General features: G+C 34.9%; 40 protein-coding genes and 2 tRNA genes (1 of these 42 running past the window's edge). 19 read left to right on the plus strand and 23 right to left on the minus strand.

Annotation, left to right across the window (positions count from 1 at the left end; translation table 11 throughout):
- A partial coding sequence (locus P8H68_RS05835) for a hypothetical protein (RefSeq protein ID WP_300322443.1) occupies positions 1-825 on the minus strand: 825 nt, incomplete at its 3' end.
- Between the two features lie 225 nt (positions 826-1,050).
- A complete protein-coding gene (gene ahcY / locus P8H68_RS05840) occupies positions 1,051-2,367 on the minus strand; it encodes an adenosylhomocysteinase (protein WP_300322444.1) in 1,317 nt (438 codons plus the stop codon).
- Between the two features lie 56 nt (positions 2,368-2,423).
- Here ahcY and P8H68_RS05845 point away from each other — a divergent pair, with 56 nt between their 5' ends.
- From P8H68_RS05845 to arfB, 4 genes are read left to right on the plus strand one after another with little or no spacing between them, the layout of a single operon-like run.
- Positions 2,424-3,047 carry a 4'-phosphopantetheinyl transferase superfamily protein gene (locus P8H68_RS05845; protein ID WP_300322445.1) on the plus strand — a complete coding sequence of 208 codons (624 nt, stop codon included), beginning with the start codon at positions 2,424-2,426 and terminating at the stop codon, positions 3,045-3,047.
- Positions 3,048-3,051: 4 nt separating this feature from the next.
- The gene (locus P8H68_RS05850; RefSeq protein WP_300322446.1) at positions 3,052-3,774 is read left to right on the plus strand and encodes a geranylgeranylglyceryl/heptaprenylglyceryl phosphate synthase; all 723 of its coding nucleotides are present in this window, start codon (positions 3,052-3,054) and stop codon (positions 3,772-3,774) included.
- 7 nt (positions 3,775-3,781) lie between these two features.
- Positions 3,782-4,384, plus strand: coding sequence for a hypothetical protein (locus P8H68_RS05855; RefSeq protein WP_300322447.1), 603 nt, complete (start codon positions 3,782-3,784; stop codon positions 4,382-4,384).
- Positions 4,385-4,396: 12 nt separating this feature from the next.
- On the plus strand, positions 4,397-4,798 hold the full coding sequence (gene arfB, locus P8H68_RS05860) for an alternative ribosome rescue aminoacyl-tRNA hydrolase ArfB (RefSeq protein WP_300322448.1): 402 nt from the start codon (positions 4,397-4,399) through the stop codon (positions 4,796-4,798).
- Here arfB and P8H68_RS05865 read toward each other — a convergent pair.
- From P8H68_RS05865 to P8H68_RS05895, 7 genes are all read right to left on the minus strand, one after another.
- Positions 4,787-5,500: a DNA alkylation repair protein gene (locus P8H68_RS05865; RefSeq protein ID WP_300322449.1), complete on the minus strand. Its 714-nt coding sequence runs from the start codon at positions 5,498-5,500 to the stop codon at positions 4,787-4,789. The two genes, arfB and P8H68_RS05865, sit on opposite strands and share 12 nt — an antisense overlap.
- A 2-nt stretch (positions 5,501-5,502) precedes the next feature.
- Positions 5,503-6,579 (minus strand): cytochrome d ubiquinol oxidase subunit II, encoded by a 1,077-nt coding sequence (gene cydB, locus P8H68_RS05870; protein ID WP_300322450.1) that lies wholly within the window; start codon positions 6,577-6,579, stop codon positions 5,503-5,505.
- A gap of 3 nt (positions 6,580-6,582) precedes the next feature.
- Positions 6,583-7,914 (minus strand): cytochrome ubiquinol oxidase subunit I, encoded by a 1,332-nt coding sequence (locus P8H68_RS05875; RefSeq protein WP_300322451.1) that lies wholly within the window; start codon positions 7,912-7,914, stop codon positions 6,583-6,585.
- 150 nt (positions 7,915-8,064) lie between these two features.
- Positions 8,065-8,619 carry an HNH endonuclease gene (locus tag P8H68_RS05880; protein WP_300322452.1) on the minus strand — a complete coding sequence of 185 codons (555 nt, stop codon included), beginning with the start codon at positions 8,617-8,619 and terminating at the stop codon, positions 8,065-8,067.
- 239 nt (positions 8,620-8,858) lie between these two features.
- Entirely contained in the window at positions 8,859-10,961 is a 2,103-nt protein-coding gene (gene feoB, locus P8H68_RS05885) for a ferrous iron transport protein B (protein ID WP_300322453.1), read from the minus strand.
- On the minus strand, positions 10,951-11,193 hold the full coding sequence (locus P8H68_RS05890) for a FeoA family protein (protein ID WP_300322454.1): 243 nt from the start codon (positions 11,191-11,193) through the stop codon (positions 10,951-10,953). The genes feoB and P8H68_RS05890 overlap by 11 nt, the downstream gene beginning before the upstream one ends.
- Positions 11,194-11,304: 111 nt before the next feature.
- Positions 11,305-11,973, minus strand: a complete 669-nt coding sequence (locus P8H68_RS05895) for an SCO family protein (RefSeq protein WP_300322455.1) — start codon at positions 11,971-11,973, stop codon at positions 11,305-11,307.
- A gap of 169 nt (positions 11,974-12,142) precedes the next feature.
- Here P8H68_RS05895 and rseP point away from each other — a divergent pair, with 169 nt between their 5' ends.
- On the plus strand, positions 12,143-13,489 hold the full coding sequence (gene rseP, locus P8H68_RS05900; protein ID WP_300322456.1) for an RIP metalloprotease RseP: 1,347 nt from the start codon (positions 12,143-12,145) through the stop codon (positions 13,487-13,489).
- 204 nt (positions 13,490-13,693) lie between these two features.
- On the opposite strand, the gene bioB is transcribed toward rseP, so the two are convergent.
- The 6 genes from bioB to P8H68_RS05930 all read right to left on the minus strand — a co-directional run bounded on the left by bioB (position 13,694) and on the right by P8H68_RS05930 (position 19,206).
- Positions 13,694-14,806 carry a biotin synthase BioB gene (gene bioB, locus P8H68_RS05905; RefSeq protein WP_300322457.1) on the minus strand — a complete coding sequence of 371 codons (1,113 nt, stop codon included), beginning with the start codon at positions 14,804-14,806 and terminating at the stop codon, positions 13,694-13,696.
- A gap of 82 nt (positions 14,807-14,888) precedes the next feature.
- On the minus strand, positions 14,889-16,052 hold the full coding sequence (locus P8H68_RS05910) for a beta-ketoacyl synthase N-terminal-like domain-containing protein (protein WP_300322458.1): 1,164 nt from the start codon (positions 16,050-16,052) through the stop codon (positions 14,889-14,891).
- 34 nt (positions 16,053-16,086) lie between these two features.
- Positions 16,087-17,061 (minus strand): CorA family divalent cation transporter, encoded by a 975-nt coding sequence (locus P8H68_RS05915; protein WP_300322459.1) that lies wholly within the window; start codon positions 17,059-17,061, stop codon positions 16,087-16,089.
- A gap of 69 nt (positions 17,062-17,130) precedes the next feature.
- Entirely contained in the window at positions 17,131-18,192 is a 1,062-nt protein-coding gene (locus tag P8H68_RS05920) for a glycoside hydrolase family 88 protein (RefSeq protein WP_300322460.1), read from the minus strand.
- Positions 18,193-18,619: 427 nt separating this feature from the next.
- Positions 18,620-18,693: transfer RNA gene (locus tag P8H68_RS05925), tRNA-Asn, on the minus strand.
- A 439-nt stretch (positions 18,694-19,132) separates the two neighbouring features.
- Positions 19,133-19,206 (minus strand) — tRNA-Asn (locus P8H68_RS05930).
- Between the two features lie 255 nt (positions 19,207-19,461).
- Between P8H68_RS05930 and P8H68_RS05935 the strand changes: the two genes are divergently transcribed.
- The 6 genes from P8H68_RS05935 (at position 19,462) to P8H68_RS05960 (ending at position 31,047) form a co-directional block, all read left to right on the plus strand.
- Positions 19,462-21,714, plus strand: coding sequence for a c-type cytochrome (locus P8H68_RS05935; protein ID WP_300322461.1), 2,253 nt, complete (start codon positions 19,462-19,464; stop codon positions 21,712-21,714).
- Between the two features lie 224 nt (positions 21,715-21,938).
- Positions 21,939-24,677 (plus strand): 2-oxoglutarate dehydrogenase E1 component, encoded by a 2,739-nt coding sequence (locus P8H68_RS05940; RefSeq protein WP_300322462.1) that lies wholly within the window; start codon positions 21,939-21,941, stop codon positions 24,675-24,677.
- 213 nt (positions 24,678-24,890) lie between these two features.
- Positions 24,891-26,117: a 2-oxoglutarate dehydrogenase complex dihydrolipoyllysine-residue succinyltransferase gene (gene odhB / locus P8H68_RS05945; RefSeq protein ID WP_300322463.1), complete on the plus strand. Its 1,227-nt coding sequence runs from the start codon at positions 24,891-24,893 to the stop codon at positions 26,115-26,117.
- Between the two features lie 501 nt (positions 26,118-26,618).
- Complete coding sequence (locus tag P8H68_RS05950) at positions 26,619-28,706, plus strand: T9SS type A sorting domain-containing protein (RefSeq protein ID WP_300322464.1); 2,088 nt, start codon at positions 26,619-26,621, stop codon at positions 28,704-28,706.
- Between the two features lie 156 nt (positions 28,707-28,862).
- Positions 28,863-29,501 carry a peroxiredoxin gene (locus tag P8H68_RS05955; protein ID WP_300322465.1) on the plus strand — a complete coding sequence of 213 codons (639 nt, stop codon included), beginning with the start codon at positions 28,863-28,865 and terminating at the stop codon, positions 29,499-29,501.
- Positions 29,502-29,769: 268 nt separating this feature from the next.
- On the plus strand, positions 29,770-31,047 hold the full coding sequence (locus tag P8H68_RS05960; protein WP_300322466.1) for a voltage-gated chloride channel family protein: 1,278 nt from the start codon (positions 29,770-29,772) through the stop codon (positions 31,045-31,047).
- A 5-nt stretch (positions 31,048-31,052) separates the two neighbouring features.
- Here P8H68_RS05960 and P8H68_RS05965 read toward each other — a convergent pair whose 3' ends face one another.
- Positions 31,053-31,490 (minus strand): retropepsin-like aspartic protease, encoded by a 438-nt coding sequence (locus P8H68_RS05965; protein WP_300322467.1) that lies wholly within the window; start codon positions 31,488-31,490, stop codon positions 31,053-31,055.
- Positions 31,491-31,594: 104 nt separating this feature from the next.
- Between P8H68_RS05965 and P8H68_RS05970 the strand changes: the two genes are divergently transcribed.
- Positions 31,595-32,362, plus strand: a complete 768-nt coding sequence (locus P8H68_RS05970) for a TatD family hydrolase (protein ID WP_300322468.1) — start codon at positions 31,595-31,597, stop codon at positions 32,360-32,362.
- Positions 32,363-32,377: 15 nt separating this feature from the next.
- Positions 32,378-32,857: a methylated-DNA--[protein]-cysteine S-methyltransferase gene (locus tag P8H68_RS05975; protein ID WP_300322469.1), complete on the plus strand. Its 480-nt coding sequence runs from the start codon at positions 32,378-32,380 to the stop codon at positions 32,855-32,857.
- A gap of 60 nt (positions 32,858-32,917) precedes the next feature.
- On the opposite strand, the gene P8H68_RS05980 is transcribed toward P8H68_RS05975, so the two are convergent.
- Positions 32,918-35,770: a polysaccharide lyase family 7 protein gene (locus tag P8H68_RS05980; protein WP_300322470.1), complete on the minus strand. Its 2,853-nt coding sequence runs from the start codon at positions 35,768-35,770 to the stop codon at positions 32,918-32,920.
- Between the two features lie 363 nt (positions 35,771-36,133).
- Between P8H68_RS05980 and P8H68_RS05985 the strand changes: the two genes are divergently transcribed.
- Together P8H68_RS05985 and P8H68_RS05990 are read left to right on the plus strand one after the other, a co-directional pair.
- Entirely contained in the window at positions 36,134-39,418 is a 3,285-nt protein-coding gene (locus P8H68_RS05985; RefSeq protein ID WP_300322471.1) for a hypothetical protein, read from the plus strand.
- A gap of 101 nt (positions 39,419-39,519) precedes the next feature.
- Complete coding sequence (locus P8H68_RS05990) at positions 39,520-40,026, plus strand: DUF3575 domain-containing protein (RefSeq protein ID WP_300322472.1); 507 nt, start codon at positions 39,520-39,522, stop codon at positions 40,024-40,026.
- A gap of 64 nt (positions 40,027-40,090) precedes the next feature.
- On the opposite strand, the gene P8H68_RS05995 is transcribed toward P8H68_RS05990, so the two are convergent.
- Positions 40,091-40,504, minus strand: coding sequence for a BrxA/BrxB family bacilliredoxin (locus P8H68_RS05995; protein WP_300322473.1), 414 nt, complete (start codon positions 40,502-40,504; stop codon positions 40,091-40,093).
- 206 nt (positions 40,505-40,710) lie between these two features.
- Between P8H68_RS05995 and P8H68_RS06000 the strand changes: the two genes are divergently transcribed.
- The gene (locus tag P8H68_RS06000; protein ID WP_300322474.1) at positions 40,711-41,457 is read left to right on the plus strand and encodes a TerB family tellurite resistance protein; all 747 of its coding nucleotides are present in this window, start codon (positions 40,711-40,713) and stop codon (positions 41,455-41,457) included.
- A 406-nt stretch (positions 41,458-41,863) separates the two neighbouring features.
- Positions 41,864-44,476, plus strand: a complete 2,613-nt coding sequence (gene mutS / locus P8H68_RS06005; RefSeq protein WP_300322475.1) for a DNA mismatch repair protein MutS — start codon at positions 41,864-41,866, stop codon at positions 44,474-44,476.
- A 61-nt stretch (positions 44,477-44,537) separates the two neighbouring features.
- On the opposite strand, the gene P8H68_RS06010 is transcribed toward mutS, so the two are convergent.
- On the minus strand, positions 44,538-46,367 hold the full coding sequence (locus P8H68_RS06010; protein ID WP_300322476.1) for a hypothetical protein: 1,830 nt from the start codon (positions 46,365-46,367) through the stop codon (positions 44,538-44,540).
- Between the two features lie 184 nt (positions 46,368-46,551).
- Here P8H68_RS06010 and P8H68_RS06015 point away from each other — a divergent pair, with 184 nt between their 5' ends.
- Together P8H68_RS06015 and P8H68_RS06020 are read left to right on the plus strand one after the other, a co-directional pair.
- Positions 46,552-47,187 (plus strand): trimeric intracellular cation channel family protein, encoded by a 636-nt coding sequence (locus P8H68_RS06015; protein WP_300322477.1) that lies wholly within the window; start codon positions 46,552-46,554, stop codon positions 47,185-47,187.
- Positions 47,184-47,639, plus strand: a complete 456-nt coding sequence (locus P8H68_RS06020; protein WP_300322478.1) for an RNA methyltransferase — start codon at positions 47,184-47,186, stop codon at positions 47,637-47,639. The genes P8H68_RS06015 and P8H68_RS06020 overlap by 4 nt, the downstream gene beginning before the upstream one ends.
- 1 nt (position 47,640) lies before the next feature.
- Here the strand turns inward: P8H68_RS06020 and pbpC are convergent, their stop codons facing one another.
- The 4 genes from pbpC to P8H68_RS06040 form a co-directional block, all read right to left on the minus strand.
- Positions 47,641-49,926 (minus strand): penicillin-binding protein 1C, encoded by a 2,286-nt coding sequence (gene pbpC, locus P8H68_RS06025; RefSeq protein WP_300322479.1) that lies wholly within the window; start codon positions 49,924-49,926, stop codon positions 47,641-47,643.
- Between the two features lie 83 nt (positions 49,927-50,009).
- Positions 50,010-55,553 (minus strand): MG2 domain-containing protein, encoded by a 5,544-nt coding sequence (locus P8H68_RS06030; RefSeq protein WP_300322480.1) that lies wholly within the window; start codon positions 55,551-55,553, stop codon positions 50,010-50,012.
- A 97-nt stretch (positions 55,554-55,650) separates the two neighbouring features.
- Positions 55,651-56,916 carry a mechanosensitive ion channel domain-containing protein gene (locus P8H68_RS06035; RefSeq protein ID WP_300322481.1) on the minus strand — a complete coding sequence of 422 codons (1,266 nt, stop codon included), beginning with the start codon at positions 56,914-56,916 and terminating at the stop codon, positions 55,651-55,653.
- Between the two features lie 131 nt (positions 56,917-57,047).
- Positions 57,048-57,671: the 3' portion of a 3-ketoacyl-ACP reductase gene (locus tag P8H68_RS06040; protein WP_300322482.1), read on the minus strand. The gene runs 96 nt beyond the window's last position; 624 of the gene's 720 nt are visible here — the last part of the coding sequence; its start codon lies off the right edge, out of view; it ends in the stop codon at positions 57,048-57,050.

The following is a 57,671-nucleotide window of genomic DNA, read 5'->3' on the forward strand; positions in this document are numbered from 1 at the left end:
CGTTTTAGCATCATTTTCATCTGAAATATTAGGCACGTTTGGACCAGATACGAAGGACCACATTCCAATTTGAGAACCTGTACCATCACCTCCAATAGATCCATCTAAATTAGTACCTGTACTTGTGGTATAACACTGCGACAAGGTTTTATCATTCCCTGCAATAGCGATTGGTTCTCCACCAAAATTTGTTACTTGAATTTCATCATAGGTACTGCAAAGTGTAGTCGTATTTTCAACAGTCCAACGCAATGTTGTGGTACCAATTGAAGTATTTGATAAAGTTATCTGTGAGTTTGCTGAAGAAGGATCTGTTAATGTTATTCCAGCTCCATTACCTCCCTCGATGGACCAGCTACCGCTAACCTCTACTATATTTGGATCTGTTGGCGTCGCATTTAACAAATACACTCCTGGGCAGCCCTCAATATCTGAACCTGCAACTGCATCTTGAATTGCATTTACTGTAATTGTGACCGATTGTGGATTGGCATCTACGGTATCACCACAGACAGCCGTAAGCATAAAAGTATAGGTATTTCCTCCAATGGTACCGATTACATCCGTTACTTCACTTGTAGGACTTTCTATGATTACCGAAGGACCTCCAGTTTGCACCCATAAAGAGGAATCAATCGCTCCTCCTAAAACACCTTGTAAAGTAAGTGTCTCTGTTTCACAGATTGTATTATCAATCCCTGCATTTACGGTACAGTTTTGCCCATAAATTTTTGAAGAAAAACTCGTTATTGTAATAAACACGAAGAAAACCAAAAACATCAGTCCCTTGACGTTTTTGAAATGGTGTTCGGAAACTCCTACCATACAGCCCTTTTAATTGATCAATTTTAAAACGAATATAGGAGTTTCATCAAAAATCAACAAGTTATTAACAATTTAACTATACAATTTCTAGCATTTATCATATTTCCCTAACATTTGTTAAAAAAATATCCAAAACATCACAATAAACAAAAAAACGCCTTGAGAAACTCAAGGCGTTTTTTTAATAAAATTCAGCACACTTCGGCAAGCTCAGTGCACAATATATTAATATCTATAATACTCAGGTTTGAAAGGCCCTTCCACTTTTACATCGATATAATCAGCTTGGTCTTGGCTTAATTCATCCAATTCTACTCCAATTTTAGATAAATGTAAACGTGCTACTTTTTCATCTAAGTGCTTTGGCAACATATAAACATCGTTTTTGTAGCTTTCTCCGTTCAACCACAACTCTAATTGTGCTAATGTTTGATTTGTAAATGAATTACTCATTACAAAACTTGGATGACCCGTTGCACAACCTAAGTTGACCAAACGACCTTCAGCCAAAACTAAAAACTCTTTTCCATCAATTGTATATTGATCTACCTGAGGTTTAATTTCAACCTTAGAAGCACCATGATTTCCATTCAACCATGCCATATCAATTTCATTATCAAAATGACCAATATTACATACAATAGCTTTGTCTTTTAAAGCCTCGAAATGACGACCCACAATGATATCTTTATTACCCGTAGTTGTAATTACAATATCAGCACGAGAAATAGCATTGTCCATTTTACGTACTTCAAATCCATCCATTGCAGCTTGTAACGCACAAATTGGATCAATTTCAGTTACAATAACTCTTGCTCCAGCACCTGCTAAAGAAGCAGCAGTCCCTTTACCAACATCACCATAACCAGCAACAACAGCCACTTTACCAGCCATCATTACATCTGTTGCTCTACGAATTGCATCCACTGCAGATTCTTTACAACCATATTTGTTATCAAACTTAGACTTCGTAACAGAATCATTCACGTTGATTGCAGGCATTGGCAATGTTCCTGCCTTTACTCTATCATACAATCTATGCACTCCTGTAGTTGTTTCTTCAGACAATCCTTTGATACCAGGAACCAACTCTGGGTAACGATCTAACACCATATTTGTCAAATCTCCACCATCATCTAAAATTAAGTTCAAGGGTTTTTTCTCTTCTCCAAAGAATAAAGTTTGTTCGATACACCAATCAAACTCTTCTTCATTCAATCCTTTCCAAGCATAAACAGAAATACCTGCAGCAGCAATAGCAGCAGCAGCTTGATCTTGTGTAGAAAAAATATTACAAGAACTCCAAGTTACCTCAGCACCTAAATCAACTAATGTTTCAATTAAAACAGCCGTTTGAATAGTCATATGCAAACATCCAGCGATACGAGCTCCCGCCAAAGGTTTCTGACCTTTATATTCTTCTCTTAAACTCATCAAACCTGGCATCTCTGCTTCCGCTAAATGAATCTCCTTACGACCCCAGTCTGCTAGACTAATGTCTTTTACCTTAAATTTTGTGTATGTTGACGTTTCTGAACTCATAGTTCTTATATTTGTGAATTAGGATGCAAAATTACGAAATACCTTTGACAATATAAATGCCTTTAGCCAAAACAATTACCGTTGACAAAAATACCACAGTTCTAGTCTGGAAAATAACCGAAACCTTACAAGAACTAAAAACTATTTTTTTATCCGCAAACAGCATCGCTCGCTTGACAAATATGAGATCGGAATTGCACCAAAAAGGATTTATAAGTGTACGCCATTTATTAAAAAAAGCGGGGTATTCAGATGCAGATCTTTTTTATTCTGAAACAGGAAAACCCAATTTAAAAGACGGGAAACATATTTCTATCAGTCATTCATTTACTTATTCTACTGTTATTATTAGCGATAAATGCGTAGGAATTGACATTGAAAAAAACAGAGATAAAATCAAACGTATTGCCCATAAATTTGTTGGTTCGGAATCTAGTTTTTTAACAGATGAAAATTTGATCGAGCAGCTTACCGTTTTATGGGGAGCAAAAGAAAGTCTTTATAAAATCCATCCAAAAGGCGGATTGCTTTTTAGGGAACACCTTCCGATAGACCCATTTGTTTTGACTCATAAAAAAACGACCGGTTGGATAAAAAAGCATCCTTGGAACGAACCATATGCTATTGAATTCGATTTTATCGATGGATTCACTCTGGCTTATGCAATCCCACTAGATTAGATCCATGAAAAGTTCAATACTACAAGATATTATTTGCGCTAAGCAAAACCAAAAAAAACTGCTCGCTATTTTATTAGACCCTGACAAATTGGATCTTTTAGAAATTCAAAATACGGTTGAGAAAATCAATAACTCTCATGCCGATTATATATTTATTGGAGGGAGTACTGTGGCGGCTGGACTTACAGAAGAATGTGTCCTACAAATAAAAATGCATACTAAAATTCCTATTGTTATTTTTCCTGGAGATCATAGTCAGATCACCAAGAAAGCTGATGCTCTTTTATTTTTATCATTGGTATCCGGTAGAAATCCTGAATACTTAATTGAGCAACAAATTAAATCTGTACCCTATCTGATAAAAAATCCTATGGAAATTATCCCGACAGGATATCTTTTAATTGACGGTGGCACTCATACAAGTACTCAGAAAGTAAGCAATACAGAACCCATCGCTCAAACGGAAATTGAACTTATTGCCGATACTTCTTTAGCAGCAGAATACCAAGGAAAACAATTGATTTATTTAGAAGCGGGAAGCGGTGCTAAAACACCGGTAAAAAAAGAAATCATCCAATCTGTTTCTAAAAATTGCAACATCCCTATTATCGTTGGTGGTGGCTTACGAGACAAAAAATCGATTGCAACTGCATTTGAAAGTGGAGCAGATTTGGTTGTTATTGGAACTGCTTTTGAAAAAAACTCTAATATATTGCGTACTTTATAATGTGATTATGAATAATCCAACCCAACACCAAACCATACAAACTGAATGGACACCTTTAAACAAAGGAGGTGCTAATTTTATCACTCACAATGCGAAAAAAGAAAATAATACAATCGTGTTTGAAAAAACGCTCATGTATCGTTTTGTTCCCTATGTTTTTATTTTCTCTTCGTTATTGACAGCTTGGTCTGTTTATTCTAAAAAGCTGTATACTGGAGAAAATAAAGATTTTTTATGGCTCACGATATTAGCTTCCGTTTTTATGTTTGTTGGAATTGTTTTGGTATTACGATTTAGGAAGCCGATTGTCTTTGATATGAATTCTGGTTATTTTCGTAGAGGGAAACTCCGAAAAAAATATTTAATGGACCCGTTCATTGAAGATAAAAACTGCACAAAACTTTCTAATATTCATGGGTTGCAAATTATTTCTGAACACATAAGAAGTAACGACAGTGATTCGCCGAGTTATTATAGCTATGAATTTAATCTAATTTTAAATTCTAGAAAACGAATTCACGTTGTGGACCATGGAAATCTTAACACACTTATGAATGATGTAAAATTGGTTTCTGAATTTATCAATGTCCCGATTGTCCAAACAGAATAATTTTTAACAGAGATGAACCAAAAAGGAATTTTATCGGAAATCAATTTAAAAGGCATTAGAAGTAGCGGTGCTGGTGGACAAAATGTAAATAAAGTGGCAACAAAAATTGAGTTGACCTTTGACTTGAAGAATTCTGCTGCTCTTTCAGAAAATGAAAAAAATGTACTCGCTAAAAAACTAGCGAATAGGATCAGCAAAGACTCAAATATTATTTTACAGTGTGATGAAAGTAGAAGTCAGTTTCAAAACAAGAAAATAATTATACAACGCTTTTTAGACTTGTTATTCGAATCTCTCAAAAAGCCTAAAATCAGAAAAAACACAAAACCAACGAAGGGAAGTATCAAAAGAAGATTGGATTCAAAAAAATCCAACAGTGAAAAAAAAGCGAATCGGAAAAAATTACGTTTTTAATTTTGGTCGATAGATCGCTCTAGGATAATCCAACACATTTAATTTTTCTCCCTGCAACTCTTTCAAAGCATCTTTTGCAATCCATTTGGCAGAGCGTTCCTCCAATAGAGCTATTTCCTCTGCGAGTGCAATGGCACTTTTTCTTAAATCTTGATTTCTTTTTCCTATTTGACGAATTGCCCAATTGACGGCCTTCTTTACAAAATTTCGATTGTCTTTCGCTTCTCTAAGCAGTACCGGAAAAAAACTTTCAAAGACTGAATTCTCCGCATTTTTATCAGCAAAGCCATAAACGGCCATCAACACCAAACCTGCTCTTTTGACAAACTCTTCTTCCCTACTACTCCACTCAAAGGCTTTTGTTAAAGCTAATTCGTGAAATTTGATCAGCTCCATACAAAAGGAATCACAAATCTCCCAAGTATCAAAAGTTTCTACCCAACTATCTAATAAATCTTCAGAAACTTCAGAAGGGTTACATATTTTACTGCATAAAATTCGAGCTTCATAGATTTCCGTATCAAAAAGTGCTATCCCAAGGGCCGTACTTTTGCCAATTTCCTTAGCCAGAATTTTCAAATCTTTATGATAAATCCCGAAAGTTCTATGGCTCGTTTTTACACCGAATTTACCAGCTTTAAAGGCCACCTTCTCAGGGTTCGCTAATTTTTCTAATGCAAGTATTACTTCCTCCTTTGTCATAATCAATGCTCTCCATAATCCACTGCATCCATTTTACCTCTAAAAACGCGATGCTGAACAATGAAATATAAAACCACCAAAACAATCCCAATCAAAAACCAATTCAGTCCAACCGACAACCCATATCCTTCTGTGATCGTATTATAGACAGTTAGCGAATCATTCATAGAATTTGTAGACGGTAGCAAAACTGGATACATAGCTGCTGCCGTTGTTGTGAATCCACCAAAAAGGAATAAGGTAGAACTTAAAAACCCCCAGATTTCTTTTTTATAAATTTTCACAGCAAAAAGTCCTGCAACACCCACTATGGTCATCAAAGGAAAAACAAACAATACAGGATACTCCTTGTAATTTTTAAATATAGTAGGTTGCACAATATCCAAGGTAGAAACGGATGCTATTAAAAACAACACCAGTAAAAAATTCAAACGGAATATCATTTTTTTCAATTGCTCATTTAGCGTTGAATTGGTTTTTAAAATAACCCAATTGGCTCCATGAATCGTTAATGAAATCACAGCGATAATTCCTAACAACAAGGTAAACCAATCAATCACTCCCAAGCGCTCTGCTAAAGGATCTAAACTACTATTCCATAACGGAAGAAAAAAATAAGTAGCTTCATAACTTGAAACACCGTTCTCTACACCTCCTAAATTCACACCTCGTACAACATTCCCTAAAGCTAGACCAAAAAACAAGGCCAATAACAAACTAGAAACACCAAAGGCTTTATCCCATATGGCATGCCACATGGAATGATGTATTTGTCCACGCAATTCTAAGCCAATGGCTCTGAATATGAGTAACCAAAGAATCATCATCAAAGGCAAATAAAAACCACTAAAAGCTGAAGCATACAATAACGGAAAAGCAAAAAATAAGAGTCCACCTGCCGCAATCAACCAAACTTCATTGGCATCCCAAAAAGGCCCAATAGACTTCGTGATCAGTTGTTTGTCTTCTTCTTTTTTCGCAAAAAACAAATGCACAATTCCAGCTCCAAAATCATAACCATCAAAAACGACATAGACTGCCAACATTCCGATCAATACGCTGTACCAAAATAACTCCATAGCTTAGTCTTTTAAAGTTTTTGGTCCGCTATACACTAATTTGCCCACCAATATGAGGAACAACAAACCTAATAATAAATAAAGCCCGATAAAGCCTAATAAGGTAAACAACGTATTCCCTGAGGAAACCGTTGGCGAAGCGCCGGCTGCAGTCCGCATCAAATCATACACCAACCAAGGTTGCCTTCCTAATTCGGCAGTATACCAACCCGTAATATTTGCTATATAAGGAAATGGAACCGCGAACAATAAGGCCCACAATACCCATTTTGTTTTCACCAAAATACCTCTCCACGATAAAAACATCGCCAAGGCCATCAATCCAATAAATAAGGTTCCCAAACCAACCATAATATGGTAAGAATAATACAAGCCAGGAACATTTGTTGGCCAATCTTTTTTATCAAACTCGTTCAAGCCCTTAACCTCAGCATTCCAATCTTGATACGTAAGAAAACTCAATACATTTGGAACTGCAAATTTATTATCCAAACGCTCTTCTTTCATGTTTGGCTGACCGATCAATACGATTTCTGCTCCACCCTCTTCGGTATGAAAAATTCCTTCCATGGCCGCAAAGGAAGCCGGTTGATATTTTGCAACATTTTTAGCATTCATGTCTCCTGTAGGGAAAGCAACTATCAATGTAGAAATCAACCCAAAAACCACTCCTGTTCTTAAAAATAATTTTCCGAATTTCTCATGTTTTTCACTCAACACATAAAATGCTCCGATACTCGCTACTACAAAAGAAGCTGTTACCAAGGAGGCTGCTTGATTGTGCAAATATGCCGGCAACAACCAAGGATTTGTAAACAATTCGGTAAAATTAGTCAATACGAATTTTCCGTTTTCTAAAATTTCATATCCTACGGGATGTTGCATCCAAGCATTGGTAGCCAAAATAAACCAACCGCTCATCCAAGAACCTAGAAAAACAAGAAAGCCTGTTAAAAAGTGAAGTTTATGTCCGAGTAATTTTTCACCAAATAAAAAGAGTCCTAAAAACGAGGATTCTAAGAAAAAAGAGAACATTCCCTCCATGGCTAAAGTCTGCCCCACAACACTACCCGTCAATTCAGAAAATTTAGCCCAATTGGTACCAAATTGAAATTCCATAGGAATTCCTGTAACCACTCCCATAGAAAAATTAATAGCAAAAATTTTCATCCAAAATTTTGCCGAATCATTATAAACAAGATTTTTAGAACGAAGAAATTTCCATTTGAAGTACACAATAATTAGGGAGAGTCCCATTGTTAACTGAGGAAATAAATAATGGAAAGTAATGGTAAATGCAAATTGCATTCTATCATAAAAAAGCATGTCTTCCATACCAGAGAGATTTTAATTCAAAGGTACGAAAACATGTTTTTTTAAAATTAAAAACACTATATATATTTCATGTTTTACCAACATAATTTTCTTTGAGAATCGAACATAAAAAAACACCCTTTTGGGTGTTTTAATATATTTTTATTTTCCTTAATAATCGGTGACATGTCCCCAATTTTCTCCAGATTTAATTCGGTACAATTGCATCTCTGACACGCCAAATTGTTTGGCAATCATTTTCATTCTGGTTTTCCTATTAGGATCATTGATTTTTCTTTTGATCAATCGCACACGAGCTTCAGTCAATTTAGCTGAATGTAACCTCGGTTTTCTATTGATATGCGCTGGTCCACTAAACTGATGTAATTCCTTTTCGCGTTTTGTAGCCCATTTCAAATTCTCAACACGGTTGTCCAACTTATCATAATTCAAATGAATTACATAAACCTCATCCTCTTTTCTTTCTAAAAAGTGTTGTGCAACCAATTTATGCACATACCTACCAGATTTTTTCCCATTGGACTTCTGGTACGCATTCATCATTGGATACCCGTTTGTTGGTGTTGTTTTTAAAAGATGGGTTTTTCCATTTTCTTCGACAGATATCACTCTACCTTGATTGGATATCCTGTTCTTTTTTTTGGTATACAATCCCTCTTCCAACTGAAGATCTTTCCAATCTTCATTAATGTCTTTTCTAATCATGATCTGTTTTTTTTGTGGTTATAAACACATCTTAATCAATAGCAATATAAATAGATCACTTTCTCGGGGTTCAGAAAGGTTATTTTACAATTATTCAGGACTGCAAGATATAAATTTTAGTGACATCCGCAATCAGAATCGCAATCCGTATTGTTCTTTCCCTTAAAAATAAACTTTTTTAAAAGAAAAACCATGGCCAATCCTAAAAAAACATACACCAAAATCTCTTGCATCACTCATTATTTTAAAATCGTAAAGGTAATCAAGGCAGAAACATAGGCTAATAGTCCCATTCCTACTAATTGAAAAACTGGCCATTTCCATGACTTTGTTTCTCTTTTAACAATGGCCAAGGTTCCCATACATTGCATTGCAAATGCATAAAAAACCAACAAAGACATTCCCGCAGGGAAATTAAATCTTTTCTCACCTGTATCCGGATTTACTTCAGCAGCCATTCGTTGTTTTATAGTCCCTTCATCATCAGAACCTACACTATAAATGGTAGATAATGTTCCTACAAACACTTCTCTAGCAGCAAAAGAACTGATCAGTGCAATCCCAATTTTCCAGTCATACCCCAAAGGAGAAATGGCAGGTTCAATTATTTTCCCCATGACACCGATGTATGAGTTTTCTAATTTATAAGAGGCTATTTCACTTTCAAGATCATCCTGATTTAAGTTTTTACCTACTGATTTTTCTGCTATTATTTTTTCCGCGTTTTGAAAATCATCTGTTCCATTAGACGCCAAAAACCATAAAACTATCGAAATAGCTAAAATAATTTTCCCGGCTCCTAAAACAAAGGCTTTGGTTTTCTCTATAACATCAAAAAAGATATTTTTTAAAGAAGGCAATTTATAGTTCGGCATCTCAACAATAAAAAAGTTTTTACTGTCAACTTTCAATACTTTATTTAAGATATACGCAGAGATGATCGCCGAAGCAAACCCTAAAGCATATAGAGCCATCAGCACCAATCCTTGCAAACTAAATACTCCAAGAACTCTACCTTCAGGAATAATCAAGGCAATGATAATCGCATACACTGGCAAGCGTGCCGAACAGGTGGTAAACGGGGTTACTAAAATAGTAATCAATCGATCTTTCCAACCCCCAATATTTCTTGTCGCCATAATCGCCGGAATAGCACATGCGGTACCAGAGATCAACGGAATAACACTCTTCCCACTCATTCCAAAACGACGCATAATTTTATCCATTAAAAACACAACACGACTCATATAACCGGTCTCCTCCAATACTGCCACAAATAAAAACAAAATGGCTATCTGTGGAATAAATATTACAATCCCACCAATTCCAGGAATAATCCCTTCAGAGAATAAATCGTAGAAAACACCTTCTGGCAAATTCTCTTTAGACCAAGCACTTAGATCTGAGAAGAAAACATCTATATAATCCATTGGCACCGAAGCCCAATCAAACACAGACTGAAACATCAACAACAAAATACTTGTGAAAATCACATACCCAAATATCTTATGCGTAAGAACCTTATCCAACGTACTACGCAAATCTGTCCCATTTGTCCTATCAATACTATAGGTTTTTTTCAACACCTCATTTATATATTGATACCTGTAAATAGTTTCTTTGTGCTGATACTTTTTCAACTTTTCACGATCCACTTTAAACTTATCAATGATATGTTTTGAAGCTTCAGATATAAAAGAAACGTGATTTTTTTGAGTGATTAGCAACCAAGACTTGTACAAAGAAAACCCACGTAAACTAGACTTTACTTCTTTAAAATACGCTTCATCAATTTTTTCTGATATTGAAAAAAGCGGATTGACATCACACTCTGTATACTTAGAAATAGCTTCTTTTACATTCTCAATACCGTCTTTTTTTCTAGCACTGGTAAGTACTATTTTTGTCTTTAAAATAGATTCTAATTTCGCAACATCAAGAGAAATACCTTTACGCTCCATTTGATCTACCATATTGATCACTAAAATCGTAGGTATTTTTAAATCTTTAACTTGAGTAAAAAGTAATAAGTTTCTTTTCAGATTCTCCACCTCCGCGACAACAATCACCAAGTCTGGATACTCTTTTCCTTCGTTATTTAACAAAGTTTCTAAAACAATACTTTCATCCAAAGAAGTCGGATTGATACTATACGTCCCAGGTAAATCTGTAATAATTGCAGAACTCCCATCTAACAAATTGCAAGTTCCTTGTTTTTTATCAACCGTGATCCCCGGATAATTACCCACTTTCTGGGTCAAACCTGTAAGCTGATTGAACAAAGAGGTTTTTCCTGTATTTGGATTTCCTACTAAGGCAACATTTAATTTTTTAGAGCTCATCACACAATCGTTTTACAAGAATTATACGTTCTGCGGTTTCTCTTCGGATTGCAAAATGACTCCCATTTACATCTATATATAAGGGATCTTTTAAAGGAGAAAATTGAATCAAGGTAACTTCCTTACCAGGAATACATCCCATTTCCATTAATGCCAATGGTATTTCATCAAAAGACAGCTCTTCAATAATGCCTTTTTCTCCTCTCTGTAAATTTGCAACGGTATGTATCAATTCTTTACTATTTAATAAAACAACACTGTTTTATGTAGTGTGCAAATATATTAAATTAGAATCGTTCTAAAATAAGTTTTCTCCTGTTTTTATTTCTATCGAGAGTTAAAACTATTCCTTCTTAAGAAGATGAATATCCTCAATTATTCGTTGAATTTCTTTGGGATCAGTCCCGTCGTAATACCCGCGAATTCTTTTCTTTTTGTCTACTAAAATAAATTGTTCGGTGTGAATAAAATCTTGAGAACCTCCATCACCCTCATCTAAAACGGCGAAATAACTTTTTCTAGCCAAGTTGTAAATTTCTTTTTTCTCACCCGTTACCAAGTGCCATTTAGCATCTACTACTTCTTTATTCATTGCATATTCTTTTAACACAGAAACACTATCCATTACAGGAGTGACTGAGTGAGACAACAACAATATATCATCATCCTTCAAGAACGCTTTTTGAATTTCAACCATATTGGTGGTCATGATAGGACAAATGGTTCCACAACGAGTAAAGAAAAAATCTGCAACATAAATTTTATCCTTAAAAGTAGCTTCGGTAACAAGTTCTGCATTCTGATTGACCAATGCAAAATTTGCAATTTTATGGTTCTTTTTTACGTGTTGCAAAGAAGCATCTACCAATCTTGGATTTACATCAATCGGACTATATACAGGCAGTTTTTTTTCGGGTGTCAACAATTTATAAAACACGAATATCCCCACAACACTAAAGACCAACATCACCAAAAGTGTTGGAATTGATTTCTTAAAATATTTGATCTCCATAATTGAGATCAAAATTACGATTCTCGGTGGAAGAAATTTATTTTTATTTGAGAAAATCCTGTCTTTAACACAATTTAACTCAACAGAATGCAATTCTTTCTACAAATCAATTTAAAGCCTTTATTTAAAATTGTACATTTGCTTTCGATTTTTATACCTAAAAAAGCAAATGGAAGTTTTTATCAAAGCATCACAATTTTTATTAAGTCTATCATTATTAATTGTACTGCACGAGTTGGGGCACTTTATTCCAGCTAAATTATTTAAAACCAGAGTAGAAAAATTCTACTTATTTTTCGATTATAAATTTTCAATTTTCAAGAAAAAAATAGGAGATACGGTATATGGTATTGGATGGATTCCATTGGGAGGATATGTGAAAATATCTGGAATGATTGATGAAAGTATGGATACGGAGCAAATGGCATTGCCACCGCAACCATGGGAATTTAGATCTAAACCGGCTTGGCAGCGTTTGATAATAATGCTAGGTGGAGTTATCGTAAACTTTATTCTTGGATTTGCTATCTATATTTTGATCTTATTTACTTGGGGAGAAAGCTATTTACCTAATGAAAATGTAAAAGACGGTATTTGGGTTACAGATTCTTTAGGAATTGAATTGGGCTTAAAAACAGGAGACAAAATTAAATCGGTTGATGGAAACAAAATAAAGGCATTTTCTAGTTTGCCAGGTGAATTTATCAATGGTACTTCCTATATCATTGAAAGAAATGGACAAACTATTGAAAAAGAAGTCCCTGTAGATTTTATTTCAAAATTAATTGAAAAAGGAAAAGGAGTGAGACCTTTTATATCTCCAAGAATTCCTTTTGTGATTGGTGGATTTGGTCCAGAGTCAAAAAATTCTGAAAGTGGATTGCTTCCAAAAGATTTAATTTTAGCCATCAATGGAACTCCTATAAAATACTTTGATGAGGCCAGTGCTATTTTAACGACCTACAAAAATCAAACAGTGACATTAGCTGTTAAAAGAAAAAATGAAGACATCACTGTTCCTGTAAACTTAGACGAAAATGGAAAAATAGGAGTTAGTCTTGGTAGTTTACCTGATGTAGACATGGAAAAATTAGGTTACTACACTCTAGAAACAAAAGAATATACTTTTGCACAGGCCATTCCTGCCGGAACAGCAAAAGGGGTCAAAACTTTGACGGATTATATCAAACAGCTGAAAAAAGTTTTCAATCCAGAAACTGGTGCTTATAAAGGTTTAGGAGGATTTATTTCTATCGGAAGCATTTTCCCTTCCACTTGGAGTTGGCAATCTTTTTGGGGAATTACAGCCTTTTTATCGATCATGTTAGGTTTTATGAATTTACTACCTATCCCTGCCTTAGATGGAGGTCATGTAGTATTTACATTATATGAAATGATTACAGGAAGAAAACCTTCTGATAAATTTTTAGAATATGCACAAATCACAGGATTTGTTGTTTTAATGGCCTTATTATTATTTGCCAATGCAAATGATGTCATCAAGTTATTCCATTAAAATTTTCATTTATAAAACAGAAAAGACCTCTTGCAAAAACAAGGGGTCTTTTTTTGCCTATTAAAATTGTTTTTTTTGAGCTCCCTCTCTTTATCATCGTTCAAAAGACAAAGTTGCGTAATAAAAAAACTTATTTTTTTTCGATAAAAAAAAACCTTCACAAATTAAATTATGAAGGTTTTACTTTTATTGTATCGACAAGAATTAGTTGTCTTTCAACTCAGCTCTAATTTCTTTAGCACTTGCTTTAGCAGCTTCGTTTCTTTCAATTTTATGTTCTGGACGCGTCCATTTTGGATTTTCTCCTTTTGCTGCTAACTGAGAATCTTCAGACTCTACAGTTTTAGGCTGTACCTTTTTTGTAAAAGGTTTCATTGCGTTTAAACCTAATTTCTCAAACAACTTCATATCCTCATCAACATCAGGATTTGGAGTTGTCAATAATTTATCTCCTGCAAAAATAGAATTTGCACCTGCAAAGAAACACATTGCTTGTCCTTCTTGGCTCATTTGAGTTCTACCTGCCGACAAACGAACTTGCGTTTCTGGCATCACAATTCTAGTAGTGGCTACCATTCGGATCATTTCCCAAATTTCAACTGGTTTTTGCTCTTCTAAAGGAGTTCCTTCAACCGCTACCAATGCATTGATTGGAGTAGATTCTGGTTGTGGATTTAACGTTGATAAAGCTACTAACATTCCAGCTCTATCTTCAATAGATTCTCCCATACCAATAATACCACCTGAACAAACAGTAACGTTTGTTTTACGTACATTATCAATCGTATCCAAACGATCTTGATACCCTCTTGTAGAAATTACTTCTTTATAGTATTCTTCTGAAGAATCTAAGTTGTGATTGTATGCATATAAACCAGCTTCTGCCAAACGCTTTGCCTGATTTTCTGTGACCATACCTAAAGTACAGCAAACTTCCATATCTAACTTATTAATGGTACGAACCATTTCTAATACCTCATCAAATTCAGGTCCGTCTTTTACATTTCTCCAAGACGCTCCCATACAAACTCTAGAAGAACCTCCTGCTTTTGCACGCAAAGCTTGCGCTTTTACTTGTTGCACTGGCATTAGGTCATTCCCATCAATATCGGTATGATAACGAGCTGCTTGTGGACAATATCCACAATCTTCAGAACATCCTCCTGTTTTAATTGATAATAATGTTGACACCTGAACCGCATTTGGGTCATGGTGTAATCTATGTATTTGAGCTGCTTCGTACAACAACTCCATTAATGGTTTATTATATATGTCAAGAATTTCTTCTTTCGTCCAATTATGTCTTACTTCACTCATAATTTTTCTTAATTTAAAGGTTCAAAAGTACGTAATAAAATTGTCATTATTATGACTTGAATCATAATAAGCAGGAAAAGTCTTATTTAGAACTCAACAAAATACTCACTGCATTTCCGCCAAACCCAACGGAATTCACCAGGATGGTTTCAAGCTTTTTTGGGGCTTTAGAAATAGTACTAAAAGGTACTTCAATAAATTGCTGACGTTGCAACATTAATATTGCCAACTCCATACTCAATACTCCTGAGGTTCCAAGTGTATGACCTATTTTCCACTTGTTAGTAGTCAAAGCAGGTATTTGCTCACCAAATATTTTTTGAATTGCATTGTATTCAGAGCTATCTCCCTTAAGAGTACCAGGTGCATGCATCACAATAGCATCCACAGTATCCAATCCAGCATCTTTTAAGGCCATTTTCATAGACTTCTGAAAACATTCAGCATTTGCAGATATTGAAATATTATGCTTTAATTCCTCTGTAGCATACCCTATACCTTCAATTACTGCCAAGGATTTTTCAGAAACTCCTTTTTCTAAACACATAGCAACAGCGCCCTCACCCACTACCATTGTATTGATCTCTTTATCAAAATCTAACGCTTTACAAGGAAAAATATCTTCTTTTACAATGGGTGCATAAATTTTTAAGGCCCGCATTTGAGCTATGGTAAAAGCCGTATTTGCTGCTTCACTTCCTCCTACTAAAAACGTCTCAGACATTCCTGATCGAATCCAAGCAATTCCATTTAAAACCGCATGCAAAGCAGTAGAACATGTTATGGAATGACTTATATCAGGTCCGGAAGTTTGTAAATCTTGCGCTACCCAAGAGGCAATATTCCCTAAAGTTGTTGTTGGAGAAGTTAAGGTAGCTGTTTTACCGAATTCATTTGTTTTAAAATCATCATAATAATTTTCAAATAATTCTGTAGCCCCTCTAGACGAACCTATGTTCACACCAAAATCTGCCGACCAATCTACTTGACTCAAAGCCTTTCTTGAGGTATATATTGCAAATAAAACAGAGCTATCTAAATTTTTATATTTAGAATCGGAATTTCTTAAATCATTTAACTCCTCTTTTATATAAACAGGAATCTCTCCTACATATGCATCAAATTTCTCAAAATTTTTAACACTTAAAAAAGTCTCATTTTTTAGGTAGTTGTTCCATATCTCATCGGGGCTTGACCCCAAACTAGAAACCGACGATAGTCCGGTAATAGATATTTTCTCCTTCATGTAATCCTACTTGGTTAAGCCGCAAATATACATATTAAAACCATTTTTTCCTTTTAAAAAACCAGACACTTATAAGGGTGATCACTAGCATTGCGCTTAACAAAATAAAATATCCATTCTTATTTCGCAGCTCAGGAATATTTTCAAAATTCATCCCATAAATTCCTGCAATAAAAGTCAATGGAATAAATATCACAGAGAAAATCGTTAAGGTTTTCATCACCTCATTCAAACGATGCCCCTGAATACTAAAAATTAAATTTATCTTACTTTCTAATTCTTGAATTTCAAAATCAATCTCGCCAATTAAATTATTTGTTTGCTCTTTAAGCTCACTAAAATATTTGGTTTCAAAATCATCAAAGGAAGTTTTTTCAAGCTTGATAATAATATCACCTAAACTAATGGAAGCTTTTTTAAATTTAAATAAAATCTGTTTTCTTTTCTCAACTTTTACCGTAAACTCAGGTGTGGGCTTTACATTTGAAAAATTAATATCTTTTAATTCTGAACGATCTTCATAAGCATCATGATAATGATCTATAATAGATTCCAAAATTAAATACAATAAATAATCTGCGTTTTTCTTTCTTGTAATCCCTTTATTAGACTCTAATCTTTGTCGAATCCAACCAAAATGATCTCCCGCTCTTTCTTGTATAGACCACACAAATTTATGAGATACTATCAAAACCATTTGCTCGGATTTGAAATCATCTTCATCAGTTTTCAATACACGAATCGTGATCAAAGAAACATCATCCAACTCTATCACTTTATTGGGATGAATATCCTCGGTCAGAAGCTTTGTCAAAAAATCATCTAAACTATTATTTTTTACGATTTTTAAAAACTCCTGTTTAAAAGCAAAACCATAGGTATTCAACCATTGAATCCTACCATTTTCAGCAGGCAATTTAATGGTATCAATATCTGACACTTCAAATTTCTCGTAAGAATTGGCATCATAATTTATGACGGAACTTTGACTATTAAACTCCTGAGACATTTTTTTCGATTGAGAATTATTCTTAAAAATAACTTTTCGAAATGAAAAAACCTCTTTTTCCGAAATATTTTATCGATACAATTTATAAACTTCAGTTCCCGCACTCAAAAAAGCACCGGTACCATATACCTCCGTTTTATCTGGCCAAGCCTGACCCGGAGCAGCTCCAATAGGCTGTACGTACCCCAACATTCCCTCTTCAGTAATATGACTTACCAGTGCCTTCCATGCTTTTTCCACAGCAGGTTTATATACATCACTTTTTAAAATGCCATTATTGATTCCCCAAGCCAAACCATAAGTAAAAAATGCAGTTCCGCTTGTTTCAGGAGTTGGGTAAAACTCTTCTCCTAGCAAACTCATTGCCCAATGCCCTTTGGTTGTTTGAATCTGAATAAGATTTTTTGCCATTTTTTTATAAATTTTCAAAAAGTATTGATACTCTTTTTGAGAAGGATCCAGTTCGTTTAATATATTTACTAATCCAGCAAAAACCCAGCCATTTCCACGAGCCCAAAAAACCTTAGTTCCATGGTCTTCTTTTGTTTTAAATCTCTCGTCTCTATAATACAAACCTTCTTTTTTATCAAATAAAAACGCAGTAGTCGCTTTGTATTCCGACACCATAAAATCTAAATATTTTTGCTCACCAGTAATAGTATATAACTGAGCCCAAACGGGTGGAGACATAAATAAAGCATCGCACCAGTTCCAACGGTCTTGATGAAATGGAGTCTCCCAATTCAATTTACTTTGGGAAGGGTGAAATCTGATAAACTCAAATTGTTTTATCGTTGGCTCGATCATCTTTTTATCTTCGTACTTTTTATAAAGATTACAATACAACTGTCCTACTGTATGATCATCAGCATGGTACTTTCTATGATGCAATTTCCATTGTTGCTCTTCTGCAATACTTTTCAACCAATCAAAATAACTTGGATCACCAGACATCTCTGCCCACTTGTACATCCCTACATATAATGCTCCACTCGTCCAATCTGCAATATGATGAGCTCTTTTTCTTCCGCTAAAAGTATCCTTAAAATGTTCTATCTGCCAATCGGCAACTTTTTTCATTGTAGCCTGCACAGCATCTGCATTAATTGCTTGACCAAAACTAGTTGACATGATAAAGGTAAAAGCAACGCCCAGTAATAATTAATGTTTCATAAGTTAATTGATTTGTTAGTTGATCTATAAAAATAAGTCAAATGCAGATAATTTTATAAAACTCATAGGATTATACTGTTCTTTTAACCGTATAAAACAATCACAAACCTCTTTAAACAAAGGAATCTTAAGCAAAAAAGTGCTCGTCAATGGCACCCAAAAAAGATAAACACAACAGTAACTACACCGCAACTAGCAAAAAAAACACTTCATAAACAAAAAAAGAACTACACTTTCGTGTAACTCTTTTGTTTTTTGCTCCTCCTCATTTCGACAGGCTCCATGTGAACTTGGGCTTACTTCGACAAAGCTCAGCATAAACTTCTCGCCCAAAAGCATCCACAAAAAAAAGAGCTACACTTTCGTGTAACTCTTTTGTTTTTTGCTCCTCCTCTTGGGCTCGAACCAAGGACCCTCTGATTAACAGTCAGATGCTCTAACCAACTGAGCTAAGGAGGAGTTTCATATAGAATGCAACCCATTTCTGTTTTGCGAGTGCAAATATAACTAATATTTTAAATCCTACAATAAGAAAGTAAAAAAATATAAAATTAACATATGTTTAGGTAGGGTCTTTTCAATCTATACTGTCTATATAACAAACCCTATTATAAAATGAAAAAATGTCCACAATGCAATTCTTCTTATAGAATGCGAATCAAACGAAATCGACTCTTAAAATCAATTCCATTTGTAAAAGCATACCGCTGTGAAAAATGTTTTACCAAATATTTATTTATCCCCCTCTCTAGAAAAACATTTAGCTATGAAAAAAATGAATTTTTAGAAAGCTTATAAAAATATACGTAAAACCTAAACTGAACATACTCAGCAACCAATTACCTTCAAAATAAAACAAAAAAAGAGTTACACTTTCGTGTAACTCTTTTGATTTTTGCTCCTCCTCTTGGGCTCGAACCAAGGACCCTCTGATTAACAGTCAGATGCTCTAACCAACTGAGCTAAGGAGGAGTTTCATATAGAAGGCAAACCATTTCTGTTTTGCGTGTGCAAATATAGATTATATTTTAATTTCTACAAGAAAAAAACTTAAAAAATCTACATTTTTTGCTGAAAAAACACTGCGTAAAAACCAAAGTGAAACAAACATTTCATCTCGACAAAATATTCGGCATAATTCTTGCTAATTCAACCATCTAAAAAACAACAAGCTAAACAACGTAAACATTGAAATTACCTATCTTTGTTGCAAACCGAAACACCTCCATGATTTTAATTAAATTTCTAAAAAAACTTACTCTAACCGCTGCATTCTTTTTTCTAACGTTTACTTTTCACTGTTGTTCTCCTACGGATTATGAGGAACCTAAAGTTTCATTGGACTCTTATTATATAGAAGAAGGTTTTCAACTAGAATCTATTTGCTCAGAACCTTTTATTGAAGCACCTGTCACCATGGACTTTGACAACAAAGGTCGAATTTGGGTCGTAGAAATGAGAGGCTATATGCAAAACTTAGAAGGTACGGGAGAAGAAATGCCAAATGGAAGAATTACCATTTTAGAAGACTTTGACAAAGATGGTATTACTGACCATGCTAAGGTTTTTATGGAAAATTTGATTCTGCCAAGAGCAATTGCTCATGTGTATGGAGGACTCTTATATGCCGAACCACCTAAATTATGGTTTGTAGACATACAAGATGATAAGCCCGTGAACAAAGTATTGGTAGATGCTCATTATACCCATGGTGGAAACGTAGAACATCAACCAAATGGTTTGATGATGCATATTGACAATTGGATTTACAATGCCAAATCAAGTGCTAGATATCAAAGAAAAAATGGCAAATGGATCAAAGAATCGACTCGCTTTAGAGGTCAATGGGGAATCAGTCGCGACAACTTTGGTAGAATTTATTACAACAACAATTCTACACAACTAATAGGAGACTACGTACTTCCGAATACGAGCTCTAAAAACAAACATCAACTCATTTCTGAATCCCTTGGAAAAAGAACCATCAATAATAACAGAGTATTTCCATTGCATGCAACAGCAGTCAATCGAGGTTATATTCCGGGAAGATTAGACAAAGACAGCATTCTTATCAATATTACAGCAGCTTGTGGACCTGTTATTTATAGAGGAGATAAATTTCCGTCCTCTTATAATCAAAATGCTTTTGTATGCGCACCAGAAGCCAATCTGATCAAAAGAAATGTTTTAGATTTCTCACAGACCAGAACAAAAGGTCAGCAGGCCATCCCTAAAAAAGAATTCCTTGCCTCTACTGATGAAGGTTTTAGACCCGTTAATTTATTCAATGGACCCGATGGTAATCTATATATAGTGGACATGCATAGAGGAATCATCCAAGACAAAGCCTTTCTTACACCTTACCTGAAAAACTTATATGCAAAAAGGCAATTAGACACCGTTATTGGAATGGGTAGAATATTAAAAGTATCACCCAAAAACAGCAAACAAGAACCTTTTACAAATCTAGACAGATTAACGGTACCTGACTGGGTAGCTCTTTTAAAACATTCCAATGGTTGGCTAAGAGATAGAGCACAACATATATTGATCTATCGATTTGAGGAAATTGCCATTCCTGCTTTAAAAAAAATGGTATTTGAAAAACATGCTTATGCTCAAACACATGCGTTGCAAACCTTAGAAGGCTTACACGCTTTAGATTTCTACTTTTTATCTAAAGTACTATCCGAAGTAGACAATATTGAGACTTTAAGTCACGCCCTAGTCATATCAGAAAACTATGCTTCAAAAGAAGCTCTAGACACCTTTATCAAATGCCTGCATACGTTGGAATTAAAAAATAATGCAACGCTAGATATTTATATTGCAAACTCTTTAGGAAATTGGCTTGCTCACTCCAAAGAAAAAACATTTTCAATTTTAGCAAAAATCCAAAACAAGTATCCTAAAGACAATCTATATAATGAAGCCATTATCAGCAGTCTTAGAAATTACGAAGAGGACTTTCTTCTTTATTTAGAAAAAGAAAAACTTACGGAAAATCAATTAACATATTTAGTTAAAGAGACCATTGCTGAAAAAAATGACACGAATCATCAAAGAGCCAAGGATAGAAAAACATCAGCCTCTCTGAAAGCCGGTGAAAAAATATTTAAAAACATTTGCGCTACCTGTCACGGAACAAAGGGTCAAGGAATCAGCAGTTTGGCACCTCCTTTAAAGAACTCTGAATATGTTAACGGACCTTCTGAACGTCTTGCATTAATCGTTCTTCATGGCCTTTCTGGACCGATACATGTAAACGGAAAACTTTACAACCTAAGCGCAACCATGCCAGGTCTGGTAAATAATGTTCGTTATAACGATTATGATATTGCCAATCTTATCAATTATTTACAACACAATTTTGCTGGCAAAAAAGCTACCACCAGCAAACGCAGTATTAAAAAATTACGATTGTTAAAACCTCAACAGGGTGTTTATACCGAAAAAGAGTTATTAAATCGAAAATATTAACGTAAACTTCATACTAGCTGTTTACAAAACATAGGTGTTTTGCGGAAGTGGCACTTTTAAATATGGTCAAATCGCATATTTTTAATGTGTAAATTAACAGAAAAAATAAAATCTGTTATATTTATTTACATTATTAACAAATCGATAACCAATACACGGTTTTTTGGCCAAAACGTTGTACTTTTGCTAAGGTTTTTAATAAAATACCGAGTATTCTATAAAATATGGACAAATTTTCGTTCTTAAACGCAGCACATTCCGGCTTCATTGCCGATTTATACGATCAGTATCAAGTTAATCCTGATTCCGTAGAACCTAGTTGGAAGAGTTTTTTCCAAGGTTACGACCTTGCTAATGAAGACTATTCTCTAACAGGAGAAGAAAACACTAACATTGATATTCCAGAACATGTAAACAAAGAGTTTCGTGTGATAGAATTGATTAATGGATATAGATCTCGTGGACATTTGTTCACTAAGACAAATCCTGTTCGTGAAAGACGCCAGTACAAACCGACTTTAGCTATTGAGAACTTTGGTTTGACCAAAGAAGATTTAGATATTGTTTTTAGTGCCAGTGAAATTCTTGGTTTGAAACCAACGAAACTTTCTGCTATCATCAACAATCTAGAGCAAATGTATTGCGATTCTATCGGTGTAGAATATATGTACATTCGTAACCCTGAAGAAATTCAGTGGTGGCAAGATCGTTTGAATAAAAACAACAACCACCCGAATTACAATGTTGACTCTAAGAAATACATTCTTTCAAAATTAAATCAAGCGGTTGGTTTTGAAGATTTCTTACAGACTAAATATGTAGGTCAAAAACGTTTCTCTCTTGAAGGAGGAGAAGCATTGATTCCTGCTATTTCTGTTGCATTGAGAGATGCAGCTGAAAAATTTGGTGTTAAAGAATGTGTATTAGGAATGGCACATAGAGGGCGTTTGAGCACCTTGACAAATATTTTCAAAAAGCCAGTTCGTGATTTGTTTTCTGAATTTGAAGGAAAAGACTTCGACGACGAACATATTGATGGAGATGTAAAATACCATATGGGACTTACACGTAGTAAGACTTTCCAAAATGGTGAAGTGATGAAAATGAACTTAGTTCCAAATCCATCTCACTTAGAAACAGTGGCTCCAGTTGCCGAAGGTATTGCCAGAGCAAAAATTGATAGAAAATACAAAGGTGACGATTCTAAAATCTTACCTATTATAGTGCACGGTGATGCTGCTATCGCAGGTCAAGGAATTGTATATGAAGTTACTCAAATGAGTAAACTGAATGGATACAAAACCGGTGGTACTTTACATTTAGTAGTAAACAACCAAGTTGGATTTACCACTAACTATTTAGATGCTCGTTCTAGTACCTATTGTACGGATGTTGCAAAAGTTACTCTATCTCCTGTACTTCACGTAAATGCAGATGATGTTGAAGCTGTTTGTCACGCTGTTGAACTAGCTCTTGAATTTAGAATGAAATTCAAAAGAGACATTTTTATTGACTTATTAGGATACCGTAAATACGGTCATAACGAAGGTGATGAGCCACGTTTTACACAGCCTAACCTGTACAAAACAATCTCTAAGCATAAGAACCCAAAAGACATATATGTTGATAAATTGATCAATGAAGGATCGATTGATGCGGCCTATGCGAAGCAAATAAAAGATGAATTCAAAGGTATGCTGGAAGAGCAATTCCAAAAAGCCAAAGGAGATTCTACTTCTAAAGTAGTTCCTTTTATGCAGCATACTTGGAAAGAATTTGTCAGAGAAAACTTAGAGGCTATGTTGTCTCCGATTGACACAACATATCCTATTGAAAACTTAAAAGGAATTGCGAAAGTAGTTTCTACTGTTCCAGAAGGAGTAAAATTTGTAAGAAAAGCAGAGCGTATTGTAAAAGGGCGTGATAAAATGGTTTTCGAAAACAATTTACTTGATTGGGGAATGGGTGAAACATTAGCCTATGGTTCTTTATTAGAAGAAGGGTATAATGTTAGAATTTCTGGACAGGATGTTGAACGTGGTACTTTTAGTCACCGTCACGCAATTTTACGTGATGAAAACACAGAAGACAGAATCAACTTGATCAACACAAACCCTAAGAACAAAGGGGAAATGTTTATCTATAATTCCTTATTATCTGAATATGGAGTATTAGGATTTGATTATGGTTACGCCATGGCAAACCCAAATACTTTGACTATATGGGAAGCACAATTTGGAGATTTCAACAACGGAGCACAAATTATGTTTGACCAGTACATTTCTGCCGCAGAGCACAAATGGAAATTACAAAATGGTATTGTAGTATTATTGCCACATGGTTATGAAGGTCAAGGTTCTGAGCATTCATCTGCCAGAATTGAAAGATTTTTACAATTATGTGCAGAGGATAATATGACGCTTGCTGACTGTACAACACCGGCAAACATGTACCATTTATTGCGTCGTCATATGAAACGTAAGCACAGAAAACCATTGATTGTATTTACTCCTAAAAGTTTGCTACGTCATCCTAAGGCTGTAAATCCGATTGAAGATTTTGCGAATGGAAGTTTCCAAGAAGTAATTGACGATACCATTGCACCTGAAAACGTTACAAAAGTTGTTTTCTGTACAGGTAAGTTCTACTATGAATTACTTGAAGAAAGAGACTCAACCGAACGTAATGATGTTGCTTTGGTTAGAATAGAACAATTATTCCCTTTACACGAAGAGAAATTGCAAGCAGCTATCGATAGATATCCAAATGCTAAAGAATATGTTTGGGCACAAGAAGAGCCTAGAAATATGGGAGCATGGAGTTTTATGTTGCAAAGATTTAACTTGGTTAAATTAAGCGTGGCTTCTAGAAAATTCTATTCAGTTCCAGCGGCTGGTTCTTCTGCTAGATTTAAGAGAAGACAAAGAGCGGTAATTGATATGGTTTTCAATCCAGAAAAATAAGCTTCGACTAGCTCAGATTTGGGAAGACCTGTACTCTGAGTGAATTGAAAAATAAAAAGGTACACTGGTTATATCGAAGTGTACCACAGAATAAATAAAACGCTTCGACAAACTCAGCGTACAACAAAGAAGAACCCAGAGCTTGTCTAAGGGTAACAAAATTAACAACAATATTGCTTGTAAAAAACAAGCACAACTTTAAAATTAGTAACAATGATTTTAGAAATGAAAGTTCCTTCTCCGGGGGAATCAATTACAGAAGTAGAAATTGCATCTTGGTTAGTTGAAGATGGTGATTACGTAGAAAAAGATCAGCCAATTGCTGAAGTAGATTCAGACAAAGCGACTTTAGAATTGCCTGCTGAAGAAAGTGGAATTATCACTTTAAAAGCTGAAGAAGGTGATGCTGTTGAAGTTGGTGCTGTTGTTTGCCTAATTGATATGGATGCTGCTAAGCCAGAAGGCGGATCAGAAGCTCCTGCTGCTGCTGCTGCTCCTGCTAAAGAAGAAGCTCCTGCTGCTGCACCAGTTGCAGAAGCTCCAAAATCAGCTGAGCCAGCAACATATGCTACGGGAACTGCTGCTCCTGCTGCACAAAAAATTCTTGATGAGAAAGGAATCTCAAACGCTTCTGTTTCAGGTTCTGGAAAAGATGGAAGAATCACAAAAGAAGATGCATTGAATGCAACTCCTGCTATGGGTACTTCTAACGGAAGTAGAGGATCTGAACGCAAGAAAATGTCTATGTTACGTAGAAAAGTTGCACAACGTTTGGTTTCTGTTAAAAATGAAACTGCCATGTTGACTACTTTTAACGAAGTAAACATGCAACCTATCTTTGATTTACGTAATCAATACAAAGAAGAATTCAAAGCGAAACATGGTGTTGGACTTGGATTTATGTCTTTCTTTACTTTAGCGGTAACTAGAGCTTTGGAATTATATCCAGATGTAAACTCTATGATTGATGGAGATTTCCAAATCAAAAATGATTTTGCCGATATTTCTATCGCAGTATCAGGCCCTAAAGGATTGATGGTACCTGTTATCAGAAACGCTGAAAACTTATCTTTTAGGGGTGTTGAAAGCGAAGTAAAACGTTTGGCTTTAAGAGCTCGTGACGGACAAATTACTGTAGATGAAATGACTGGAGGTACATTTACTATTACAAATGGTGGTGTCTTTGGATCTATGTTATCTACGCCAATTATCAACCCTCCTCAATCTGCAATTTTAGGAATGCACAATATTGTTGAGCGTCCTATGGCAGTGAACGGTCAAGTAGTAATTCAACCGATTATGTATGTTGCCTTATCTTACGATCATAGAATTGTAGATGGTAGAGAGTCTGTTGGTTTCTTAGTAGCCATCAAAGAAGCTATTGAAAACCCAATCGAATTGTTGATGAACAACAACCCGAAAAAAGCCTTGGAATTGTAAAATTCTAACTTTATTATATTTCAAAGCCTGTGTTCTTTTATGTACACAGGCTTTTTTTATGGCGTTTCCTTACAGGTCGGGCTTTTACCACTCGCTTTTTGGCAAAGACATTCTGCAAACTCTGTCTGCCAAAAGAGCTCAAACAAAGGTGCAATCCCTAACGCAATACCTCAAGCTAAAAACCTAACAGGTCTTAAAGACCTGTTAGGTTCACAAAAGAACAAAAATTACTCACTAAAAATCAATTATTTACATATTAACGACTCTTTTAATACACATAAGTCATCTGAGACAATTTTAAGTTCTCCCTCCCAATCACACGAAACCTTAACATAAACTATACAACACAGATTTTTTAAGCAATTCTTTTCACTCCATTTCATTGATTAACTCTACGAAAACCAATAAAAATAACATTTGTTAAGCACAGGTATAGCCTTCATAATCTAAGTTTTAAGGAACTAAATTTAATTTCCAGCAACTAATTAAAACCAATTTATTATGAAAAAAATTACTTTATTATTGTGCTTACTTATAATGTCTCTTGCGTATGGACAACCCGGTTCTCCGGCCCCCACTCCAACAAATGCAAATATTGATGTTATTTCTGTCTACAGCGACGCATACACTAGTATCGCCACAAACCTAGACCCTTCTTGGGGGCAAGCAACCGATGCAACTGATATTCAAATTTCAGGAAATCAAACTTTATCCTATAGTGGATTAGATTATCAAGGACTTGATTATACCAGTTCTGATGTATCTGCAATGGAATATGTTCATTTGGATTATTATACTACAGACGCTACTTCTTTTCAGTTTTTCTTAATTGGTGGTGGTGAAAACGCATACGACATTGCGGCCACAGATGGCATTACAACCGGCCAATGGGTTAGTATTGATATCCCGTTAAGTCACTATACAGTTCCTAATTTGGCACAAGTAGCTCAATTTAAAACTGTAGGTAATGGAACACTTTATTTGGACAATCTTTATTTTTGGAAAGCACCTGCAGCTGCAGGAACTGATACTTCTTTAAGCGACTTAACCGTTGATGGAAATACGATTTCAGGATTCTCATCGTTAGGCTCTAACTATTCTGTTGAACTACCTTCAGGTACTGTAGCGGTTCCAACCGTTGTTGCGACAACAACAGATTCAAATGCAAATAATACTGTAACACCAGCAGCAAGTTTACCTGGATCTACAACGATTCTTGTAACAGCTCAAGATGGTACAACTACAAATACAATAACGATTAATTTTACTTTAGACCCAACACCTGCAACTGCTGCACCAGTGCCTACAAAATCTAGCTCGGATGTTATTTCTGTTTACAGCGACACCTACACTAGTATCGCAACCGACTTGAATCCTAGTTGGGGACAAGCAACAACGATGACCGAAATCCAAATCACAGCAAACAATACATTAAAATACGCCAACCTAAACTATCAAGGAATAGAGTACACTAGTTCAGATGTAACTGCAATGGAATATATTCATTTAGATTACCATACAAGTGATGCCACTGCTTTTCAATTTTTCTTAATTGCTGGTGGTGAAAACGGTTACGATATTGCAGCTACAGATGGTATCACAACAGGACAATGGGTTGGTATTGATATTCCTTTAAGTTATTATTTAAACGCAGGAAGAAATCTAGCAACAGCAATCCAATTCAAAACCGTTGGAAATGGAACAATTTTCTTAGACAATATTTATTTTTGGAAAACTACGGTTGACCCAGTAACTGATGCTACATTAACAGATGTAAAAGTGGATAGTGAAACTATAGCAGACTTCTCTTCCGCAGTAATCAACTATGAAGTTGTACTACCAAAAGGAACCACTACCGTACCTCAAATTACTTTAGCAACAAAATCTCATAGTGGAGCAAACGCAGTAATTACTCAAGCACCACAGTTACCAGGAGATGCAACTGTTGTTGTTACTTCGGAAGATGGTAATACGACAAAAACGTATACGATTTCCTTTTCTGTAAATAATAATAGCGCCTGTGAAGGAACTTCTAGCGATGCTACTGAAGGAAGTTTTTCTGTTGGCTATGATTATCATTTTGAAACATTAGAAACGGGTACTACCGATGTAAAAGTTACTTTTACCTTATTAGATGAAGATAAAGTAGGATACGTACCCCAAGTATTCATTGCTCCCTCTACTTTTATAAATATGGCCGCCGATGGTTCAACATATACCGCCACTTTAACGGATCAAACAGGTACCATAAGTTTTTCTATTAGGGGAGCTCATTCTACAGGACTCGTAACTTCTCAACTTTTTGAATATACTGTAGGAGACACTTGTGATGCCCTTAGTACTCAAAATTTTGAAATCGTAGGATTAGAAATTTACCCAAATCCAACTTCAGCTTCATGGAATTTCAACACAAAGGATCAGAACATTGAATCTATTGAAATCATTGATATGACCGGAAAAATAGTTTTCACCATAACTCCTAAAACATCGTCTACTGTTATCGATGGAACTAATTTACCAGCTGGAATGTATATTTCCAGAATTACCACTGAGAAGGGAACTCAAAGCAAAACATTAATACGAAACTAATAGTATTAACCACAACCATTATCTTTAAACCCCACATAAACATGTGGGGTTTTTATTTAAAACAAGAACACACGTTAATACAAACCTTCGCTGTATTTTAACACACTGTTTTACAAAATTCCATACATTAGCCATTCAATTAAAAAAATTACAACTATGGCAACGTTAAGATTAGGAGATGTCGCTCCAGATTTCACGGCAGAAACTTCAGAAGGAACAATCAAATTTCACGAATGGTTAGGAGAAGGATGGGGATTATTATTTTCTCACCCTGCTGATTACACTCCAGTATGTACTACAGAATTAGGTACTGTTGCAAAATACAAAGACCAATTCAACCAGAGAAATGTAAAAGTGGCGGCTTTAAGTGTTGATGGTGTTGCATCTCACCAAGGATGGATCAAAGACATCAATGAAACGCAAAACACAACGGTAAACTTCCCTATCATTGCAGATGAGAATAAAAAAGTGGCGAACTTATATGATATGATTCACCCAAATGCAGATAACAACTTAACCGTTCGTTCTGTGTTTATTATAGCACCAGACAAAACGATCAAATTGATCATCACGTATCCTGCTTCTACTGGAAGAAATTTTGATGAATTGATTCGTGTTATTGATTCTTTGCAATTGACAGCTTATCATAAGGTAGCGACTCCTGCAAACTGGCAAGATGGTGATGACTGTGTTGTAGTACCAGCGATCAAAACAGAAGACATTGATGCTATTTTCCCTAAAGGATATACGGAGGTAAAGCCTTATTTAAGAATGACACCTCAACCAAACAAATAAGATTTCTTATTTTAAAAAAATGCCTAATAGATTTATCTGTTAGGCTTTTTTTATGCATTATTATCAACTTTGTTAAATCCATGTATAGTTTTTAAATAGCCCAACTATTCAATAATTGATTAGCTTTAGGTTGATTAGAAAACACAAATACGTGAGTTTAAGTTAGGTTTCAAAAGTCTGGGTATGGTTTACCCAGACTTTTTATTTTTATGTACAAATACAACTAATAATGAATAGTTATATTTGCAACGAAGTAGAAACAAAACCTATGAATTTTTTTCAACAAAACAACCTATTAAAAACCTATAGCAATATTACAGAACATTTGTTAAAATGGTTATTGATAGCCATCGTATCTGGTATATTTGTAGGTTCCGCATCCGCATTATTATTAGAATCCTTATACTTTGTAACAGACCTTAGAGAGGCAAATAAATGGATCATTGCTTTATTGCCTATAGCAGGACTTGTTATTGGGTTGATGTATCATTATTGGGGTAAAAGTGTTGTCAAAGGAAACAATCAATTGATTGATGAAATCCATAGTCCAGAAAAAATAATCCCTTTAAAAATGGCTCCTTTGGTATACATAGGAACTGTACTTACACACCTTTTTGGAGGATCTGCTGGACGAGAGGGAACCGCCATACAAATGGGTGGAGCCTTAGTTGATCAAATTTCTAAAATATTTAAATTCAGTCACGAAAACAGAAAAATTGTCATCGTAATTGGTATCTCAGCAGGTTTCGCTTCTGTTTTTGGAACACCGTTAGCAGGTGCCATTTTTGCTTTAGAGGTATTGATCGTTGGTCGTATGCGCTACGAAGCCATAGTCCCAAGTTTTTTATCAGCCGTTGTAGCGGACTATGTTTGTTTGGCCTGGGGAGTACATCATTCACATTATGTAGTGGACCTTGTCCCGGAAATGGATACTGTTGCATTTTTAGTGGCCATTTTAGCAGGTGTAATTTTCGGAATCGTTGGAAGGACCTTTTCAAAAGGAATTCCCTTTTTTCAAGGTTTTGCAAATAAAATAAAATATCCTCCATTAAGACCTTTTGCTGGGGGAATTATTATTGCGTTGAGCGTTTTTTTAATGGGAACCACAAAGTATATTGGACTTGGTGTACCTACCATTGAAGAAGCCTTTGTAAACCCATTGCCCTTTTACGATTTTGCTTTAAAAATATTACTTACAACCTTTACTATTGGAGTAGGTTTTAAGGGTGGAGAAGTGACTCCTCTATTTTTTATTGGAGCCACTTTAGGAAATGCCTTGGCCTTATTCCTTCCACTCCCGATGGCTTTGTTAGCAGGAATGGGTTTTGTAGCGGTGTTTTCTGGAGCAACCAACACCCCTATCGCCTGTACCATGATGGGAATTGAGTTATTTGGAATAGAAGCTGGAGTCTTTATCGGTATTGCTTGTATTGTGGCCTATTTATTTTCTGGGCATTCAGGTATTTATTCCTCGCAAATCATAGGAAGCTCAAAAAGTACGCAGCTAAATCACCATAAAGGAAAAAGACTTAAAGAAGTTTCTTAAGTCTATTATTTCAAATAAAAACAAGAATTCTTGTAATCGATAATGGCATCCCCAGATATTAAAATATCTGCACCAATAATTCCATCAATTTTTTTTGCGTTGTGTTCTTCAAGTGCTTTGTTTACATGCGACATATCAAAAACCACCAAATTGAATTTTTTCGTTTTCCATTTGCCCATTTTCAATCGGTTTTTTTCAGATTGCAATGTTTCCATTCCCGTTGCACCGGCCCCGGCTGCTTTAACCTCTGATTCAATAGTCTGCACAGCATATTTCTCTACCTCATCTAAACCAATACAAGAATTGGAAGCTCCTGTATCTAGAATAAAACGTCCTTTAACGCCATTCAACCTAGCCTTCACAATTAGGTGATTGGTTTTGGTTATTTTTAGAGGGATTTGAACATATCCTTTTTTTGAAATGCTTTTTTTTAGACTTGACATTTTAGAGTATTTTTACCAAATATATTAATGACTGCGATACTTACTACTATCAATTAACAAGATACTGTAATTATTTCGCAAAAAACACTAAGACTCCCTTAGAAATGACAATTACTGATACGCATAGTCACTTATATAGCGACCAATTTGATGAAGACAGAAAAGAAGTAGTGCAACGAGCTATTGATGCTGGAGTGAGTCGTTTTTTTATCCCTGCAATCGACAGTGATTTTACACAATCTATGTTAGACCTTGAGGCTGAATTTCCAGATAATGTTTTTCTTATGATGGGTTTACACCCTACACATGTCAAAGAAAATGTAGAAGAGGAATTGGCTCTCATCAAAACTTGGATTGACAAGCGCGCCTTTTATGCTATCGGTGAAATCGGGATAGATTTGTATTGGGACAAGACTTTTATAAAGGAGCAACAGTATGCTTTTAGAACACAAATTCAATGGGCAAAAGAAAGAAAAATGCCTATAAACATTCATTGCAGAGATGCTTTTGATGAAGTTTTTGAAATTTTAGAGGAAGAAAAAAGTGATGACTTGTTTGGTATCTTTCATTGTTTCACAGGAAATTTAGAACAAGCAAAACAAGCGGTTTCCTTAAATATGAAATTAGGTATCGGGGGTGTAGTTACTTTTAAAAATGGAAAAATAGACAAATTTCTAGCAGAAATTCCAATTTCAGAAATTGTATTAGAAACCGATGCTCCCTATTTGGCTCCAACTCCCTACAGAGGAAAAAGAAATGAAAGCGGTTATCTAACAAATGTGATTGATAAATTGGTAGACATTTATGGTTTATCATTTGAAGAAATTGCAGCAATCACCACACAAAACTCCAAAGATATTTTTGGTATTTAATTAAGTTACGGCACAATGAAATTAGAAAAAATAAAAATCAACACCCCTTTAGGAGTTTTAAAAATTAATGGAAATGCCGAAGGGATTCATTCTGTAATTTTTTCTAACAAAAAATCTCCCGTTTCTAAAGAAATTCCAAAAGTACTGCAGGAATGCGTGCAACAATTGGAGGAATATTTTGAAGGTACTAGAAAGGAATTTACTGTAAAATTAAATCCACAAGGTACAGAATTTCAACGTAAAGCATGGAAAAGTCTACAAACTATTCCTTACGGAAAAACCATGAGTTACTCTGAACAAAGTAACCTCCTAAATAAACCAAAAGCCGTTAGGGCTGTTGCCAATGCAAACGGAAAAAATTTATTAGCAATCCTTGTTCCTTGTCATAGAATTATTGGATCCGATGGCTCCTTAACAGGATATGCCTGGGGATTAGAAAGAAAAGACTGGTTGCTAAATCATGAAAGTAATATCAAACAGCAATCTTTGTTTTAGCCTATAAATAAAAAAGCAGGTGTCAATACAAACACCTGCTTTTATCTTTATATGGATACCTTATAATTTTACAATTCGCTTTGAAATTGTTTCTGTATCGCTCACTAAAATAACAGTGTATGTTCCAGTTGCCAATTGAGAAATATCTATGGTTTCTGAAGAAATTTCTTTGTCAATAACTAACGATCCTAATTGATTATAAATTCGTATCGAATGTAAATTTTCATAACCAGAAATATGAATAGAATTTTGAGCCGGATTAGGCCAAATGAAAACTTCATCCTTTGCTTCTTCCTCCTTCAGTGCCAATTTTTGGTCCGCTTCTTTTGAACTCAAGGTTGAATAACCCATCACTCTAAGTTCTTCCAAACTAACCCAGCTTCCTGAATACCCATTTGCACCCGTAACTGAAACCCTAACATATCTTACATCTGTATTAGAGAACGCATCAGAAATAGGGTTGTCATTTGAACCTGACGTTGTATTGTCACTTCTATCAACAATTAAGCTATAATTATTATTATCGGTAGAGGCTTCAATGATAAATTGATATGCTCTATCATTAAAACAAATTACTTCTGTACCACTGATGGTATAAAACCCACCTAAATCTACCACTACCGACTGCGGAAAATATTGTGCAGACCATCTAGAATCAGCATCGCCATCTATTAAATTTGACGCAGGATTTTCAGATTGTTGCTCAGAGGCAACTGTCGACTTATTCAAGGCTACGTTCGATTTTTCTGGCTCAACAATAACAGATGAAACAGTCTCTGAAAGTTCATTAAAATATACCAATGCCTCACCAGCATCTTGAAGGTATGCTCCGTTTTTCCAATAACTAGGGAAAGACCAATAAGAAATATCTCGGTTAACAAATTCACTACCATTTACAGAGACTAGAAGTCTCTCGTCTTCCAATGAAATATCACAATCAAAATATCCACTTGGCAATGATCCCATAGGAATATGCGTGGTTGCAACCCCTTCAGAATCCGTTTTCACTGCCGCAAATAAACCACCGTCAAGACTATAAACTCTCAACAAAGGTTTGTTAGGACCATTCCCTGCATTTGCATCATCATGAATTTGCAATAATGTCAATTGCTCACATGTTTGGATTTTTACATCTAAATTAGCGTGAAGACTTCTATTTTGATTCTCTACCAACCAATTATTTTCATACCTCAATTCTGATCTTACTTTTGAGGCATTTGCATCTCGTGTTTGACTGAAGGCAATTTTATCCGAATCAGCAACAAAAAAAGACGCCGATGAATAACCATTCATAATAGAAGATGCTGTCGCTTCAGTATTGCTTAAAGGAGACTGTAGTTTACAAAGTTCCAAATAAGATTGGAATTTAGGAATATCATAAGGAGCAGCAACCTCTACAGGTGGCTCTTGGTCGCTTTCTGAAAAAATCTTAAAATCTAATAAACTTACCCAAGTACCTTCATAACTCGCTGCTCCAGTAACACGGATTTTCACAAATCTTGTTGAAACAGAAGAAAACACATCTTTAATTGGACTCGCTTCAGTTCCTGGAGTGGTATTAGAAGACCTATCAACTATGGTAGCATAAGTACCATTCTGAGCATCCGAAACAGAAATTTCATATTGATATGCTCTATCTGAATAACAAACCAATTCTGTACTTCCGATGGTAAAATTCGCTCCTAAATCAACGATGGCTTCTTGAGGAAAACCAGACACTGACCATCTTGTAGAAAGATCCCCATCAACTATATTGGAATCAATATTTGATCCATCTGCAGAGCCTGTAGAATAGACCAATTTATTCAATGCAATATCATCACCCGCAGAAGGTGCATTTACCTGAATGCTAATTGAATCTGCAAACCCTCCTTCTTGAGTTGTTGCAGTTATTACCGAAGTCCCCTCTGAAAGTGCTGTTACCACACCGCTAGAAGTTACAGAAACGACAGAAGAATTTGACGAAGTATATGTTATGTTCTTATTTGTAGCATTTGATGGATTAATTGCCGGAGCTAATTGCTCTGTACTTCCCAAAGCAACATCCATAGAATTCGTATCAAATCCCAAACCGGTTACGGCAATATTCTCTGGGACAGCATCTCCATGTTGTACCGTAAAATCATAAACTAAAACCTCACCGTAGTTGTCAGGATCATCTGTAGAATCTCCTTCCCTCTCTGGATTACTTTGTGTATAATTCCCAACCTTAAAATAAGTTTGGTCGTAATTTAAATCCATAACATAATCGTTTCCATCAGCTTTCACTAAATAAGCATCAGCCGTACCATTATTAAAAGCCTCCAAAAGATTTCCATCTTCTGAGTAATAACAGTAGTGTTTTCCATCCAATACATGAAAAATAACTTCATGTTTATCTCCTAAGTTATAATCTGTTTTAATGGTAACATCATCTCTCAACTTCCCTCCATTAAAAGAAATAAAAAGATGAGAATCTTCTAAACGCATCACCATAGAGTCATCTATTCCATCTGCCTTATTCCCATGAATTTGAGTAGCTACCAAATGAGGTTTTTCTATAGGTAAATGCGTAATAGCTTGTTCTACATAGAGCATATGAGAACCTTCTGTAGTCCAATAAATATCTGAAGAACCATCTTCTTCTCTTTCTCTCAATTCTGATCTTATATAATCTGAATTTGGAGTTGTTCCGTTATCATTTCGAACAGGCGCTCTAAAAACAATAGCATCGTTAGAAGCGTTTACAAAAAAGAATTCGTTGTTAGATTCTCCACAGAGAGTCTTGTCTTCTTCACCAGTTGGATAGGTGATTTTCCAACCATTGCAGTTCCTCATCAAGTCTGAAGGATTTTGTCCTACCATAGGGAGAGATAATAGGATCATCAAACTTAGCGTGATAACACGCAGTTCATTTTGTTTAATTTTTTTCATTTTATTAAGTTTAGGTTTTGGTTAACTAGTTTGGTTGACCAGATTTAGGTTGCGCCAAATATATAATATTTTTTTAATCCATAAAATTAAAAGCCAACTTTCCACACTGATTTTTAGCTCTTTAATCCCGTATAATCTACCTTATTGTTACTCTACACCAATGCAATACTAAATATTTTGATAAAATATTTTTTTTCAAATTTCAAATTATTCCTTGCTGTAATTGACTTCAAATTTTAAACTAAATTTGCTATCTGAGCGTTATCATATTCCATGCACAAATTTGGACCCTTACTTTTTTTCTTTCTTTGTTTGACAATGTCTGCTCAAACCAAATTTTCAAATGCCAAATCGAAAGAATTAATGCTCCAAACAGACAGTATTTATATTTCTGACGTTAGCATCAGTCCCGTAAATTTCAAACTGATTTCCAATGGAACCACCATTCCTTCCTCTGACTATGAAATAAATTTTGAAACGGCTCTATTGGTTATAGATTCCAAGCGCTATTCCGATATTAAAGTTGAATATACGGCCTATCCCGACTTTTTAACCGAAACCTATGCTCCCATGAGTCAGCAGGTGATCGTACCAAGTTCTAACAACAGTGAATATTTATATCGATATGCACCTGAAAAAGATGAAGGAAAAGCTCCTTTTGAAGGTTTGTACACACAGGGTAGTTTGGCACGAGGTATTACCGTAGGTAATAATCAAGATGCTGTAACAAACTCCAGTTTGGATTTACAAATATCAGGTAAACTCTCTAAAGATGTTACGATCAAAGCATCGATCTCAGATAGTAATATTCCCATTCAAAAAAATGGATATTCCCAACAAATTGAGGAATTTGACAGAATATTTATAGAACTTTTCACCAATCAATGGAGTTTAAAAGCTGGAGACATCAACCTAAAGAACAACGAAACTAATTTTTTAAAGTTTGATAAAAAAGTAGCAGGTCTTTCAGTAGATGTCACCCCAACCAAAGTGGATTCCGAAAATCACTTTAAAGCCTCTGGGGCTTTGGTTAGAGGAAGATTTACTAGACATCTATTTACCGGTATCGACGGAAATCAAGGACCCTATAAATTACTTGGTCCAAACGGGGAAACATATATTGTCATCCTCTCAGGTAGTGAAACTATTTATGTAAATGGACGTCCTTTGAAACGAGGAGATCAAAATGATTACACCATTGATTACAACACGGCAGAAATAACTTTTACCACAACTTTTCCTGTTACAGCAAATATGAGAATCACGGCAGAGTTTCAATATTCTGATAGAAACTATACACGTTTTGTAAGCTATAACAAGGCTTCCCATAAAAGTGAAAAATTAGAAATTGGCGGGTATTTTTATACCGAAAGTGACGCAAAAAACCAACCACTACAACAAAACCTTTCTGAAGACCAGAAAAAAACTTTGGCTGAAGCAGGAAATGACACTGCCAAAATGATTTCTGAAAGCGGATTTGAAACCGAGTATGATGAAAATAAAATTCTCTATAAAAAAATACTTATTAATTCTACGGAAGTTTATGAATTTTCACAGAACCCAGATGACACTTTATATTCTGTAACCTTTAGTTATATAGGAGAAAACCAAGGAAGTTATCAATTAGAAAACACAACCGCTGTTGGAAGAATATTTTCTTATACAGGAACAAATATGGGAGATTACGCACCCGTAATTCAATTGGTAGCCCCAACACGACTTCAGGTAGCTGTAGCGAAAGCAAACTATAGTCCAACTTCAAAAACAATTTTAAAATCTGAAATTGCGTTGAGTGACAATAATCAAAATTTATTTTCTGATTTAGACAATGAGAACAACCAAGGAATTGCAGCAAAAGCTGGTTGGAGTCAAATTTATACGGATAAAAAATGGTTGGTAAAAAGTAATATCGACTTTGATTATTTACAACAAAACTTTACCAGCATTCAAAGAATTTACAATGTAGAATTCAACAGAGATTGGAATTTAGTCAACCGCACTGGAACCCAGGAATTCTTGCAGTCCGAATTATTAATTTCCAACAAAAAAAACAGTGAATTCTCTTATAAATTTGAATCCTTAAAATTTCAAAATTCCTTTACTGGGCACAAGCATAAATTCAGAGGAGGCATACGAACTAAAAACACAACGATCAATGCAAAAGCTAGTTTATTAGAAAATGAGGGGACTACTCAAAAAGGTAGTTTTCTGAAAGCGGCAGCACTATTCAAACAGTATTTTAAAAAAACTTGGATTGGGGGAATTCTTGACACTGAAAACAATGAACAGACCAATATTAGCACCCAAAAACTTGATCTAACAAGTCAGAAATATTTTAGCTATGGTGCTTTTTTTGGCGTAGGTGACAGCACCAAAGTATATGCAAAAATTGGAGTAGATTTTAGAGAAAACGACAGTGTGAAAAATGAAGCGCTCACACGTGTAAACAATTCCAAAAGCTACTATATCAACTCTCGATTGGTCCAGCAAAAAAATGCCCAAGTTGGTGCCTATATCAATTACAGAACTGTGGACAATGTTTTTCAAGAAGATACAAATATGTTGAACTCTAGATTGAACTACACACAACGGCTTTTCAAAAATTTTATCAGTTGGAATTCCATTTATGAAACCTCATCAGGAACCTCCCCGCAGCAACAATTTGCCTATGTAAAGACGGAACCAGGTCAAGGTTTTTATACTTGGATTGATTATAACGGTAACGGAATTCAAGAATTTGAAGAATTTGAAATTGCAAAATTTGCTGATCAGGCAGACTATTTACGTGTCACTTTACCTACCGTAAATTACATACGGGTAAATCAAACTAAATTTAGTCAATCCTTTAACATCACTCCAAATCAATGGAGGAACAAAGTAGATTTTAGAAAAACCTTGTCTCAATTTTCTAACCAATCTTTCGTGTTAATTGACACAAAAAAACAACGCAGTGGAAACGGCTTTGATTTGAATCCATTTGACACTGAAAATCCTTCTGTAATCGGTCTGTTGCAAACCATAAAAAACAGTTTTTTCTTTCGAAGAGGATTGCAAAATTATTCCACAACCTATATTTATTCTAATAGCAGAACAAAGACAAACCTTGGAATCGGTTTTCAAGAAAACAAACAGCTCCTAAGACAACTAAATTTTCAACATCGACTGGGAACTTTTTGGTTGTTTGATGCCAAACTAAGTAAAAAAGAAACGGACAGCAAAAGTGAAAATTATAGTGAAAGAAATTATGTCATTTCAAGTCAAGAGGCCAATCCAATAATCACCTATTCTTTCTCAGTAAACAGTAATTTTTCGTTCGCTTATGAATATAAAGATAAAGAAGAACCTTCCAGTATTTCTGCTTTAGAATTGCATAAAATTGGAACAAGCTATCAGTACGCACATCCTACAAAAGGGGCTATCATTGCTGATTTTAATTTGTATAAAAACAATTTTACTGGAGTAGAAAACAGCCCGATTGCCTATGAAATGTTAGAAGGATTACAACCCGGAGATAATTTTGTTTGGAACCTGATTGCACAAAAAAAACTAACAAGTTATTTGCACCTAAACCTAAACTATACCGGAAGAAAAAGTGAAACCGCCAACACCATTCATACAGGAAGTGTTCAACTAAGAGCTGTTTTCTAACAACTTAAAACCTCGAAACTTATTTTTTAAGTATTAATTTTTTCCATTTATATATAGTACATTTGTGCTATAAAAATTGACTATCAACCTAATTGAATTTGATGAAAAAAACAATCGCTCTAGTACTTTTTGCATTGGTCTTTAAAATGTCTTCTGCACAAACCAACGAGATTAAAGTAGATGTATTTGATATTTTGGCCTTATTAGCCCTTGACGTTACTTTTGAACATAATTTAAACACAGAATCTTCTATAGGGATTGCTGCCATGTTCAATTTTGCTAGTGAATCTTCTAGCTTTAGATACGAACAAGAATTTGCATTAACTCCTTATTATAGACAAACCTTTTTTAGCAAGGGAAATTTTGATTACTTCGGAGAATTTTTCGGTTGTTTGAACAGAGGAGATATAGACCCTGCTAAATTAGAAATTGGAGATTCTCCAACCTATACAGATTTCGCATTAGGACTTTCTTTTGGAGGAAAATATGTAACCGCAAATGGATTTGTAGCAGATATTCATGCCGGTATTGGTAGAAATTTATTCAATACCGATTATTCAGCAAGCATTGTACCAAGAGTTGGTATTTCTGTAGGGAAACAATTCTAATAAAAATAAAACATAAAAAAAGGGGACTGAAAATATCAGTCCCCTTTTTTTGTGTTCTAAAACCTTATTTGCAATATGCAGTATAAGCTTCTTTCAAGTGATCAGCAATCATCTCAGCAGATCTACCTTCAATATGGTGACGCTCTAACATATGCACTAATTTTCCATCTTTAAACAAAGCTACCGCTGGAGATGAAGGAGGAAAAGGAACCATAAATTCTCTTGCTTTTCCTACTGCAGCACCATCAACTCCTGCAAATACAGTTACTAAGTTGTTTGGCTTTGCATCACCTTCAATAGAAGCAATTACACCAGGTCTAGCTGTACCTGCAGCACAACCACACACAGAGTTTACAACTACCAATGTAGATCCTTCTAATTTCAAAGTATTTTCTACTTCTTCAGGAGTTTTCAATGCTGAAAAACCTGCTTGCACCAATTGCGCTTCCATTGGCGCTGTTAATTCTTGTGGATACATATATCTATTTTTTTGAATATTAAACTTTAATAGGACAAAGATACACATAGAAAAGCATATCAACATTGTTGTTTGATAGATTTCATTTATATCCAAAAAAGAAATTTGTATGACAAACAACTATGCTTCTTTAAGACTATCTTAACTTTATTTAAAATAGCTAGTACAACATAAAAGGTATCTTTGTGTCTTAAATTTTTATAAAAATGGCAAGTTTTACAAAATGGTTGGGTGCCGGATTGGGATGGTCTTTTGGAGGTCCTATCGGTGCTTTATTAGGATACATCGTCGGAAACGCAATAGATGGATTTTCAAAAAAAGACATTCAAGATTTTAGAGAACAAGCTAGTCATCATGACAACGTTACCCATTCTGGTGATTTTGAAGTAAGCTTGTTAATCCTTTCTTCTTTTGTAATCAAGGCAGATGGTAAAATTGACCAACGTGAATTAGACTTTGTAAGAGCCTACTTTGTTAAAATGTATGGAAAAGACAGAGCAAATCATGCTTTCAGATTATTCAAAGGAATTATAAAAAGTAATGATGTTTCGGTGCGTCAAATTTCTTTACAGATCAGACAGCAAATGCAGCACGCTTCTCGTTTGCAATTGGTGCATTATTTATTTGCATTAGCAAAAGCGGATGAAATTGTCACTCCAGATGAATTGGATATGTTGCATAAAATAGCAGGGTATTTAAGTATCAATCCTCATGATTTTGAATCTATCAAAGCCATGTTCTACAACGATTCTGAAAGCGCTTATAAAATTCTAGAAATTGAGAAAGCCGTAACTGACAAGGAAGTCAAAGCAGCTTATAGAAAAATGGTAAAAAAACATCATCCCGACAAAGTGAAACATCTGGGAGAGGAACATGTCAAAGGAGCTCAAGAAAAATTCTTAAAAATTCAAGAAGCTTACGAACAAATCAAAAAAGAAAGAGGACTGTCATAGTCCTCTTTTTTTTTGGTCTTATTATTAAATGTTTTACGATCCTCTTCAAATTAAAAGGTTGTTATGAACTAACATTTAATTTCAACTTTCAATAATTATATTTTCAAAATCTTCATAAAAGCAGCTTCACCCAATCAAAAGTTCATTTCACCGATAGAATCATGTCGTTCACCTAAATTAACAAAGAACTAAAACTAATATGTCTTAATTTTACATATGTAATAGTTAGGCTATTACATCTTTTTCATAGCAATTTTCCCTCTTTAATTCTTAATTAAAGAGGGTTTTTTATGTTTCGAACTTCCTTACCGCAGAACAGTGTAATTTTAGACTCCACATCTGAAAGTTTTGCACCACATAAGCAAAAAACGTAAATTCGCACTTCACAGCATAAAAAGCATATATCTTGGCGAAAACGAAAGCAAAAAAGGAAACTCCTTTAATGAAACAATACAACTCAATCAAGGCAAAATACCCTGATGCGATGTTGTTATTTAGAGTTGGTGATTTTTATGAAACCTTTGGAGAAGACGCCATCAAATGTGCTCGTGTTTTAAATATTACGCTTACCAAAAGGGGAGCCGGAAGTGAAAGTGAAACTGCACTTGCAGGTTTCCCTCATCATTCACTAAACACCTATTTGCCTAAATTGGTAAAAGCTGGGATGCGTGTTGCTATTTGTGATCAGTTGGAGGATCCTAAAATGACAAAAAAGATTGTAAAACGTGGGGTAACGGAATTGGTAACACCTGGAGTTTCTTTCAATGATGAAGTTTTGCAATCCAACAGCAATAACTTTTTAGCCGCCGTTCATTTTGGTAAAAAAATTGTCGGAATTTCTTTTTTAGATGTTTCCACGGGTGAGTTTTTTACAGCACAGGGTTCTGCCGAGTATATTGATAAACTATTGCAAAACTTTCAACCAAGTGAAGTTTTGATACAAAAACAAAATCGTCTTAAATTCAATGAGGTTTTTGGAACTACTTTTCATACTTTTTATTTAGACGATTGGGTTTTCCAAGCGGATTTTGCCAATGAAAGCTTGACCAACCACTTTAAGGTAAATTCATTGAAAGGATTTGGTATTGATGATTTACAAGAAGGGATTGTTTCTTCAGGAGCGGTACTTTATTACTTATCCGAAACGCAACACAACAAAATTGAACATATTGCCTCTATCCAGAGAATTCAAGAGAACAATTATGTTTGGATGGATCGCTTTACCATTAGAAATTTAGAATTATATGCGTCTACTGAGGCCAATGCTGTTACCTTATTAAAGGTGATTGATAAAACCATCTCCCCTATGGGAGCACGCCTTTTAAGACGTTGGTTGGCATTACCTTTAAAAGACATTGAACAAATAAAAAAACGTCAGGACATCGTTAAATATTTAATTGACACCCCTGATTTCTATGAGTTAGTTACATATCAAATAAAGCAAATTAGCGATATTGAAAGATTGGTTTCTAAAGTTGCCACAGGAAAAATACATCCTAGAGAAGTTATCTTTTTGAAGAATTCTCTAAAAGCAATCCTTCCAATAAAAGAAGCTGCTGAAAAAAGCAGCAACAGCTCTTTAAAAAACATTGGAAAACAATTAAATGACACCAAAGAACTTCGAGAAAAAATTGAGGCTACTTTGTTTGAAGAAGCTCCTGTGAACATCAACAAGGGAAATAGTATTGCCGCTGGAGTTTCTAAAGAATTAGATGATCTAAGAGCCATTTCGACTTCAGGGAAGGATTACCTTGACAATATGGTCCAACGTGAAGTGGAACGTACGGGGATCAGTTCTCTTAAAATAGCTTTCAACAATGTTTTTGGCTATTATATTGAAGTTCGAAATTCTCATAAAGACAAAGTTCCTGAAGAATGGATTCGTAAGCAAACTTTAGTAAACGCTGAACGTTATATCACTGAAGAATTAAAAGAATACGAAACCAAAATTCTTGGTGCTGAAGAAAAAATTGCAAAACTAGAACAAGAGATTTATTCAAAATTAATTCAATACCTAACGCGTTTTATCAAGGAAATGCAATTGAATGCACAACTAATTGGACAAATTGATTGTTTGAGTTCTTTTGCAACCATCGCCACAGAAAACAGTTATGTACGACCTTTATTAGATGACACTACAGATCTTGAAATAAAAAACGGACGTCATCCTGTAATCGAAAAACAGCTTCCCGCGGGAGAAGAATATATTGCAAATGACGTGGTTCTGAACAGAACTTCACAACAAATTATCATGATTACCGGACCTAATATGTCGGGTAAATCGGCCATATTACGTCAAACCGCCTTGATTGTATTATTAGCACAAATGGGAAGTTATGTCCCTGCTCAGAATGCAAAAATAGGAGTTGTAGACAAAATCTTTACAAGAGTTGGTGCTAGTGATAATATCTCTATGGGAGAATCTACATTTATGGTAGAGATGAATGAAACGGCTAGTATTCTAAATAATGTTTCTAATAGAAGTTTGATTTTATTAGATGAAATTGGAAGAGGTACCAGTACTTATGACGGGATTTCTATTGCTTGGGCAATCGCAGAATACATCCATGAACACCCAACAAAAGCCAAAACTTTATTTGCTACGCATTACCATGAACTGAATGATATGACCAATACCTTTGAGCGCATAAAAAACTTTAATGTATCTGTCAAAGAACTGAAGGATACAGTTATTTTCCTTCGTAAATTAGTTGCAGGAGGTAGCGAACACAGTTTTGGAATCCATGTGGCAAAATTAGCTGGAATGCCAACACAGGTGATTCATAGAGCTAATAAAATGCTGAAGCAATTAGAAAAAAACCATACCGGAGAGGATATTAAAAACAAATTAAGTGCAGCAAAAGAAGAAGAGGATTTACAACTCAGTTTTTTCAAATTAGATGATCCTTTATTAGAAGATATAAAAGAAGAGATTTTGGCAACTAATATTGACACCTTAACCCCTATCGAAGCATTGATGAAGTTAAATGAAATCAAAAGAATGTTGACCAAAAAATAAAAAAGCTAAGTGATATGTTTTAAAAACATACCACTTAGCCCATATTCCTTAAGTTCTATGATTAATCTAGTTTCTGAACTTGAAGAATTGCAGAACTGATATGCCCTCCTTGATCTTCAAACTTTACAGAAACCTTATTTTCTCCATTATTTAAGTCTTCAATATTTACTGGAATCTCTAGCGTTCCAAAAAATTGTTTTCTATTATGCTGATCGTATCCTCTGATAACATCTGTAGTTATAGTAACTTTTTTTCCATTGACCAAAACAATAGGATTAAGAGATGCTCCATTTTTCCTTCCAACTCCCAAACGCAAAGTAGCTTTTCCTTTCGCAACTTTTACATTCTTAAAACTAAAACCAATTTCTTTTGAAGCAACAATGGGTGTTACGCATTTTTCTGCATAGTATTTTTTACTTCTAATAGTATTTTCAAATTCTATTTTCTTTTTAAATTGGTATTTTAAAACAACCGTTTCCCCATAAGCCAACTTCAATTTTTGTGGAGCAGATTTTGTTTCTTTAACATTCAAGTCTGGCGTTTTGTCTTTAAAAATTTTCAGCCTTTTAACCTCAACTTTCTTTAAATTTTTAGAATCTAACAAGGCTAAATCAACCTCTTGAGTATCATCATTTAAATTATTCAATACTACAAAAAGTTCCTTTCCATCAACAAAAGCTTGTGTTTGCACATCGATATTTGAAGAACTAATCGCTACTCTATCCCCTTTTACATCTTTCCAAATTTCAAAAAAGTACTTTCTAGGTGTAAACTCCCATTTTCCCGATTTGTTTTGTGCCCAAAGAGAGGCTTTAGAAAAACGAAATGTTGGTTTGGATTTTCCTGTTGTGAATGGAATTGTCAATGCGATATCATCACCACGTTCCATAAAGTTCATCACCATATGAATTTGTGACCGTACCGCTTGAGAATTTTCAATAGGCTCAAAATTCGGTACATTTGGAAATCCAGGTTGATCTTGCACCAAACGACCATATTCCGTAATCGCAATAGGTTTCACCTTTCCTAGTTTCGCATAACTATATCCTTCTATTAAATCCAAAATAGCCTCCGAATTAGAGCCGGATCTTCTACCTCCTTTATTATTTACATTTCCACTTCCATCATATAAATGAACTGAAAACATATCCATATCGGCTCCAGCAATATCTATAAATTTTTTATAGCGTGTATTCCAAACAGAAAAATCTTTTCCTTCAAACTCTGGATAAGCAGAGGCGTAACCAATCACATTCATATTTTTTAATTCCGGAGCAGCATGCACTCTTTGTCCCAAAATTTTATGAAACTCACACATTTTTGTAATGATCTTATCAATCTTTTCTTTGTCGTATTTCTTATTATTTTTCTTTGGATAAAAATCGTTTGCATGCACCATTGGTTCATTAAATGGCTCAAAAAACTGCGGAACATTATCCTCTTGGTATCTATAAAAATCTACCGCAAACTGCGCTGCTTTATAAGAGAATTCCGTTACATCCTCAACACTATAATCAACATCTTTTTTATAAAAAACATAGCCTGCTCTCCCAGAATCAACATGCCCTTGTACCTCCCTAACACCACTGTGTATTTTCTTGACATGGGGTATTTTTCCATTTTTCAAACGTCCCATTGGATTCCACAATCCTCGTGATCCTTTATAGTCTGATCGAATATTATACTCATAAATAAATTTAGAAAAATCAGCATCTGACTGTTTAAATTTTCCATGAATATTAAAATAGGTGTCACGATTTAATTCTGAAGTCTCCCCAATAAATCGTTGTGTTTTATGATCAATTGTAATTTTTGTTTGAGCAGAAAGCGATCCAAATACCATTATTCCTGTAAGTACTATTCCTTTTCTTAAAATACTTTTCAATTTCATGTATACCTTCATTTAATAGTTACCAAACAAAATTAACAAAAAGAGAAACTTAACCCTAACAAATCAGCTATTCGTGATATGGATAAAAACATCTGTTGTATATTTATACATCTCATACCGAACAAAATAAAAACAGCGATTAAGAATCAGTTTTTGATCAGTTTAAATTTAATCAATTATTCTTATGAACACAGAAGAACCTTTAAGCATGATTGTCAATCATATCAATGTTATGGGATCATTTGCTTTTGCTATTTCCGGAGCACTAGTTGCGCTTCGAAATAAACTAGACCCTTTTGGTGTATTAATTGTTGCCTTCTTAACAGCTGTTGGAGGAGGAACTATAAGAGATATGTTGATCGCAGATAGAGATGTCTTTTGGCTATTTGATACAAATATTATTTACGCCATACTTGCAGGAGCATTGACAGCAATGATTTTTAGAAGTAAACTTCAATTTTTTCAAAAACCTATTTTTTTCTATGATGCCATTGGACTTGGTTTGTTTACCATAACTGGTGTTCAAATTGGAATAGACTATGAGTTAAATGCATTTATTTGTGTTTTATTAGGTACTGTAACGGGTGTTTTTGGAGGAGTCCTGAGAGATGTTATTGTAAATGAAATTCCGGTCGTTTTCCAAAAAGAAATATATGCCACAGCGAGTATCTTTGGAGGTGCTTTATATCTACTTCTGATCTATCTAAAAATACCGAATCCATATTTACAAGTCATCCCAATTATATGTATTATTGCAACGAGAATTATAGCAGTAACCTATAATATTTCTCTCCCAAATATTTATAAAAACGAACAATGATTGATAATTTAGAACAAGGTTTTTTTGGAATTGGTATTCAGAATGGGAAAACACCTGAAAACCTTGGCGTACTGTGGAGATCTGCTCAAAACATGGGTGCTAGTTATATTTTCACTATTGGAAATAGATATGCAAAACAAGCCTGTGATACTCATAAAGCTGTAGGTGCGATGCCATATTTTCACTATGATACCTTTGAAGAATTTTACAAACAACTGCCTAAAGGAGCTATGTTGGTAGGTGTTGAATTGGATGACAGAGCTGTTCCTCTTGAAACTTTTGAACATCCAAGAAGGTGTGTCTATTTATTAGGTGCGGAAGATCATGGAATGTCTCGTTTAGCGATAGAAAAATCACATCATTTGGTAAAGTTTGACACGCCTATGAGTTTGAATGTATCCGTAGCAGGTAGTATTGTGATGTATGATAGGAGAATGAAGAAGTTTGAATAACTCACTTCAAAATCTCCACAAACAACTTACGCTCATTACCCAAAGCATCAACCACTGTAATGGTATGTTTTCCTAAGGTAGTCGCAACAGATTTCTCGTGTATACTTTTCGTTTCACCCATAAATTGCTCGTCCAAATACCAATAGACAATTGTTTCAGGAATATTGTGAGCTAGCTTCATAACCAATTCTTTTTTTGCGCCATCAAATCCTTTCGGTAAGTATATTTTCGCTTTATTTTTTGGATACACAAAATCCATAATCCGTTTCTTCTCTCCCAAGCAATCAATTCTAAAACTAGGCAAAGGTTTGTAAAATGGGTTTTTCTTTTTAAAATAATACTCCATCAATGGGGGCAATACAAACCAACTTTTATGCGTGACATCTACAATATCTTCACAAGAGGAATTTACCTGATAATCTTCATTTTTATCTAAATGCACCCAATAATGATAAGGACAAGGCTCTGTATCTACACCCTTTTGCTGTACCATTATCGTATCTTTAACCGGACATATTTCCTTTGCTAAACTCCCACTTTCTTTACACACAATAACCTGTTCCAAGGTATTATATGGTGTCGAAAACCAGTTCGACTTTGGTAACAGATCAAACATATCGAACATAACAGGTCCGGCTGTTGAAACTCCTAACAAACCAGGTCTACCTTCACCATCTGCATTCCCTACCCACACTCCTACCACATAATCTTTTGTACTTCCAATTGCCCAAGCATCTCTATAGCCAAAACTAGTTCCTGTTTTCCATGCAATTTCTTTAGACGAATCAAAAAACTCCCAATTCTCGGCACCTGTTGGTCGATTGACTTGCTTCAATGCTTCATAGGTCAGATACATAGATCCTGCATCAAAAATTGTTTTTTGTTTAGAAACCTTACCAAAATCCACGGATTGATTCTGTCTAAAAATTGGCTCTGTAAATTCATTCGCATAATATTTTCCAGAAGTTCTCGAATAATGATTTATGGTTCCCGAAAACCCTGCATAAACTCTACATAGGTCCCATAAATTACTCTCAGCCCCTCCGAGAATCAAGGTCAAACCATAATGACCCGAATCGTGTTTCACATCTTTTAATTTCAATTGTTTGAGGTATTCATAAAACCTACTCAATCCAAATTCTTGTAACATTTTTACCGCTGGAATATTTAAAGACCTAGCCAAAGCTCTACTAGCAGGAACAGCTCCGTCATACTCTAAACTGAAGTTTTTTGGGTTATAAGATGCTATTTCTGTAGGAACATCAGGGATTAAAGTGTTGGGTAAAATCTCCCCTGAATCTAACATCGCCGCATATAAATAAGGTTTCAACACACTCCCGGTACTTCTAGGCTTATGCATCACATTCACATTTTTCTGATGCTCTTCATCTGTTGGAGTATTCCCTACATAGGCCAAAACTTTTCTGGTATGCACATCTAATATCAAAACAGACATATTATAAACTTCATTCTGTTTTAAATTCAAGTAATGTCTTTTTACAATTTCATTTGCATTGACTTGTAATTGATTTGGTATACTTGTTTTAATAGAATTCCCACTGTTTTTTGCTGCCAAATACTCTAATAAATGGGGTGCTTTTGAAGGCAAGACATGCGGTTTTACAGGCAATTTTTCTTGAATCGCAAGACGGTAGGTAATAGAATCAATTATCTTTTGATGCAATATCTTTTTTAGCAGTCTGTTTCTTTTTACAAGTAACCTATCATGGTTTTTTCCCGGGTAAATGAGGCTTGGAGCGTTTGGAAGAACTGCCAATGTTGCATTCTCTGCCCAAGACAATTGATGTGGAGAACGTCCATAATAACGCCAAGAAGCCGCCTCAAGTCCAACAACATTCCCTCCAAAAGGAGCATTGGAAGTATACATTTTTAATATAGACTCTTTGGAAAAACGCAACTCTAGTCTTGTCGCTAAAACAAGCTCAATCAACTTTTCAATATAAGTTCTATTTTGCCCTTTTCTAGACAAACGAATGACTTGCTGTGTGATGGTACTGCCTCCTCTTTTGACCCCTGATTTTGTGATATTTCCCCATAGGGCCTTTCCTATTGAAACAGGATTAAAACCAATATGTTCATAAAAATAGGCATCTTCAAATTGTAAAATACAATGCTCAAATTTATAAGGAATACTATCGATATCAGGAAACCTCCACTGCCCATCATCCGCTATTTTTGCTCCTAAAAGCACACCTTCTCTACTTTCAATCACCGTAGATTTTGGGTTCTTAAAAATATCAGCCGGCAATGCAAAATAATAGCCCACTAAAAGCAAAAAGCCAAGAAAAAAGAAGACTCTCCTTTTGGATATATAACGCGACAAGATCTGGTACAAATTTCTTTTTTCTATCACTTCACAACTTCAATCCACTGCCCTTTTGTTCTAGAGAAGTAATCATTATCATACATTGCCTCTGCCTGAACTCCAGGTAAATAATATTTCCCTAAGTACGAAGCATTCAATCGAACTGTAAACGTCTTTACTTCATTTCTCTTCATTGAAAAATAAAAATTAACACGGTCATCTCTAATGTCTGTATAATCACATTGATTATCTGTAGCCTCTCCAAAATCAGTAAATCTAGTATTGACAATCTCCCATCCTGATGGAAAAATTTGGCTCAATGCTATATCATTAACCCTTTCTTTATTAGGATTTGTAATTGTTACCATGGCTACAAAATCAGTTCCTTGTCTAAGCTTCTCAAAAGAAACAGGATTCCCTTTAGAATCTACATACTTTACAAATAACTTGAAATTTCTAGTTACTGGATTTTCGGTTCCCAATGATAATTTTCCAGAATTCACTATCCTCACAAAACATGTGTTTCCAATATGGTTGGTTATAGAGAATTTATTTGGTGTAGTTTCTAGAACCTTCAGCTCTCGTTGTGCAACAGTACTTTTTGTTACAATTAATTCTTCTTTTCCGTTAATTGTATAACTTAAATTCAAATCTTTCCCTCCATTTTTTATTACCATTTTAGCCATAGAAAGCAAACAATAGGCAGTTGTCTGTGTACTCATCCAATGTTTAGAAGACAATCTATTTGCAATAATTTTTGCCATTTCTGTGACTTGAGCATCCTCCATAAGCAACATAGTTTCCATTGCCATGGCTCTATTTCTATAAGTTGACCCATAGGTATAATAATCTCTTTCTTGATTTTCAAATACTATAGAAGCGGATGCCATTAATTTTACTGCAGCTTCCTTTTGTCCTGCCAAAGCATAAGCGGCTGCCAATCTCCATTTTGATACGTTAGAAATTTTAGGATACTCTCGCAGTCTATTCATCGCTGCCAAATCAGGTTCGCCGGCAAGTGCTAACGTATACAATCTATATGCCTGTGTCATTCCTGAATTCCAATACTTATAACTAGACCTCCATTCTCTCGCGGCTTGTTTTTGATACTTCAACCAATTACTCATAAAGGTCAAAGGCAATGAATAACCTTTTTTCTGAGCTTCTATCATAAAATGTCCTGCATAACTAGTACCCCAGTCACTCACATAATTATTCCCAATCCAATAAGACAAGCCTCCATTTGGCAATTGAAAATCACCTAACCTTTCTATTCCATTTATAATATTCGATTTTATTTGAACCTTTTTATCCGATGTAATATCAAATATATCTTCCAAAAATAATTGAGGGAATACACTAGAAGTAGTTTGCTCTACACATCCATGTGGATATCTGATTAAATACTCCATTCTTGAAGAAAAATTCATAGGAGGTACGGTAGAAATTTCAACATCCACCTTATTAGTTCCTTTTTCGCCAAGACAAGAGAAATCTGCATTTAATGTTTCATTGGCTCCAACCTCAAGATCTATAAATTTACTTGTGTTTGGGTTCGGATTCACAACATCAATTTCAATCTCCTGTGTAGATACCTCTCCATTACTTTTTGCTATAACTTGAATATTTTCAACCCCTTGTCCTTTTAGAACTTCCAAATCAAAATAGACCATTTTCTCGTCTGGTGCATCAAAACGAACAATTTTTTTATACTGACCAATAATTTCAATTCCATCTGTAATTTTCAAACTCACCTCAACATCCTTCACGGCATCTTTCATCGCAAAAACAGTTACTGGCAAGGTTACTTTCTCGGTTGGACTTAATTTTCTAGGTAGTGACGCTAAAACCATTAGAGATTTTCGCACAGGCACTGCTTTTTCAGCTTTTCCATAAGCCTCTTCTGCATTATCTGCAGCCACTACCATGGCCCTAACAGAACCAATATAGTTTGGCATTTTAATTTTATGATTTTTGGCCTCTCCTGCTTCTAAAACAAAAGGCCCAAGAACCGTTACAACCGGTTTGAATCTATTGGCTTTGGTTGCTTTTTTGTTCTTTCCATCTTCATCTCCTCCAATGGCAAAAACTTGACTAATCGCTCCTCCAAAAGCCCCCATGACATCATCAAAAATATCCCAAGTTCTAACACCCAAAGCTTCACGTGTATAAAACACATTCCACAAATTAGGGGTTTTATATCGTGTCAAATCCAAAAGACCTTCTTCAACAACCGATAGAGAGTATGTCATTCTTTTTCCAGAAGCCTCACTCACTTTTACTTCATAATCAGCTTCTGGTTTCAACTCCTCCTTCATCGAAATGACGGGTTGTAGTTTTGTATTTTTATCTATAACCACAATTGGAATTACTCCATACAAACGCAACGGCAAATCATTCTGAGTTGTTGCATGCGGTTGTAGTAAGGAAATATTTACAAATACGTTTGGAGACATCTCTGGAGTAATTGTAATTCTTGCTTTGGTTTGACCTTTATTGGTCTTTACCCACTGCGTTTCTAATACTTCGGCTCCATTCTCAACGCTTATCAAAGCATTGCCTTCAGCACCAGAAGGAAAAGTGATTTCTGCAACGTCACCAACATTGTATTTTTCTTTGTCTGAATTAAACACCAACATGGTTGCTGCCTCTGAATTTCCCTTGCTAGAATTTGACCACCAATTTCTAAAAAAGTAAGCCGTTCTACCTGTAGAATGTCCACTTACAGGATCAGTAATACGAATCAAATAACGACCACTTTTTCGATCTGGTATATTGACTTGAGCTATGGCAGTTCCTCTTTCATTGGTGCTAACTTTTAGTGTTTTATACAAATACCTGTGCTCTGAATTTACATAAGTGGCAAGATTATCAGAGTTAGAACTCCACCACCAAGACCATCTAATTTCATAAATTTTTACAATTAAATTTTTTCTTGCTATAGGCTCTCCCTTATGGTTTACTGTTGCCAAAGAGAATGCTATGTTTTTATCCGTTTCATAGGAGTTTCCATATCTTTTTGACTCAGGAGATTTCATCCCTACAAAGGATTTAAATGGAGCGATATCTTTTGTCACAACATCCGATGAAAAATCGCCACCATTTTCAAATACACGTGTTAAAAAAGTAGCTTTTAACTTTCCTGGAGCTGTGTTTTTTAAATTTATCTTCTTGTTTATTTTGGCCTTCCCAAAAGCATCTACCTTTCCTTCAAAAACAGTCAGCTCTTCCGTTTGAAATTCTTTTATTGGATCTTTAAAAACATATCCAGGAAAATTATCGAACCCTTTAGAGGAAGCAGACAATTTCATTTTCACCTCCGTTTTCAAATTTTTCGCAATCGCGCCATGCAGCCACTTTACCTCAGCTTCTGCTTTAACAGGTAATTTTGTTGATAGCACCTCATCCTCAAAATTGATATTAATTTTCAGTCGGTTTGGCTTCACCGTTTCCACTTTTAAGGTTTTATAAAAAGTAGCTCCACCAACTTTTACTTTCGCATTCCAATTTCCCGTAGCATCTGAATCTGCAGTTGGAATATCAAATCTGAAAAAACCATTGACACCATTATTTTTTATGGTTTGGTACTTCAACTTCCCATGTGGATCTGTAACTTCAATCTTTACAGGATGGCCGGATGGAAGTGGGTTGTCTGTGTCATTTAACACAAAGAAAGTATGAATCGTATCTCCAGGTCTCCAAACCCCTCGTTCTCCGTATAAATATCCTTTTAAACCTTTTCTTATTTTTTTTCCTGCTACATTAAACTTACTTAAGGATAAAGAATTCCCATCATTTAATTTCACATAAGTTTTACTTGCTCCTGACGAAACAATGGCAAAAGCAGCCTTTGATTTGGACAGAATAGTTGCTATTCCCTCTCCATTGGTATCTGCATTGGCAATTAATTGTTTTTGATAATTGTACAATTCTATATGTGCATTTGCTAAAACATTAGTGCTAAGAATATCAGTAACGGCAAAGAAATATGAATTTCGAACACCTTTTTTTACAATGACACCAACATTGGAAGCTAATATATTGGCTCCTATCTTTTTTCCGCCATAAAAATAAGACTCCGAACATGGATTATTTCTATCTCTCCAATTGTAATCATAATCTTCATCATAATAGTAATAATGTGAATCGAAAGAATCCCAATAAGCATTCTCTCCTTCTAACTCATTTTCTTTCTGAATCGGATCTTGTTCAGGAATTTGATAATTCTCCGTAAGTGGACTCCCATCACAACCATACAAAGAATATGATTTTCTAACCGAAAGCTCTATACGATACACAGCTCCTTGATCAGCCCTGATCAACGACTGCAGATCTACCGCATAATTTTTCCATTTTCCATCATTGTCAATATCATTTTGAACCAATGGAATGGTTTTTTTCAAAATACTTCTTCCTGAAGCTTTTAAATTATTTCTATTGGAAGTTTTTAAATCATCTCTTTGCAACAAACTTAAAATATTTGTTGTGTAGAGTTTGATCACGTTCACATCTACCGCCTTTAAATTCACAGCTTTGAAATTAAATTTCAAATTCTTAGAATCCGGTAATATCAGTCCATTAGAAATCAAATGTATTTGAGGTTTTAGCTGCTCAAAGGTTATTGCTTCAGAAAAACGTTTGTTTAACCTATATCCATTTTCATTTTTAATCCCACTAAAAACTGTCACATTTACCTTACCAGCTACTCGATTGCTAGGATATACCTTTAATAAATTCCCTTCAACAACGTATTTTAATTTGTTGGCATTTTTAACGGTTACCAAACCTTTCAAATTCTGACTTTTCAATAGAGGATCTGAAAAATTAACACACAGATGCTGCTCTGGTGATTGACGCACATAAATGCTTAAAACAGAAAAATTATTCTTCCCTGGGATTTTTACCTTTTTTGTTCCCTTATTGTCAGCTACTCCAATAGGTTTTCCATCCCATTTAACCTCCATCTTAGAATCTTCAATGCCTCGTTCAATACTATCAATTACAAATTCGAAATATGTGTCTTTTTTTTCCTCTGTATCGTACCAGTTTATTTTTAATTCTTTCCCTTCTTGCGATGCATTTATCAAAGCTTTTGCTTGCATTAATGTAATCACATCCGCAGAGACCACCTGACCTTTTACATATTGAGAAGATTGAGTATGAGATTGTACATCTTTCAGTTTTATTGAAAAATTCGGTGTTTTTGTTTTAAAATAAAAATGAAAATTCTCGTACTCCTTTCCAACATTTTCATACAGCTTACTCAACTGTAATTTACATGCATATTTTTGCTTGGATTTCAAATCCTCCTCAGGAGTGAATAGTAACGATTTTTTACTTGTAAGAATTAATTTCCCCTTTACAGAAGGAGTCAATTCTAAAATAGAAGTTGGTATTTCTTGTCCGACTTCAAAAAGAGTAACATCTTTAGAAAGATACACCTTGACGGGAGCTTCCTTAGAAATAACTCCTCTGGTAGTACTATAAATAAAATTTTTAAAGTTTGATATTGGTGTTTTTACGGGTGCTTGTTGCTCACAGGCAATTACCAACACCAGCAATAGACTGAGGCATATCTTTTTAATCATCGAACAATTTTTCTGTATTAGGCTAGTAAAGATACCCAAATTTCTCATGCATCTGTATTAGATACATTTAATATCAAAAATAATAGAAAATCTCTTTCTAAGATTTCAATCTTTTAAAATCTGACCCCGTAGGATTTTGAAAAACTTCCAATTCAAATTCTGGAACCGCTGCCAATAAGTGGTCGAACATATCAGACATAATCCCCTCATAAATCACCCATTCTTTTCTTGTACTAAAAGAATAAATTTCAATAGGCAAACCATTTTCTGTAGGTGCTAATTGACGTACCATACAAGTCATATCTAAATTGATATCTGGAATGTTTTTAACATATGCTTCAGCATAGACACGAAACACGCCAATATTAGTCAGATGCCTTCCGTTGATCAGATGTGTTTTATCAATATTGTGCTCTTTATTATAGCTTTCAATATTATTCCCTTGTTCTCGAATATAATTTTCTATCAACTGAAATTTTGAAAACCTTTCTAGCATTTCTTTGGTACAAAAAGAAACACTACTAATTTTTATATGCAACGATCGTTTGATTCTTCTTCCACCGGATTCCGACATTCCTCGCCAGTTTTTAAAAGATTCCGAAATAAAAGCATAGGTAGGTATTGTAGTCACCGTTTTATCCCAATTCTGAATTTTTATGGTGGTTAATTTCATCTCAATCACATCTCCATCAGCCCCATAATTTGGCATTGACACCCAATCCCCGAGTCTAACCATATCATTTGCTGCCAACTGAATACTGGCCACAAATCCAAGAATTGTATCCTTAAAAACTAATAGTAACACAACGGTCATTGCTCCCAAGGCACTAAAAAAGTACAAAGGTGATTTGTTTAATAAAAAGGAAAGCACTACGATAATTCCAGTGATATACACCCCAATTTTAATCAGCTGAAAATAACTATCTAAAGGATTGTCTTTGAAAACTTTTTTTGTCTCTAAATACATTTTTAAAGTATTCAAAAAACGAACTAAGACAATAATAAAAATGATAGAAAAATAAGCATTGATCAATCGAAATATATACGGAATCAATTTGGGAAAATCATGGAACACATAGGGCGTAGCCGCATATATTATGATGGCAGGAGCGATATGAGCCAAATTGGTGAAAATTCTATTTTCTACTAAAATATCATCCCAGGTTGTTATGGTTTTTCTAGCAATAGATTCTATAAAACCAAGTAGTATTTTTTTGACAAAAAAATCTGCAATAAAAGCAATTAGAACAACAGCAAAAGATAAAACTAACAACTCTATCAATTGAATTGATTTGGGTTCTGCACCCAGATTCAACAACCATTCTGTCAACCAATCCATTGTTATTTTATTCACTTGTTCCATTACTTTTTCAATTTTTATTTTCCAACCAAATATAGGAAAACCAAGAAAAGGAACCCTATGAAAACAAGAAAACTACAATAGGCAATATACCCATTGTAGTTTTACAACAAACTTAAACAGTCCTTAAAGAATCAAGGATTTGTTGACCATAGTGCTGCACCTTTTAACATTGCTCTTCTCGGAAGCTTCAAGCCCGCCAAAATCAAATCAGCAAAATCTTCTGGTTGCAATACACTATCTTGAGAATTTTTTGCAGCAATTCCAAGTTCAACTGTCATGTCAGACTCTATAGTACTTGGTGTAAGCGTGCAAACTCTAATATTATTTTTACGAACCTCTTTCATCAAAGACTCGGACATTCCGATAACAGCAAATTTTGAAGCAGAATATGCAGAAATATTTGGATTTCCATTCAAACCTGCTGTGGAAGAAACATTGATAATATCTCCTATATTTTTTTCTATTAAATAAGGCAATACTTCTTTGGTTACATGGTACATACCCATCACATTGGTCTGGATAATTTGAGTCCACTCCTCTACAGGCATTTCATTAAATGAACCAATAGAAGCAATTCCAGCATTATTTACTAGAATATCTATAGTTCCTAATTCTGTAATAATTTCCTTAATTGCTGTTTTTACCTCAGTATAGACGCCCACATCAAACACAGCATAAATAGCCGTTACTCCCAAAGCTTTCAATTCGGCAACAGTTGCTTTCAAAACCGCTTCATTTCTACCGGTAATGGCTAC

Source organism: Flavicella sp. (assembly GCF_029238425.1).
GTDB lineage: Bacteria > Bacteroidota > Bacteroidia > Flavobacteriales > Flavobacteriaceae > Flavicella.

Coding starts and splice junctions, on each gene's coding strand:
- P8H68_RS05995 (WP_300322473.1), bottom strand. CDS start 40,504: ATGTATCCACAAGAATTAACAGCGCCAATGGAAGCGCAATTGGTGCAA.
- rseP (WP_300322456.1), top strand. CDS start 12,143: ATGGAAGTTTTTATCAAAGCATCACAATTTTTATTAAGTCTATCATTA.
- P8H68_RS05980 (WP_300322470.1), bottom strand. CDS start 35,770: ATGAAAAAAATTAAACAAAATGAACTGCGTGTTATCACGCTAAGTTTG.
- P8H68_RS05850 (WP_300322446.1), top strand. CDS start 3,052: ATGAAAAGTTCAATACTACAAGATATTATTTGCGCTAAGCAAAACCAA.
- P8H68_RS05970 (WP_300322468.1), top strand. CDS start 31,595: ATGACAATTACTGATACGCATAGTCACTTATATAGCGACCAATTTGAT.
- feoB (WP_300322453.1), bottom strand. CDS start 10,961: ATGAGCTCTAAAAAATTAAATGTTGCCTTAGTAGGAAATCCAAATACA.
- P8H68_RS05920 (WP_300322460.1), bottom strand. CDS start 18,192: ATGTCAACTAGTTTTGGTCAAGCAATTAATGCAGATGCTGTGCAGGCT.
- P8H68_RS05985 (WP_300322471.1), top strand. CDS start 36,134: ATGCTCCAAACAGACAGTATTTATATTTCTGACGTTAGCATCAGTCCC.
- P8H68_RS05960 (WP_300322466.1), top strand. CDS start 29,770: ATGAATTTTTTTCAACAAAACAACCTATTAAAAACCTATAGCAATATT.
- P8H68_RS05955 (WP_300322465.1), top strand. CDS start 28,863: ATGGCAACGTTAAGATTAGGAGATGTCGCTCCAGATTTCACGGCAGAA.
- P8H68_RS05845 (WP_300322445.1), top strand. CDS start 2,424: ATGCCTTTAGCCAAAACAATTACCGTTGACAAAAATACCACAGTTCTA.
- P8H68_RS05915 (WP_300322459.1), bottom strand. CDS start 17,061: ATGTCTCAGGAGTTTAATAGTCAAAGTTCCGTCATAAATTATGATGCC.
- P8H68_RS05950 (WP_300322464.1), top strand. CDS start 26,619: ATGAAAAAAATTACTTTATTATTGTGCTTACTTATAATGTCTCTTGCG.
- P8H68_RS06035 (WP_300322481.1), bottom strand. CDS start 56,916: ATGGAACAAGTGAATAAAATAACAATGGATTGGTTGACAGAATGGTTG.
- P8H68_RS05875 (WP_300322451.1), bottom strand. CDS start 7,914: ATGGAAGACATGCTTTTTTATGATAGAATGCAATTTGCATTTACCATT.
- P8H68_RS05935 (WP_300322461.1), top strand. CDS start 19,462: ATGATTTTAATTAAATTTCTAAAAAAACTTACTCTAACCGCTGCATTC.
- P8H68_RS05880 (WP_300322452.1), bottom strand. CDS start 8,619: ATGATTAGAAAAGACATTAATGAAGATTGGAAAGATCTTCAGTTGGAA.
- P8H68_RS05895 (WP_300322455.1), bottom strand. CDS start 11,973: ATGGAGATCAAATATTTTAAGAAATCAATTCCAACACTTTTGGTGATG.
- ahcY (WP_300322444.1), bottom strand. CDS start 2,367: ATGAGTTCAGAAACGTCAACATACACAAAATTTAAGGTAAAAGACATT.
- P8H68_RS06015 (WP_300322477.1), top strand. CDS start 46,552: ATGAACACAGAAGAACCTTTAAGCATGATTGTCAATCATATCAATGTT.
- P8H68_RS05940 (WP_300322462.1), top strand. CDS start 21,939: ATGGACAAATTTTCGTTCTTAAACGCAGCACATTCCGGCTTCATTGCC.
- P8H68_RS05855 (WP_300322447.1), top strand. CDS start 3,782: ATGAATAATCCAACCCAACACCAAACCATACAAACTGAATGGACACCT.
- P8H68_RS05975 (WP_300322469.1), top strand. CDS start 32,378: ATGAAATTAGAAAAAATAAAAATCAACACCCCTTTAGGAGTTTTAAAA.
- P8H68_RS05990 (WP_300322472.1), top strand. CDS start 39,520: ATGAAAAAAACAATCGCTCTAGTACTTTTTGCATTGGTCTTTAAAATG.
- P8H68_RS06010 (WP_300322476.1), bottom strand. CDS start 46,367: ATGAAATTGAAAAGTATTTTAAGAAAAGGAATAGTACTTACAGGAATA.
- arfB (WP_300322448.1), top strand. CDS start 4,397: ATGAACCAAAAAGGAATTTTATCGGAAATCAATTTAAAAGGCATTAGA.
- P8H68_RS05910 (WP_300322458.1), bottom strand. CDS start 16,052: ATGAAGGAGAAAATATCTATTACCGGACTATCGTCGGTTTCTAGTTTG.
- P8H68_RS06000 (WP_300322474.1), top strand. CDS start 40,711: ATGGCAAGTTTTACAAAATGGTTGGGTGCCGGATTGGGATGGTCTTTT.
- P8H68_RS06020 (WP_300322478.1), top strand. CDS start 47,184: ATGATTGATAATTTAGAACAAGGTTTTTTTGGAATTGGTATTCAGAAT.
- odhB (WP_300322463.1), top strand. CDS start 24,891: ATGATTTTAGAAATGAAAGTTCCTTCTCCGGGGGAATCAATTACAGAA.
- P8H68_RS05865 (WP_300322449.1), bottom strand. CDS start 5,500: ATGACAAAGGAGGAAGTAATACTTGCATTAGAAAAATTAGCGAACCCT.
- bioB (WP_300322457.1), bottom strand. CDS start 14,806: ATGAGTGAAGTAAGACATAATTGGACGAAAGAAGAAATTCTTGACATA.
- P8H68_RS06030 (WP_300322480.1), bottom strand. CDS start 55,553: ATGATTAAAAAGATATGCCTCAGTCTATTGCTGGTGTTGGTAATTGCC.
- P8H68_RS05965 (WP_300322467.1), bottom strand. CDS start 31,490: ATGTCAAGTCTAAAAAAAAGCATTTCAAAAAAAGGATATGTTCAAATC.
- cydB (WP_300322450.1), bottom strand. CDS start 6,579: ATGGAGTTATTTTGGTACAGCGTATTGATCGGAATGTTGGCAGTCTAT.